Here is a 57,671-nt window from a genome sequence, read left to right on the forward strand (position 1 = left end):
AAACTCTCCATAAAAGAAATTTGATTAGCTCAAATTGTTTTGCTGGCATCAATTTTGATGTCCAAAATTTTGTTTCGTTCACTAACATATGTTAGCTAATAAAAACTATATTGATTACGTTTTGCTTGTTCAGTTTTCAAGGTTCATTTTGTTGCCGTTTGTTTTTAGCAACTTTTACATCTTATCATCAATTATTTGTGATGTCAACATTTTTTTAAAATGTTTTTTTGGAGCGGGTGATGAGAATCGAACTCACGACATCAGCTTGGAAGGCTGAGGTTTTACCATTAAACTACACCCGCAAATATTTAAATTTTATTATGGCGCGCCCGGCAGGAGTCGAACCCACAACCTTCTGATCCGTAGTCAGACGCTCTATCCAATTGAGCTACGGGCGCAAGTATTAAATAATCGAACTGACTTGACTTGGTGCGGCCGAGAGGACTTGAACCTCCACGGGGTTGCCCCCACTAGGCCCTCAACCTAGCGCGTCTGCCGTTCCGCCACGACCGCATTCATAAAATAGGAACTTTCTTATTATACTATGATAACTTGAAATATCAACCTTTTTTCTTAAAAAAAGATGAGCCATGAAGGACTCGAACCTTCGACCCTCTGATTAAAAGTCAGATGCTCTACCAACTGAGCTAATGGCTCAAATTAAGAAATGAATGGCTGGGGTACCTGGATTCGAACCAGGGCATGACGGAATCAAAATCCGTTGCCTTACCGCTTGGCTATACCCCAATAAGTGGCGGTCCCGACCGGGATCGAACCGGCGATCTCCTGCGTGACAGGCAGGCATGTTAACCGCTACACCACGGGACCAATGTTACAATTATTTATATTTATGAAAAATGACCCCTACGGGATTCGAACCCGTGTTACCGCCGTGAAAGGGCGGTGTCTTAACCGCTTGACCAAGGGGCCATGGCTCCGAAGGCAGGACTCGAACCTGCGACAACCTGATTAACAGTCAGGTGCTACTACCAACTGAGCTACTTCGGAATAATCATATTGTTTTGTCGTCTTTATCTTGTCGACTTTTACTATTATAAGGATAAGCTCAGTAAACGTCAATCTTTTTTTAAAAGTTTTTTTCTTCAACTAACTTTAATTGCCCTAAACACTTGCCACAGCAGTATCTCTTCACATTTAATCTTATTTTTCTAACATATATTTGGTGGCATTTTATACAAGTGTATTTATATTGAGAACGCTGTTTTCCGTTCCGAGATGTAGGTTTCTGCAAAGCTGAACAAAATCGAGGAGCGTTCACTTTTTTTAATAAATCCCGAAAATCCTTATCTCGGTGTTGATAGCCCTTCCCTTCTATGTGTAAATGATAATGACATAATTCGTGAAGAATTATCCCCTCTACCTCACTGACACCATACATTTCATATGCTTTTGGATTTATTTCAATATGATGGGATTGTAAAAGATAGCGACCACCTGTTGTACGCAGTCTTGAGTTAAAGTATGCACGATGCATGAATGGTTTATGAAAACTTTCTAATGAAATGCGGGTTACAAGCTGTTGCAGTTCCTCATTGTTCAACTTCATCACCTCTAACAACAAGAATACCACACTGCGCAGTATAGACAGTGTGGCAATAAATTATTACTACTTTTCAATTGTTTGTTTTTCTGGAGGTAGCATTGTTAATGAAATACGCCCTTTGTTTACCTCTATCTGTTCCACCCAAACTGTGACAATATCACCTAGTGCTACAACTTCTAATGGATGCTTGATACGTTTCTTTTGTAGCTTAGAAATATGCACAAGCCCATCTTGCTTAACACCGATATCAACAAATGCACCGAAATCGACTACATTACGTACAGTGCCTTGTAATTCCATACCTACCTGTAAATCTTCCATTTTCAAAACATCTGTTTTTAATAGTGGCTGCGGAAAGGCATCGCGCGGATCTCGACTTGGCTTCTTCAAGATATCCACAATATCCTGAATTGTAACAACACCCATACCTAATGTATTACTTAGTTCTTGAACATCAAGGGATGCAATTGCTTCCTCTGCCTTTTGCGTTCCTAGTTCTTTTTTATTTATATTTGCTGCTTCTAAAATTTGTTCAGCTATATTGTAGCTTTCTGGGTGAATACCTGTAGCATCAAATGGGTTTTTCGCTTCAGGCACACGTAAAAATCCGATTGCTTGCTCATATGTCTTTGCACCAAGTCGCGGGATTTTCTTCAGCTGCGAACGTGTTGTAAATTGTCCATTTTCTTCTCGAACTTTCACAATATTTTCTGCAACGGTTTTCGATAGCCCAGAAACATATTGCATTAATGAAGCTGACGCAGTATTAACATCAACACCGACATGATTGACTGCAGTTTCTACTATAAATGTTAACGACTCTGATAATTTCTTTTGAGAAACGTCATGTTGATATTGACCAACACCTACTGCCTTTGGCTCAATCTTCACTAATTCTGACAACGGATCTTGTAAACGACGTGCGATAGAAACGGCGCTTCGCTGCTCTACTTGTAAATCTGGAAATTCAGTACGCGCAATCTCAGACGCTGAATAAACTGATGCACCAGCTTCGTTTACAATCACATATGCCGCATCTGTTTTCACTTCACTCAATACATCCGCAATAAACTGCTCCGTTTCACGTGAGGCAGTACCGTTACCAATCGCGATAATCTTAATAGGATACTTCGCTAAAATTTCTTTCACTACAGCCTTTGATTTTGCCACATCTGGTTTTGGTGGATGTGGATAAATAGCTGTAACTTCTAGCATTTTTCCTGTCTCATCAACAACAGCTAATTTACAGCCAGTTCGATAAGCAGGGTCCACTCCTAATACATATTTGCCCTTTAGCGGTGGTTGTAGCAAGAGGTTACGGAGATTTTCTGAGAAAATGTGAATAGCTTGCGCCTCTGCTTTTTCTGTTAATTCATTGCGTAATTCTCTTTCTATAGATGGCTGAATTAATCGTTTGTAGGAATCTTCTATCGCTAGCTTCACCTCCGCAATAGCTGGCGATGAACCTGTAGCAGGTATCCATTCTTTCCACATAATCATCAGTACTCGATCTATCGTCACTTGTATCGCTACCTTTAAGACATCCTCTTTCTCCCCACGATTCACTGCTAAAATACGGTGAGGAACAATGCGATTAACAGGTTCTTCATATTCGTAATACATTTCAAAAACCTTTTTTTCATCTACTTCTGCATTTTTTAATGTGGTTGTAAGTACGCCCTCTTTCCAAGAAAAAGCGCGAATTTTTTGTCTTATACCCGCATCATCCGCAAAGCGCTCTGCCAAAATATCACGCGCCCCAGCTAATGCGTCATCTACTGTTGCAACATTATCCATGTCTACAAAGTTTTGAGCTAACTGGACTAATGCTTCATTACGATACTCTAATAGAAGGTCGGCTAGAGGTTCTAACCCTTTTTCCTTTGCGATTGTCGCCTTCGTACGTCGTTTTTGCTTGTATGGACGATACAAATCTTCCACACGCTGTAGAACTGTTGCTATCTGAATTGCATTTTCAAGCTCGGGAGTTAGCTTATCCTGTTCTTGAATTAAACGAAGAACCTCTTCTTTACGTTGTTCAAGTTGCTGTATGTAATGGTAACGATCTTCTACAGCTTTAATTTGTACCTCATCCAGAGAACCAGTAGCTTCTTTTCGATAACGCGCGATAAACGGAACGGTGTTACCTTCATCTAATAATTTTATCACTGCCTCTGCTTGATTTGGTCTGATAGCTACATCCTTTGCAATAAGCTGTAACATTTGTTTTTGTTCCACATTATCACTACCTTTTTTCTTTTCATTTTAACACTACACTTCAATAAAAAACCAAAGATAGTCTACATGATGGAAAAAACAGACAAAAAAAGGCGCTTATCGCTATTGGATGGAGAACTCCGCTAGTAATAAAACGCCTTAGTGTCATCCTCACAGTGGCACACTACCACTTGCAAGAATGACTTCTTGTAATTTCTTAATTGCTTTTCTTTGTATTCTTGATACATGCATTTGAGAAATGCCCAATTGTTCGCCAGCTTCTTTTTGGCTAAGCTGCTCTAAATAAGTAAGCTGAATAACTTGCTTCTCTCGTTCATTTAAAACTTCCATAGCATCAGCAACGATCATCCTTCTATTGGTCATTTCATATCCCATATCTTCTTTACCCATAATATCAGATAGTGTGACAGTACTTCCGTCATTATCTGATTCTATTGAATGATCCATCGAAAGTGCTTGATAACTGCGACTCATCTCCATCGCTTCTAAAACTTCTTCCTCAGGTACCTCTAATCGCTCAGCAATTTCTTGAATGGAAGGTGAACGTTGGAACTCTATCGTTAACGATTCTACAGTCGATTTAATACGTGGCCCTATCTCTTTAATTCGTCTTGGCACATGAACGTCCCATGTTTTATCTCGTAAAAATCGCTTAATCTCTCCAACAATAGTTGGTACAGCAAATGCCTCAAAACTGCGGCCAAAACTTGCATCAAAACGTCTTATTGCACCTAGTAACCCCAACATCCCTACTTGTACGATATCATCATAATAAGATTTACCATACGAATATTTGCGAGCAATGGACTCTACTAAATTTCGATAATGAATAACCAAATTGGTTTGTGCTTCTTCATCCTCTGTTGTTTGGTACTGTGCTATCCACTTTAACACATCTTCTTTTGAAGAAGATTTATGTAGTGATTCTTTCGACATTTTTTTCCACCTGCTCCCTAGCGACATACTTTGTCATGAAAACAGTTACGCCACCATCGTTATTAATCATCACCTCATCCATCAAAGTTTCCATTAAATAAAGCCCTAGACCGCCCTCTCTTAGCCCCGCTATACTATCTTCAGGATGATAAGGCCCAATTTTTGTTTTAACCTCTTCAAAATTAAAACTATTTCCATAGTCTGCAATCATCATTTCCAACTTGTTATCATAAAGGGCGCAACCTATTACAATTTCGCCTTCCTCAGCATCTTTATAAGCATGGTGCACAACATTCGTTACCGCTTCACTAACTGCAATTTTCAAATCCTCGATCTCATCGAAGTTAAATCCAATACGATTAGCTAATCCAGAAACAGTTAAACGAATGACACTGACAAACTGAGGTTTTGCAGGAACCCTTATTTCAATATAATCAAATTCCTTCATTGCTTAATTCCACCTTTTTATCAGTTTCAATATCCATCAGTTCACTTAAGCCAGTAATTTCAAATAATCTTTGTAGTCGCATAGACAATCCAACAATTTTTACTTTACCTTCTTCACGCAAAGCTCTTTTATAAAAAGCTACAAAAATACCAAGACCTGTACTATCCATATAATTTACTTTTGATAAATCTAATTCAATTTCAATACCTTTTGTAACCTTTACTGCCTCTAGTTCCTCACGAAGACCTGAGGCTGTATACGTATCAATTTCACCTTCAACAAACCCGTATAATTTTGTACCATCTTTTTTAAAATGCACTACCATATCCATACCGTACACCTCCACCATATTTATTCGACTTTTTTTCTTTTCCCACATTTTTCGGATGTTAAACATAATTAACTATATTTAATATCATAACTTTAATTTTTTTTAGAGTTAACATGAAAACATCGACATTTTTCTACAAAACTTATAAATCAATATTACTTGCATTTTATTTCATTCTATTAATACTATTAAATAGTAAATTAACTATATGATAACGCAAAAAATTAAAAAAACATCAGGATACGTAAAATCCCTGATGCTCTATACACATATGTATATCAAAATTTAACAAGCCCTAAACTAATCATCAACGCTCCATCCACTTTTTCCATCACTGCATGATCGAGCTGTGTAATACGATCAGTCAACCTAGACTTATCGATTGTACGTACTTGCTCAAGCAAAATGACCGAGTCACGTTCAAATCCATACTTCTCAGCATTTATTTCAACATGTGTCGGTAACTTTGCCTTTTGAATCTGTGCAGTAATTGCTGCGATGATGACAGTCGGACTAAATCGATTTCCAATATCATTTTGAATAATCAATACCGGCCTAGTGCCACCTTGTTCGGACCCAACTACCGGCGATAAATCTGCAAAAAAAACGTCACCACGTTTTACATTCAAAGTGTCATCCCCCGCTAACGAGACGCTCCACTGTATGTTGCGCTTCATATTCCGCGTGCAAGCATTCACTTGCAATCATCAGATTAATATGAGACATCTCAACATATCCTTTCATCATAGCTTCCCGTATTTGATTTGGTTGCTCCTGCATTAAATTTTTGCGCGACAAAAAACGCACAAAAGATTCACCTTCAATTACTTCCTTTGTTTGTAGAAACAGTCTATCTTGAACAGCAATTGTAGCTTCTCTTAACTTTTTCTCGTACACAGCAAGCACCTCCAACGGAACCATACACTTTTTCATTACTACTCATTCTACCATTGAAAGATATTGTTGAAAAGACATGAAATGACAAAATATCTGACAATTTGAAGAACAAGTTGTAAAATTTCGTTGGTTGTCGATGGTAAATACTGCTTCCTGATGTCTCTTTGACATTAGTGCCTGTTGCTTACATTCCTTATATGCCTACGTTTTAACCGAACTGGATTATGTTTTCCCACACAATTATTAATTTCGACAAATATTTCCTAACTGCGAAGTATTGAGAAAATTATTTTTATTAATGACTGCTATTAATAAAATCAATTGCGTCTCAGGCGTAATTGCCTTCAGACATTTTTAGAGCTCACTTGAAAAGCTCCTGTTAAAATCTGAGACACGCACTAGTAACTAATAATATGAATCAGCCTGCCTCCGTGTGACCCATACAGAAGTCATTACATATTTAACATTTCTCCCCCACTTGTAGAAGTGAAAAACTTTTGCTACAACAAGTTAAATGTACACTCTAGGAACTCTGGCTGTAATAATGCATGGTACTTCATAATTAATAGTTTCAAGTCTTGTTGCCCATTCATCCATTGAAATGACTTCCTGACCTTGACGACCAATAAGCGTTACTTTCTTACCTATAGCATATGCTTTTGGTAGAGCAACCATACATTGGTCCATACAAATTCGTCCGACTATCGGCATTCTTTGTCCGTCTATAAGTACATCTTGTCCAGCTAACTTACGAATAACCCCGTCCGCATAGCCTACCGGAATAGTTCCAATCCACATATCTGTCTGTGCAATAAATGTTGCTCCGTAACCTACTGAATCACCAACTTTTAACTGTTTGACATGCACAAGTTCACTCTCAAGTGAAAAGGCAGGTTTCAATTGAAATGGTAAAATTTCTCCAACGTAAGTAGATGGCGCTAGCCCATACATTGAGATGCCATAACGTACAGCGTCATAGTGTAAATGATTATCTTTCACTAAAGCCGTTGCTGTATTGGATGCATGTACTAGTCTAGGTTTTTCAGGCAATGTAAAAATAAGCTTTTCAAATAATTGTACTTGACTATCGAAATAGGCTGTATCCTTCTCATCGGCAGTTGCAAAATGAGTAAAAATGCCATCCAATTCTACATTGTATGTTGAATTGATTGTATGATATACCTCTAACAATTCTTTCTCTGTGCGAACCCCAATTCGCCCCATCCCGCTATCAACCTTTATATGTAGTTGTAAAGGGTTTGCTTCACCAGCTATGAACGTTGAAGCTTGCTGTATCCATTCACTAGAAAATACTGTAAGTGTAATGCGCTGTTGCGCTGCATAAGGTGCAAACGCTACTGGTGATGCTCCTAATATTAGTATGTCTGGTTCTTCGAAATGTACCCGAATATGTAATGCTTCGTCTGGTGTAGCCACTGCAAGCATCGTTGCGCCAGCTTCCAAAGCAGCTTGTGCAACTGCTATATCTCCATGTCCATATGCATTGGCTTTTACGACTGCGATAATTTGTACATTTGGTTGAAGTAGTTTTTTTAAATTTTTTAGATTTTGCTGAATTGCTTGTAAATCTACAATTGCTTTCGTTGGTCTAAAATGCTGCTGTGTCTCCATTAGAATACCCTCTTTTTTATTTATTAAACCGTTATGTATTGAAAAAAATACCAAATAACAATTCAATTATGCCTTAGCCTTAATTACATCCAGAATTTTCTCAAGCTTTTAAAAAAACTCCTCTTAAAAGTCTATACTATCTCCAGATCCTTTAACTTGATTCTGCAAGGTTTTGAAGCTCCCCATTGAATATAATGCATTCACCCACTACATCTCTAAGTAAAGAACTTCAGCAAAGGTTGAATTTCAAGCGTAATGCTCGTCCGCAATTCGAATCAACTTAGCTCTACTCAAATAAAAATTTACAGCGCTCGTTACTTAAATTCGACGACACATCACCATCTCCCTTTTTTTTCCTATAAAAAACTGCTCATTTTTACAAATTACATAACACTATTCTATAGATAGTATTATCTACAGAATAGTGTTATCATTAAATTTACATTTTTTCCTAACAAACTACAGCTCTCTTTTATAGAAAACTGTAGCTTGAAAAAATTATTTCATACTACTTATCGTCATGGAAGCGGCAACTTCCACCATTTCTTCACGGGTTAATTTACTAGAAGCTACAAAGAATGCAACTCCATCTTTTTCCCAGCTAATAGACGTATCGGTAATAGCTCCAATCGTAAATCCTAAGTCTACAGGATCGCCAGGCGAAGTAACTGGTAACATAGACGTCTCTTTCATAACTGGTTGTTGCATAACCGTAAACGCTTTATCACCTTCAAACGTTAAAATAACACGATCCATGCCACCCTCGCGAATAGCTTTCTCATCTGTCATTTTAGTGTTCTCGAAATTCACAACTGGATAATGCGTTTGGAATTCTTCATACTCAACCTCTGCACCGACTGCTTCTTTTTCACCATTCTCACCTTTTGCATCTTTTTCATCTTTAGCATCTTTTCCGTCTTTATTTGTAGGTGTAGCTTGTTCGCCTTTTGAATCATCTGATTCTGTAAATTGCTCAACAGCATACTCTTTTGCAGCATGTTGTACACCTAATTTAATATTATTAAATGTGATACGGATCTGCTCTTCCTTGACATCATTCATAATGACTACTGATGTAGGGAGCATAGTTTTCTTATCAACTGTAATGACTTGGTGAGGCATACTATTTTTATAGCTATTTCTAGTAGCCGCTTCAAATATATATGCTTTGTCCTCTTCTTTCATGACTAAATTTTTATCTTCAGCTAAATCTTCTGCTAGTGCTCCGATTAAATATGCCTGACTATTTTTCTTTGGCCAATCACTTTGGAACTTATACATTTTGTTTAATGTTGGTGTAACAACAAAAACGCCATCTGCATTACGCACAATCATTTGCGAAACATCTTTCCCACTTTCAACTACTTCCACTCGATAGAAATCAGGTTTAGTATGCCATACTGTTACATCATACGTTCTAGGTTCTCCACCTGATTTAATCTCCATCTTAGCGTTTAACTCATAACCATTCGTCTCTGACCATTTACCATTAACTTTCTTTAACACTTTTTCCTGTGAGGCTGTACCACACGCCGACAGAAGTAATATCGCACAAATTAAGACGAGCCAAGTAACTAAACGGTTGCCCACGCTTTCACCCTTTCTTCTTTCAAATCCACTACGACAATATATGAACCGTATGTGTCAGTTATGTCATTTGATGAAAAGGCAATATATTTTATTACAACAGTAATATTACTTGTGCGGCTGCATATTGCTTAGAATGCGTGATACTGACAAAGCCATTTACAAGCTCTCCTTTAAAATATAAAACAGGGTTACCAGCTTCCCCTCTTAATATTTCAATATCTTGCAGTGCACAATCTTTACCGATACCTGTGCCTAGCGCTTTCGAAAAGGCCTCTTTTGCGGCAAATCGTCCTGCCAAAAATTCTACTTTGCGAGATTCTGTATGCAAAGCAAATAGTGCTCTTTCTTTCTCTGATAAAATCCGGTCTTTAAATTTTTCCGTACGTGTCATAGCCTTGACAATACGCTCGGTTTCTACAATGTCGAGACCTATTCCTTTAATCATATGAACTTCTCCTTTTCTTATTTCCAAAAAGCCATGTATAATAATTGTAAATTGAGGTGGAGCTATGTTTAGTAGAACAGAAAATTTTAAGCAATATACAAGTTATTACCCTGTTGTTTCAACATTAATAGCAGTGAATCTAATTCTTTATGTATTAACACTTGTTCCCGTTATAGGGGAACTGCTGTGGAACTATGGGATTCAAGTCAATTTCCTCGTACAAAGCGGTGAATGGTGGCGAGTTTTCTCAGCAATGTTTTTGCATGCAAACTTTATGCATGTGCTCTTTAATATGTTCTCCCTGTTTTTATTTGGGCCAGAACTTGAGAAAATTGCAGGTAAAGCACGTTTCATTACGATTTATTTATTATCTGGTATCGTAGGGAACATGGCAACCTTTATGCTTAATGACGGAGGCTATGCAAGCCTTGGCGCAAGTGGGGCAATTTTCGGGATTTTCGGAGCATTCGGTGCTCTTGTATACTATACACGTCGTACAATGCCAATGCTTCGTAAGCTTATATTGCCGATTATCGTCATCAGTGTCATCATGACTTTCTTACAGTCTAATGTAAATGTCTATGCCCATTTAGGTGGTTTAGTGACAGGATTCATTCTCGGTCTTATTTACTTACATCCCAAAAGAATTTTAAGCTGGCGCAAGCAAAAAATGGCTGGCAAATAGCTTATAAAAAGAGGAGCTGACCCAACAGTGACGTCTACATCACTTAGGGCTAGTCCTCTTTTTTTAGCTCAAAAAATTCGCCTCACTGTCATACTATCGTTGAAATTATAGTACAACATTAGCCTCTTTAGCCATTTTTATTTTTTTCCATTCTGCCGCGGTTATCCCATATACTACTTGATCCACATGATGATCGTATAACCATTCAGCGTCTCTTAATCGTCCTTCTTCATTGAAACCTAACACTTTTGGAATTGTACGACTACGAATATTTCCTACAGCGACACGTACCTCAATGCGATTTAACTTTAAATAGTCAAAAGCAAAATCGATGAACGCCCTCATAGAATTTGTCACAAGCCCCTTGCCAACAAAATCACTTCCAAGCCAATAGCCAATGCTCGTCCATTTATGTTGCCAATTCACTTGGTGATAACCAATTACTCCCGCTAGCTTACCATCATAATAAATTCCAGCCTGTATCCCATTATTATCGGCATATTGTTGCATCGCATTTCGGACAAATTGTTCCGTATCCTTGACCGTCTTCACATTGTCTACAAAGGGTAACCACTCACGTAAAGTCTCTCTCGAACGATCCGTTAGCGCAAATAATTCATCTACATCACTTAAATCCAACATTTTTAAATATGTGTGTTCATTTATGCTGTATCTAAACATCAATCCCACCCCTTTTCGTCGATTTATTCTATTATAAACGCATTTTTCCTGTTATTGTATATAAAAAAAGCAATCTCCACATTTTCATGTAAAGATTGGCTTTTTATCTATTAATGTTCATACCAAGATAATATGGTTTCAGCATCTCGTTGCTCTAGGCTTGGTACATTACCTGTCATACCAGACATTCCTGACATTACCGTTGCTTTTATAGACATCACTTGCTTACGCTTTTGGAAATACGTTTGACTACTTTCCATAGATTGTATACGTTTTTTCTCCATAAACAATGTGATACGGCTGAAGATACGATATTGCATTGCGAGTTGCTTTCCGTCAATCATATAACCTGCTGTTCTATGTTGCCAAATGCCAAGTAATACTGTTAATGGAATGAGTAATAATGACAATAACCCGTAAGGATATAAGAAATAACTACAAGCGCCTAAAATTGGTACAAGCCATAAAAAATCTATGCGATAAAAGAATGGACGTGCGCGTTTCGGAGCCCTCGTAAATTCAGGTTGCCAATTCATTTCAGGGAAAAGCTGAACTAATGTTTGTAAACAATCTTGCTTTTTAATTAATGGGAATAACGCAATTTTCTTATCTCGACCTTTTTCACCGTTGCCACCAGCGCTTTCTACAACAACAGTGGCAAAGCCAAATACTTGTCGCAAAGGATTTTCAACAATTCGGATTGCCTGAATACGATTTAAAGGCAGTGTAATTCTTTTCTTCTCCAGTAACCCCTTAGTAATCATTAGCTTTTCATCTTCAATACGAACTGTATAATCGTAATAATTTACAAGTGTTATAACAACCGATACGAACCATGCAATGATAAGTACGAACATGACCATTAAGGCAACTAAAAATGCTCCAACTTTCACAAAATCCGCCACTTCATGGAAAACTTCGTCATAGGGAATAATATCCGAAAACTGTGAGACTACTGCCGCAAGTCCAGACAATACTACTCCTATCCCACCAGAAGTCGTTGCTAATACAAGTAAATCCCGCATCGACATATGGTAAATAGCAGGAACAACCATTCCTTCACCTATTTGCTCAGGTGATTGTTCTACGTCAATATGTTGAGCTATTTGCGTTTTTGCACGACGCATTTCCTGTTCAATTACGTCTGCTGCAATTTTCCGAATAGCTGTCAATTCCACCTCTGGCTTACCGCCCTTATTGCCCGCAGTCTCAACTTGCACCTTTACTAAACCGAATAGCCGATGAAAAATACCTTCATGGTAATTTAAGCTTTGAATGCGTTCAAATGGAATATAACGCTTCTTTTTTACGAATAACCCATACTTCACCCGTAATTCGCCATCTTCAAACCAATAAACAAAGGTACGCCATTTAACGATACCACCAACAAGTGCAAGCACTGCTGCTACACCCCACACACCAAACAATAAAACTGTTTCAAAAAAATGTTCGCTGCGGAAGTTAAACGAAAAGTTAAAACCGTTACTAATAATAATAATCGCAACAGGTAGTATCATACTTTTTAACGCTTTGACACTAGAAATAATGGCAGATACAGGGTGCAAACGATACACTTCATTAGACATCATCTTCCGCCACCCTTGCTAATTCCGAAATACGGGCACGAAGTCCATCTGCCTCATCCATGACAAGTGCAGGAATTGTATGTACTGTGGCAGCTGTGGAAATTGAAATATTTCCCAAGCTATATTTTTTTAAAATAGGCCCTTGTGTTGTATCGACATGTTGTACACGTACCATTGGTATAAGTGTGCGTTTTACAACAAATAAACCATGTTGTACTTCAATTTCATGCTCACGCACTTCATATCTCCAACGCTCCCATCGGATTTTAGGAAATAAATACGCCAATAAAAAGGCACTTAATAAAACAACAGCAATTGCAATGATATAAATAAATGATGGCCAATCAAAATAATAAGTACCGTAACATACCAATGCTGCGACGACTAACAATAGTATTGTTTGTAACACACCATATAATCGCCATACAGTTAACCCTTTTCGGGAAATTTGATGAATTGGTTCAGCTCTCATGTTGTTCCTCCTCTTTTAATTATCTATGTATACGTACACTAACACTAATTTGTTTCAATATAAATATAAAAAACCTTACAGTCGGTTTGACTGTAAGGTTGGGAGTTTCAAAATTAATTAGTCTTCATGACGACGTGGTGCACGTGAACGACCTTGTCCACCTTCACGTCGAGCGCCACCTTCACGGCGACCACCTTCACGACGGCTTCCACTGCTACGACGATCTCCGCCACCACTACCTTCACGACGGTTACCGCTAAAGCTACGACCGCCACCGCTTCTGTTACGACCGTTACGATCGCCACCGCGACCACCGCCGCCACCACCAGAACGCTCACGGCGCATTGGTAATGGACGTTCTTCTGTAATTGTAACAGGCGAATCATCCGGCTCTTTTGTTAATGAGCGTAATGCAGCAGCTACTACATCGATTGCATCATGGTTTTCAAGAACTTCTGTAGCTAATATACGATAATCACCTAAGTTATTAGTTGAAATAAGACCTTCAAGCGTCTCAATAGCTAAACGTTGTTGACCTACTAAAGCTTCGTCATTTGTTGGTGGACGAAGTGGTGTCATACGTTTTTTCGTTGTTTCTTCAACGATACGTAAATAACCCATTTCACGAGGTGTTACAAACGTTACTGCAAGACCTGATTTTCCGGCACGGCCAGTACGACCGATACGGTGAACGTAAGACTCAGGATCTTGAGGAATATCAAAGTTATATACGTGTGTAACGCCTGAAATATCAAGACCACGAGCGGCAACATCTGTTGCAACTAGGATATCAATTTTATTTTCTTTAAATTGGCGTAAAACTGAAATACGTTTTGCTTGGCTTAAATCACCGTGAATTCCTTCTGCAAGATATCCGCGGATTGATAAAGCTTGAGCTAACTCATCTACGCGACGTTTTGTACGTCCAAAGATAATTGCTAATTCTGGTTGGTGAACATTCAATAGACGAGATAAAACATCGAATTTTTCACGTTCAGCAGCTTTCACAAAAAATTGTTCAATGTTATCCACTGTTAATTCTTTTGCTTTAATTTTTACAATTTCAGGGTCACGCATAAATGTTTCAGCAATTTTACGGATTGCTGGTGGCATTGTTGCTGAGAATAATAATGTTTGACGCTCAGCAGGTACGTTTTCTAAAATTGAATTAATATCATCGATGAAGCCCATGTTTAACATTTCATCTGCTTCGTCCAGTACAAGCGTTTGAACATCTTCTAGTTTTAAAGTACGACGATTAATATGATCTAAAATACGACCTGGTGTACCGACAATAATTTGTGGTTTATTTTTCAGTGCACGAATTTGACGGCCGATTTCTTGACCACCGTAAACTGATAATAATTTCACACGCTTGTCGTAACCGATTTTATATAGTTCTTCTGAAACTTGAATCGCTAATTCACGAGTTGGAGCAATTACTAATGCCTGGATATTAGGGTTTTTAGGATCGATTTTCTCGATAAGTGGAATACCAAAAGCGGCAGTTTTACCAGTACCAGTTTGCGCTTGACCTAATACATCGCGACCTTCAATGGCAAAACGAATAGTTCCCTCTTGGATTGGTGTTGCTTCTTCGAACCCCATACGTTTTACTGAACGTAATGTAGATTCGCTAATATTTAATTCTGAAAAATTTGTCAAACTTCTCAATCTCCTTTTTTCCTTATAAGTTGACAAATGGTTACATTTTCAGATGAAGTTGTCGGCAAATTCGAGCCTGTGTTGTGGAACGTTTCCGTTACTTAAAAATTTTCTCTACAAAGGTTTCATGTAGAGCTCTCTTATATGAAAAGGAAAGCCCGGTCTTTACCGAGCGGTTCGATTCTGCGTAATTATTCACTTAGAATAAAACCGTTATGTTCAAAAAAAAGTACTCTTCAACCAAATTATGAAGAGTCTTCGCACAAAATGTATCCATTGCTTACACTAGTCTATCACGGTAATCAACCGTATGCAACGATAACGCATGAGTCGTAATAATCTGACTACTTTATCGCTCCTTTAAAAACGCTAAAACCTTCACAAACCAGTCAAAACAATCTTCACAATAACAAATATGGTGTTTGCCATTATCAGAAAAATACAACTTTTTATTGATTGAGGCTAGTTGATCAAATAAAAATTGGGCGGTATGATACGGCACTATACCATCTAATTTCCCTTGAATAATATAAACTGGCACTTTGATATCTTTGTAATACGGCGCAACCTTTTGAACGAGTTTCATGAATTCAATCGTTGCTGATAATGGCACATTATTAAACTTATGGCGATATCTTAAATACAGCTCATTATTAGAAAGGTTTCGATGATATGCCTCAGTCGCTAGCATTTTAAAATCCTTTACAAGTTGCTTAGGACTTACATATTTAGCTGCCGCACTAAGCAGTACGAGCTTCTTTACTTTATATCGCTTTGCTAAATATAGCGCGATAATCCCGCCCATTGAAAAGCCAACGACAATAATTTCATCAACTTTTTTGGCAAGCGCTCGAAAAGCCACCTCTGCATCCATTAACCAATGCAGTGCTGTAAAACCTTTCATGTTTAAATCTTCCCCATGTCCCGATAAAGTAGGTGTCTCGATTAACCAATCTGTATTAGTACGTAAATAAGTTGTAAATGGCTCTACCTCGTAAGCGCCACCTGAAAATCCATGTAAACATAATACACCTATTGCCATTACTCTCACCTCTAAAAAGTGGACGTTATACGCGCAACATAGCCCGCCATATAGGCATACTATATTGCCTTTTTCAATAAAAGGTAAAAATCCGCATATGATGTCTATTGTAGCCAAAGCGGATTTTTACCCTATAGGTAACTATTTATTATACTTACACTTGTAAATTATGAAGTAAATGCTTGTAAAATCGTTTCTAGCTTCATGCCTCGTGAACCTTTTAATAAAACGATGGATTGCTCCGTTGTCTGTTGAAGCTTTGCAATAATAGGTGCAAAATCATCCTGCTCATATAGTAAATGATCAGCATCAAATCGGTCTTTTAACACTTTATATAAATATGCCATACGTGGACCATATAAGCACACGTAGTCAATTTCACCTTCGTGAATAGCTAGTGATAAGTCTTCATGAAAGCTTTGTTCATTAGCTCCAAGTTCAAGCATATCACCTAAGACAAGCCACTTTTCTGGTCGAATCGTTGTTGTTGCAATAAACTGAATGGCCGCCTTTACAGATGTAGGTGCAGCATTGTATGCATCATTAATAAATAATGCACCTTGATTTCCTTGTACTTGTTGCATGCGCATATCAGTTAAAGTTACACCTTTTAATGATTCGCGAATTTGTTCATCATTTAACCCTAGCTTTTGTGCGATAAGCATTGCAATCAATGTATTTTTCACTTGATGCTTACCAAGAACTGAGATAAAGAATTCACCTTCAATCGCACCATGCGTTGTAAAGCTACTTCCATTGGCAGTTGCTTCAATATTCTCAGCATATAGCAAATCGCCAGGTTCTAAACCAAATGCCTTAGCATTTAAATTTTGCTCTTTTGCAACGAGTTCTTTTAACAATGGTTCGTCACCGTCATAAAAAAGTACACCGTTATCCTGCATACCTTGAATAATTTCAAACTTCGCCTTGGCAATGCCTGCACGAGAGCCTAAATCTTGCATATGCGCCTCACCAATATTTGTAATAACTGTCATATGAGGTCGAGCTAATTTTGTTAAAAATTCTATCTCACCAAAGCCACTCATGCCCATTTCAAGTACTGCAACTTCTGTATCCGCATCGAGCCGTAAAATCGTAATCGGTAATCCTAGTTGGTTATTAAAATTGCCAATCGTTTTTTGCACTTTAAAAAACGGAGCAAGCGTACCTGCTAAAATATCCTTTGTTGAAGTTTTACCATTCGACCCTGTAATACCAATAAAAGTCGCCTTATGCTCATCGCGATAAGACCGTGCCATTTGCTGTAAGGCTTGCTCTGGATCTTCGACAAACAATAATGGAACACCCTCTGGTGGATTCGGTTCATCTTTTTGCCAAAGCGAAGCACCTGCACCTTTTTCAAAAGCTTGTAGTACGAACTTATGACCATTTACCATTTCTCCACGAAATGGTACAAATAAATCTCCTTGATTGATTGTTCTTGTATCGATAGAAATACCAGTTACAACCGTCTCTCCGAAAGCCGGCTCCTCATCATTCAACCATGCTGCTAATTGCTTTAATGTCTTTTTCACAATAATCCCACTCAGTCTTTTTTATAGTGAAGCTGTTGTTTTTCTTCATAACGCTCAAGTGCAAGCGCAATCAGACGATTAATAAGCTCTGGATAACTTACATTTGTATGTTGCCAAAGAAGTGGATACATACTAACAGGTGTAAAACCTGGCATTGTATTTACCTCATTAATATAAATATCATGATCTGCTGTGACAAAGAAGTCTGCTCGTACTAAACCGCTTCCATCTAAAATTTTAAACGCGCTTTTTGCATGTTCTTTTAAGCTTGTCACAACTTCTGTAGGAAGCTCTGCAGGAATAATGAGCGCTGTTGAGCCATCCTTATATTTTGAATCATAATCATAAAATTCAGTCATAGGTTTAATTTCACCTGGCACTGAAACTTCTGGAAAATCATTGCCCAATACAGCCAATTCAATTTCACGAGCTACAATTCCTTGCTCTACTACAATTTTGCGGTCGAATTGTAAAGCCACTTCGATCGCTTTAATTAGCTCTTGACGATTTGAAGCCTTACTAATACCAACACTTGAACCTAAATTGGCAGGCTTCACAAACATTGGCCAAGTTAATTTTTCTTCACAGCGTGTTAAAATAGCTTCTTGTTCGTTAACCCATTCACTGCGAATGAAGTACGTATATGGCACTTGTGGTAAACCTGCAATTTCAAATAATTGCTTCATAATTACTTTATCCATACCTGCTGATGACGCCAATACACCATTTCCGACATACGGAAGATTCAAGACTTCAAGTAGGCCCTGTACAGTTCCGTCTTCCCCATTTGTTCCATGCAGTAAAGGGAAAATAACATCAAATTGTACCGCTGTCCCGTTATTATCGATTAAAAATGCTGTAATATTATTTTCTAAAATAATGGCTTCATCACCAAATTGTAATTCTTCAATCGAATTTGCAGGTTTTTCTAAACGCTCACCGCGTCGCCATTCCCCATCTTGTGTAATGTAAATCGGATATATCTCATACTCCTCGAAATTCAAAGCTCCAGTGACCGCACACGCTGTCGACAATGACACTTCATGCTCCGCTGATTTTCCGCCGTATAATAAACCGATTCTTTTTTTCATTTTTGTGCCCTCCACATACTTCTTGAGTATTATTAGTTTATCACGAAACGTCTTGACAAATGACATAAAAATCTCACCGTTAAATTTACGGTGAGATTTGAGTGCCTTATTCATTCAAAAGTTGGTCACCGTAGTAAATGACATACAATCATCCGCTTCGGTTCCCTTCATATTTGGCTGGTGGAATGCCTGCTAAATAGAGCTAAATAATTTGAATCAATTCATCGTGTTCGTTTTTCAAAATTGTATTTAAATCATCCCAGACCTCATCTGGGAAGGAATAATCTGATAAGTTACGAATTTCTATACCATATGCTGCTTTCGGCTTCTCAATGCGATACAGTGATAACAAAGCACCGTCCTTAGCAAAAGAACGATAAGCTCTTAAAAATTCCGGTGTAAGACAAGGAATACTCGATTTTACTTTACGTCTCCAAAAGCCCGTGCTTCGTTCTTTCTCACGAATTAAAGAATTAATGACATTTGCAACGAGTAAATCCGAATCACTTAAATGGCGAAAATAAATTTTTGTCATTTTCTCTACATCCGAAGAACAATAAACAAACCGATTTTGCAATTTATTAAAAAATGCCGATGTAATCGGTTCCTTTTTATGGCTAATGTAAAGCAGTTCTCCTTGCTCCATCGCTGTTAGCTGATCTAGCCTCTTTTCATCCATAAAATCTATCCAACATAATTCTTTTGACTCTGTAGCCTTTTTTACAAAATGAGGAACCTCCTCATCAGGTACATAATCAAACTGTGTATGCATATTAAATGATCCATCTTCATAGGAATGCTTAAGTAAAAGTAAGTGATGCAGTGGATCTAAAGCAGCCACAAATTGCGAGAGCTTAAGCCCGCTAAAAATAACAAATTTATCGACATCGTTCATATGAACGTATATATGATACATAAAATCTTCAGCTGACTTTAATTTCTTAGCCACATCCATCACCCCATTCTTCCCTTCATTATAAAACTAATCATCATTTTTTGAAACATTTTATGCTATTTGTCGTCACAACAATATACTCAGGCGTAAAATTGTTTTTTGCGTTATAATGTTAATGTTCAACTTGCGTATACACGCATCTCTTTAAACTATTTTATTTTAGGTGGCTTTTATGGAAAATAAACGAAATTTCGTGAACCGTTTTGACTGGACGCTCGCTTTTATACTTTTCACTTTTCTTGTCATTAGTTTGTTAGCTATTGCATCTGCGCAAACTTCTGGACAATACGGTATTAACTACGTGCCAAAACAGTTACAGTGGTATGTAATTGGTGCAGTTATTATCGGTGTCATTATGTTTTTCGAACCCGATCAATATAAAAAAATGGCTTGGTATATGTATGGAGCTGGGATCGCCCTTTTATTATTACTTATTTTCATGCCGGAAGGAAAAGGTCAGATTGGTGAGCCTGTAAATGGAGCAAAAAGCTGGTTCCATACACCACTCGGCAATATTCAGCCCTCCGAATTTATGAAAACTTTTTATATTTTAGCACTTGCCCGACTTATTAGTAAGCATCATGAAGTTTATTCTTTAAGATCCGTAAAATCCGACTTCATTTTACTAGGCAAAATCGCTATAACGTTGATTATACCACTTGGTATTATTATGAAACAGCCAGACCTTGGTTCTGCACTTGTTTTCTTTGCGATTACTGCAGCACTCATTATTGTAGCAGGAATTTCTTGGAAGATTATATTACCTACTTTTTTAGGTGGGGCAGCTATCGGAGCAAGTCTCCTTTGGATGGCGCTTTATATGCAAGACTTTTTAGAAAAAACATTTGGATTTAAAGCTTACCAGTTTGCCAGAATTTATTCTTGGCTAGATCCTTATTCTTATTCATCCAGTGATGGCTACCATTTAATTACTTCCTTAAACGCCATCGGTTCAGGTGAAATTTTTGGTAAAGGTTTCCGCGGTCGCGAAGTGTACGTAGCAGAAAATCATACGGACTTCATATTCACCGTCATTGGTGAGGAATGGGGATTTATAGGCGCAAGTATCGTTATCTGCATTTTCTTTTTGTTAATCTATCATTTAACAAAAACAACACTATTGTTAAAAGATCCTTTTTCAACTTATGTATGTGCAGGAATTATTGCTATGATTACGTTCCACGTATTCGAAAATATCGGTATGACCATTCAATTACTACCAATTACGGGTATTCCGCTTCCGTTCATTAGTTATGGAGGAAGTTCATTAATGGGGAATGCACTTGCCATTGGACTGGTCTTTAGCATGCGTTTCCATTATCGTACTTACATGTTTACAACATATGATGAAGATGATTAAAAACTTGAATAAAAAAGAATGGGTAGTCTTATTTTCAAAAGACTATCCATTCTTTTTTGTAAAACGAGTTAAGCTTGAACTTGCGGAGTTTGCGTTGGTGGTGTGAGCACTTTTAAAAGTTCAAGTCGAGACTTCGTTACAGTAGCAGTCACACCCAACTTCGATAAATTCGAAACAATCTTTTTCAAATCTACTTCCTTTGTCATACATTCCACCTCAATCTTTCCTCGATTTTATATAACGTTTTATTTCCAAAAAAGTTTCAATTTTCTATGTTATAGATGTCAGACGAGTTTATCTTTATCTATCATACCATTTAACTTGCCTTTAATATTTTTCAATTTTGTTACAATGTAAATTATGTTTAATGACCATTTTTTACGGCAAAAAATAAACTGATTTGATATAACTATATTCTTAGCACATCTTATTGGTTCTATTCGTATTTCCTCATTTTTTTTTGACATTCAATACGGATATTTGGGACCTGTTAAAACCTCTACGAAAGGAAGGAATGAAAGAGGAAATAATTATTGTGTAACCGCTAAGCGAAATAAAAATAAATCTTAAAAAACTTTTTACAGTGCCCAACAAAATGCTTTACCTACGTTTCCTTGTAATAGCAAGAACAAGAGAGGTAGAATATACATACTGAAATATTGTAAGAAAGCAGGAAATTAAATGATAAAACCAATTTTACTCTTAATGTCAGTACAATTTCTCGTCTACTTAGGCTTCGGAATTATTATTCCAGTCTTACCAGAAGTCATCGTGCAACACGACTGGCAAAACATTCATGTAGGCGGTTTACTGACAGTGTATTCACTTGCAAGTTTTTTTACTGCACCACTGTGGGGAAAGCTATCCGATAAAGTCGGACGAAAGCAACTTATTTTAACGGGATTGGTTGGATTCAGTCTCAGCTTCGTTATCTTTTCAATGTTTATTGATAATTTAACGATGCTATACGTATCACGTTTAGTTGGCGGCTTATTCTCAGGTGCACTATATACAGCGGTAACAGGCTTTATCGGTGACATGTCGAGCGAGGAAGATCGTAATAAATACATGGGTTTAATGGGCATGTCCATCGGTCTAGGTTTTATCTTCGGTCCTGCAATTGGTGGCATGCTAGGTCATTATAGCTTGCAACTACCATTTATCGCATCAGCAGTTTTAATTGCGCTATTATTTATTTATGCAAATTTTGTCTTAAAAGAACCAGAAAAACGAAAAGATGTAACAAAACGAGCAATTGTCCCAAAAGGTGTTGGCAAAATGCTTCAATACCGAGTTCGTTATTTATTTATGTTCTCATTTTTAGTCACTTTTATGCTCGCAGGAGTAGAAGCTACATTCCAGCTTTTCCAAATTGATCGCATTCACATAACACCATTGCAAATTGGTTATTTATTTATGTTTAGTGGTTTTGTAGATGCAGCAATACAAGGCGGTGTTGTTCGTCGTATTAAAAATGGTACGGAAACTTCTTGGCTTATCGGAGCTCAAATCGTCACTGCACTTGGTATGCTTTTATTTACTTTAACAGGCAATCTATTAATGGCAGGATTTGCACTTTGTGTATTCACAGCCGGCAATGCCCTTGCCAGAACATGCGTTGTGTCACTATCCTCCAAAGAATCTGGTGGCCAATACGGGACAGCAGCAGGCCTTTCTTATTCTATGGACAATTTAGGACGTATTCTCGGCCCTCTATTCTTTACATGGTTATTCACAATGGAATCAAATCTTGGCTACTACATTGCTGCAACAATCGCCATTATCTCAATTAGTTTAATGTTTATTTATAAAGCATCAAATAAAACTTTACGCCTTGAATAATTTACTTACAAAATGTCGTACCTTATAGTAACAGACGTTTTTGATTATGTTAGTTAAAGACATCAATGTTTGAAAGTGTAAACTCGGAGGGCACTGCATGAACAAAACGATAAATTTATCACTACCTAAAGAGCTCTACCCATTACGTTCAGAAATTGAAGATTCGCTTCTTCCAGCGATTATTATTTCGCCATCTAAACGAGCAACTTCATTAACAGAAAGTAAATTTGCTGGTGAACCTTATTTACCATATTATCAAACAGTTCCAAAAGACATTACTGGTGAATCTATGCGTTTATTAGCTCAAATAAATTTTGCAGAAATACCGCTCACACAAGATTTCCCTACACAAGGTATTTTACAATTTTTTATATCATCTAATATTTTTGCAAATGCAGCGCACTATAAAGAAGATATTTTTCAACAGTTTTATAAGGTACGATTTTACCCAACAGTAGAATCCAAAATAACTATGTCATCACATAATAACCTATCACAATCCTCAAATGATTGGTTTCCTATTAATGAGGAATTAGCATTACAATTCCACTACACGCAAGAACCTGTTTCTGCGTTAGATTATCGTGCTGTGCATCATTTACCTAGCCTAATAGCAACGCAAAATTATGATGTTAATTTATATGAAATTTATTTACAACATTTTTTAGGTGCGGGGGCAAAGATAGGTGGTTATGCATATTTTTTAGATGAGGACATTCGACATGCGTCTCAGCTTTTACAACGATATGATGTACTTTTACTACAAATAGATTCTAATGATGAGTTCGGTATTATGTGGGCGGATAGTGGTGTAGGGAAGTTTTTTATCAATCGTGAAAAACTTCTACAACAAGATTTTTCCGATATACTATTTCAATGGGAATGTTATTCATAAATTAGTAAGATGCCCCCTCTCTTTTGAAGGGCTTATCCACAGTAGTCGAAACCGGCAAGCCTCCCCTGTGGTATGGCTTGCCGGTTTTCCATTATTACAGCACGAATCTCAAGCATCGTTTATTTTTACACTTTCATTTATAGAAGCGCTAAGGATTACCTCTTTATATTTTGGGGTAATCTTTTCTATGGTGACAACAAATAGCGGACTCTTCTTTCTTTCCACCTGAAAAGTAGGCTATACTAAGTATTATATGAAAAATAGTAGAGGGGTGCAGGAATGAGCATTTTTACAGATGTAGAATATCTAGTACCTTTAGTATTAATCTTTAACATCTTATTAGCGATGACCATCATTTTTTTAGAGCGTAAAGATGCCACTTCTACATGGGCATGGATTCTCGTTCTATTTTTCTTGCCATTAGTTGGATTTATTTTATATTTACTAGTCGGCAGGCAACTGCGGAAGAAACATTTGTTTCGTTGGGAAGGGCGCAAGGATATTGGGATTGATAATCTGATTAGCTATCAAATTGATACGATTCGAGATGACACATTTGAGTTTCGTATTGAAAATGCTGAAAATTATAAAGAGATGATTTACATGCATTTGAAAACGAATAATGCCGTATTAACACAAGACAACCATATTTCTATTTTTGATGATGGTGCAGACAAATTTGAACAGCTTATAAAAGATATCGAAGCAGCAAAAGACCATATCCATATTCAATATTACATCTTTCGTTTAGACAATTTAGGTACGCGTCTCGTCGACGCAATGATTAAAAAGGCAAAACAAGGGGTTAAGGTAAGGCTCTTGTATGATGAAATGGGCTCACGTAATGTTAAAAGAAGACATTTCAAAGAACTTCTTGAAGCGGGCGGTGAGGTTGAAGTGTTCTTCCCCTCAATATTCCCACTCCTTAATCCACGTCTAAATTTCAGAAATCACCGTAAAATTGTAGTAATTGATGGTCGTATTGGTTATATTGGGGGCTTTAATGTAGGAGATGAATACCTTGGACTTCAAAAGAAATTTGGCTATTGGAGAGATACACATTTACGTATCGAAGGTAGTGCCGTCCATCCGTTGCAAACACGCTTTCTGCTAGATTGGAATCAAGCTTGTGCACAGCAAAAAATGGGCTATTCAGATCGCTACTTTCCTGCTATTCCGAAAAAAGGTAATGTAGGCTTACAAATTGTTTCGAGCGGGCCAGACTCTGAGTGGGAACAAATTAAAATTGGTTATTTAAAGCTTATTAATATGGCCAAGAGATATATTTATATTCAAACCCCTTATTTCATTCCAGATGTCAGCTTTTTAGATGCCATTAAAATTGCTACGCTTTCAGGTATTGATGTTCGTATAATGATTCCAAACAAACCGGATCACATGTTTGTTTATTGGGCTACATACTCTTATGTTGGGCAATTACTGCGGGCTGGGGCGAAAGTTTATATTTATGAAAAAGGATTTATTCATGCTAAAGCTATTATTATCGATGACGAGGCTTCTACAGTCGGAACTGCCAATATCGATGTACGAAGTTTCAGTTTGAATTTCGAAGTAAATGCTTTTATTTACGATTCAACAATTTCACATCAGTTAGCGGAGCTATATGAAAAGGATATTTTAGATTGCACAGAATTAACTTGGGAGATGTATCAAAATCGTTCGAGCATGATCAAGTTTAAGGAATCTATTTCACGTTTACTAACACCTGTACTGTAGTAAACTACTGGCTTAAAAGTTCAAAGGATAATGTGACAAAAGAAAAAGTGTTAGATTGACTGTAATCAATCTAACACTTTTTTGCTATGTCGTTTATTTCCGCAACGGCGGTTTGCTTTAAAAAGCAATTCTCCCCCGTTTTAATAAGGATAGTACGACAACTTATCGGTTTAACATTAACTAAGAGCTATAGACTAAGAAAGTAGACTAAAGGAGTTAATAGTTCATCTTGATGCCTTTGGTTATATTTTGGTTATAAAAAAGGAGTTCTCCATACAACACGGTCAGTTGATTGGAGCGAAGGGTGGGCGACTCCTGCGGGAACAGCACAAAATGAAAGCCGCAACAGACCGCGCGTTAGCGAGGGTTGCGGCTTACGGTGTGCCCGCGGAAAGCGACATCCTGTAGCGGAAATCAACAGTAGTAGTCTCTTATTTTTTATTTCACGCCTAAATATTCTTCTAAAGTAAGATTTTGTTCTTTAATTTTTTTAGCAATTTCGACCCCTACGTAACGGTAATGCCATGATTCATACATATAACCTGTAATGTCTTCTTTGTTTTGAGGGAATCGTAAAATGAAACCAAATTGCGCAGCATTATTAAATAGCCATTGTCCAGCTGGAGTTTCTCCAAATTCCTCAGTCAGCCATAAATCATCTTTGCCAACTTCACCAATATCAAATGCTAAGCCTGTTTGATGCTCAGAAAAACCTGGTCGCGCACTATAGCGGTCCGCAGCAGCCTGACCATCACGCTTAACATAGTTGTTATACAATGTTGTTTGATATTCGTATGAACGATACCCACTAAACGCTACTAAGTTAAAACCCTGTTGCTTCGCTTCTGCTATCATCTTATTTAATGCTTGACGCGCCTCTGGACTTTCTCCAGGTGCAAATGTTGATGGTAGTGGATATCTTTTATTAGCTAATAGAATACCATCAATATAAGTAGGCTCTGTTGGTATAGCTTGATTTGGATAATAGCCGTTTTCATCCGGCTGTTCTTGAGGCTCAGATGTATTATCAGGTGTTTTTGGTTGTTCTTTTGTTGGCTCATCTTCTTTGCCTTTTTGTGCTACTGGTTGTTCCTCATCAGATGCTACATTTACTTGGCTATATTTATAGTTTTTAACTACAAAAATTGAAACGATCAATGCCACTGAAATAACAGCACCAATAATAAGTGGTAAACGACTTTTTTTCACTTTTTTTGCCCCTTTTTTACAGATACAGGGTTGCTAAACTACCAGACAGGTCGTTTCATGGAGAGTTTGAGCAACCTTAAGACCTTTAATTAATTACGCCTCGGCGTAGTGGCGTCCAGATTTTTTTCGAGCATGCACGGAAAGCTTATCAAAAAAATCTTTGACATCCGCCGGGGCTTTTAACTTGGTTCAGCAAGGTTTTGAACCTATAGATTTCAGTCATATTGCATACGGCATTCATCCACCACTTATTGAAGTGGAGTACTTCTGCTAAAGCAAGTTATAATATTTTCATTTGATAGTTTTATTTTATCACTGTTCACATTTTTAAGTGAAGCTTTTCACTATTATTCTGTAAAAATGATAATAAGGACAGCAATTGAAGCTATAGAGAAAAAGATAGACATATACTTCATCCATTTTGCCTCTTTAATATATCCCTGCTCTTTAAAGCTTTTCGCTCTAAAACCATTAGACATGGCAAACATGATTGTCATCGCTAGTACAGCAAAATTGAAATTTCCTAAAATGATGCATACAATTGCCGCGATACTAAAAATTGCCACAAGAATTGATGATATCCATTTTGTGTTCATTCTGTTTTCCTCCTAAAAAAAATCGAGGCTACACAAGCGCCTCGACATAAATTCATTTATGATTTTGCTTTTTCGGGATGCTCCGAATAATATTTTCGACCAATATATGTTTGAAGAATTAGTAATGCACCGCTGACAGACCAGTAAAGAGGTAGAGCTGCCATAGAGGACATAGAAATAAAGACAATCATAATTGGCGAAATGTAAATAAACATTTTCATTTGCTTTTTTTGTTGCTCAGGTACAGTCCATAAAGATACACGTGCTTGTACTAAATAAACGATCCCTGCAATAATTGTCATAACAATGTCTGGCGAACCTAAGCTAAACCATAAAAACTCATGTGATTTCACATCGGCAGAATATAAAATTGAAAAGTAAAGACCCATAATGATTGGCATTTGAATTAACATTGGTAAACAACCCATATTTAGCGGATTGACACCATGCTTTTGATACAATGCCATCATTTCTTGCTGATATTGCGTTTGCTCTTCTTTCGTCTTTGCTTCCTTCATTTTCTTCTGAACGGCTTCCATTTCAGGCTTGAAGGCATCCATTTTCGATTTCATCAATTGTTGCTGACGATAGTTTTTCAACATAATCGGCATTAAGACTAAACGAATAAGGACCGTAATGGCAATAATCGCTAAACCATAGCTACCTGAAAAAATATCATTTCCGAAAAACTCCAGTAAAAATTCCATAGGTTTAACAAAAACACTATAGAAAAAGCCTTCTTTGTTCTCAACTGCTTGACAGCCGCTTAATACAAAAACAACAAGTCCAAGCATTGATAATAGCTTCAAATTTTTCATTTTTCCACCTACTATTATTTTTCAACTAATGTGAAGTATACCTTATAAAGACTACCTTTATCAAATAGCAAGCGCTACTTATCAATTCTTCCTAGGTGTTATTGTAAGCTTGGAACTATGGCGATCATTTCAGATAAAAAAAGATGCGCGCTTTAGCATCGCTAATACGATCGCATCTTACAGTATGTTTTTATATTTAGCGCCAGTCATTCAATGTCCAGGATTAAAATTATACGTTTTGCATCTCAGCCTCGTTCATTTCAAAACGGTAAAATTCATGGTGTAACTCATCACGGAAATGCTTAGGTGTTACACCAGTATATTTTTTGAAAATACGTGTAAAGTAGCTCTGATTACAAAAATGGAATTGGTCTGAGATTGACGTAATGCTTTTATTTGTATGTCGTAAGTAATATTGTGATTCTTCTACTCGACGAACATTTAAATATTCAACCAATGTTATCCCCACATGTTCTCTAAAAATACGTGATAAGTGACTAGTACTAATATGGAAGTTATTCGCGATACTTTCTACTGTCAGATCATTTTCTAACTCATCATTTATATACATAATCACTTTGTTGACTGTCTGATGACGGAAAGTCGGTTGTTTTCTATCTGCGATAAAATAGACAAAGAAATCAATTAAATCATCAGCAAATTGCAAAAATTCAGCGTCTTTCATTTGGTTTTCAATCATATCATTACAAGCAATATTAAAAGCAAAGGCTTTCTTTGAAGGTACTTGATTGTCTAGCAATTTACGAGCAACAATCGACGCTAACACAGAAAAATAACCTCTCACAATTTTAATGACTTGCTTACCAAAACGTATAGAAAGAATATCAATTAATTCATGCAAAGATTTTTTTGCCTTTGCAGATTCTAAATGATAAATTTCAAATATTAACTTTGACTCAATATTAAAAAATTCTTCTACACCGACATATTGGTTAATATTATCGATTTCTTGGAAGTATCTTTTTGATATCGTCTCGGACATAGAATGTTGATGTAGTTGCATAATCTTCCCCATCTTTCCTCAGAGTGCACGAATTACATTACAATATTTGACATCGAATTACAATTTCAAAATAAGAAAAAAGTATTTACTTATTTATCATATGAATTGAGTCCTATTACACAATTATATATTGAATATAGCTTAAAAATAACCCAACTTAAACACCAGTATTAAAAAAAAATATACTTTACAGTGAATTTTACCATATTCTGCGATTTCCTTTCAACCACATTTTACACATCATTCTAGTTCTTATTTATCATATAAAGATAGTTGAAACCTTGTAAACTTATTAATAGACATTTAAATTTTACCATATACATATTAAAAGTAATTAGTAATTAATTACTCTATATTGAATATTATGTAAGTGTTTATCCTACTTTTTATTTTAACAATCGACATATCTCTATTTTATTCCTAAATCTTCTCTATATAATTTATACGAATATGTAGTAAAATAGATGATAATACTATTTTTAAAAGTTAAAACGAGGTGCTAATAGTGGATCCAAAACAAATAGAAGAAATCATGGAGATTATTAAGGAGTTTTTCCCTGAGAATACTTCAATTGCAATTTCCGATACAAATGAATACTTGTACTACCAACCGAGCAAAAAGGTTGATTTAAAAATTAAGCCAGGTGATCCGATTAAAGAAGGTTCAGCTGCACATAAGGCTTTAAGCTATAATCAAAAAATCAGCACGTATATCGAACCTGATGTATTTGGTGTTGCTTACTATGGTATGAGTATTCCTTTAATGGAAGAAGGCGAAACAAAAGGTGCTATCACAGCCATCTTCCCGCAAAAGCCATCTGCATTTTTAACAAACTATATCACGATTAAAATCGATGATTGTTGGTATCCAATTAAGCATGATCAAGTCATTTATCTTGAAACACAGCTTCGTAAAACATTTGTTAAAACAATGGGACGAGAAGGCTATCACCGTTTAAATTTAAGTGATCTTGAGCTATTTTTAGCACCTGACTCATTTATTAGATGTCACCGTTCTTATATTGTTAACATTGATTACATTGATGAAATTCAACCAGATTCACACTCAACTTTCTTATTAATAATGAAAGATGGTACGCGTATCCCTGTTAGTCAACGTTACGCAAGTTATTTCCGTCGTTCTTTAGGCTTCTAATTTTCTCTAGTACAGCAAGTACCTACTTCAGGATAGCTTGCTGTACTTTTTTATTTAAAGCTTGAAACCTCAGCTCTACAATAAAACGTTTTCTCTGTCGAAAAATCAGCCTTCCGCTCGTTTTTTCTTCGTTTACTTAATTTAATGCTAATTATAAAGTTTTTGTGACAAATTGGTGATAGTATTAATCAAATGGTTGGAGTCATACTACAACTAAATAAACAGAAAATTCATACAGGTTTTTTCTAGTTTTGTAATCGGTTTCCATCAAAATGATTTAGGGGAGGATTTTTTTATGGATGCAAATATTCAAAAACGCCTAGGTTTAAAAGAACTTGAAAGTAAAATTGTCACTGCTGAAGCAGCAGCAGCGCTTATTTCAAATGGTGATGTAGTTGGTATGAGTGGTTTTACTCGTGCCGGGGATGCAAAAGTAGTTCCAATGGCATTAGTTGAACGTGCAAAAAATGAAGAATTTAAAATTGATGTATACACAGGTGCATCATTAGGACCAGAAGTAGATAAATACTTAGCTGAAGCTGGTGCAATTCGTAAACGTGGACCATTCCAAGGAGACTCTGGTATCCGTAACTTAATTAACTCTGGCGATGTCCTATATGTAGACGCTCACCTTTCTCATAATGCTGAGTTAGTGCGTCAAGGAATTATCGGACCAATTAAATATTTAATTCTAGAAGCAGTTGCTATTACAGAAGATGGTTATATTATCCCAACAAACTCTGTAGGTAACTCACCAATCTTTGCTCAATACGCAGAAAATATTATTATTGAGTTAAACATTTCTCATCCAGAAGCATTAATAGGTATCCATGATATTTATGTTCCTGGAGAACAAGGTAATCGTGAAGCAATTCCAATGACAGATGCTATGCAACGCATTGGTGAAATCGGTATCAAAGTTGATCCAGCTAAAATTAAAGCGATTGTTATTTCTGAAGAGCCAGATGCTCCTTCATTAATCGTACCACCAGATGAAGAAACTCAAACAATGGCTAACATTCTATTAGACTTCTTCCGTGATGAAATTAAAGCGGGTCGTTTAACAAAACAATTAATGCCACTACAATCTGGCGTAGGTTCTGTAGCAAACGCTGTACTTGATGGCTTTGCAGATTCTGAATTTGAAGATTTAGTCGTTGCATCAGAAGTGCTTCAAGACGCTGTATTTAACTTAATCGATGCAGGTAAAGTTAAATTCGCAGCTGCTACTTCAATTACACTTACTGAAGAATTACAGAAAAAAGTATATGGCAATTTAGAAAAATATGCTGATAAAATTTGCTTACGTTCACAAGAAATTTCTAACCACCCTGAGCTTATCCGTCGATTGGGATTAATTTCAATCAACACTGCTCTTGAGTTAGATATCTACGGTAACGTGAACTCAACGCACGTATCAGGCACTCGTATGATGAATGGTATCGGTGGTTCGGGAGACTTCGCACGTAATGCACGTCTTGGTATTTTCGTAACAAAATCTTATGCAAAAGGCGGAGCGATTTCTTCAATCGTACCAATGGTTTCTCACGTAGACCACACTGAGCATGATGTGGATGTAATTATCACTGAGCAAGGTATTGCTGACTTACGTGGTTTAGCACCAAAAGAACGTGTACCTTTAATCATTGAAAACTGTGCACACCCAGATTACAAAGAACAATTATGGGATTACTACAACCGTGCTATTGAAGCAACAGGTAACCAACAAACTCCTCATATTTTAGAAGAGGCTCTTTCTTGGCACGTAAACCTTGCGAAAAACAAAACAATGAAAAAAGAAATTGCTAAAGCTTAATTTTATCAATTTTTGAATGTCTAATAAGTTCAACTTATTAGGCATTCTTTTTTTGTCGAAAATGGTATAATAAACCCACTATGTCGTAATTTGTAGTGGAGGAGTTATGAAAAAGTTTATCTATTTAATTATATTCTTTTCATTTTTTGACCTATTTACTCAGCTTCCTGTAATGAGTACATATGCAGAATCTTTAGGTGCATCTGCCTTTTTAACTGGCCTTGCCGTTGGTATGTATTCTCTTTCTAATACGTTCGGGAATATTATTTCTGGCTTTTTAACCGATCGTAAGGGACCCTTTATCATATTAATTATCGGTCTTTTAACAACAGGGCTCTCGCTAACATTATATAATTTAGTAGAAGCACCACTTGCCCTATTAATAGTCCGCTTTATTCATGGACTAGTAGCTGGTTTTATTGTTCCTGCTGCTTTTACATTTTTAGCTAATGCTACAGAGCAAGAGAAACGAGGCAAAGGCAGTGCCATTTCCGGAGCATTTGTAGGAATTGCAGCCATTATTGGTCCAGCTTTTAGTGGTATCCTAGCAAGTCGTACTAGTGTACCTTTTGTCTTTAATATTACTGCAAGTTTTATGCTATTGTTAGGTATCCTTTCTTTCTTTTTACTAAACTCTAATAAAGTAAAAAAAGAAAAGTCTTCTTCTAAAACCTATATCCCAATTAGTGTATTTTTTAATAATGTAGGTACGTTAAAGGCTTTCACAGGCGCATTCTTTTTAATGTTTTCACAAGGTGTCATTGCCTATTTACTACCTTTAAAGGTTCAATCTTTAGGTTTTGATTCACGCTTGAGCGGTACTTTAATGAGTGCTTTCGGTATTGTTGCTGTACTTGTATTTATATTGCCGAGTAATCGCATTTTTGATAAAGTAGCTCCAGTTAAAACATTATCGCTTGGTATTGCTTTAATGGGCTTAAGTCAAATCCTGATTAGTCAGGCTGATTCGAGTACGTTACTTTATATAGCAATGGCTTGTTACGGCATTGGCTTCGGTTTTTTATTCCCGTCGGTGAATTCACTATTAATTGACTCTACGACTGTTGAAATCCGTGGGAAAGCATACGGTTATTTTTATGCCTTCTTCTCATTAGGAGTAGTGTTAGGCTCCTCATTACTCGGATGGTTATCACTTGGTGTAGTCAGTGGATTCATCTTCACAGGAATTGTGTTAATTACATTTGCAGGTGTTACCCTTATTCCTAATAAAAAGGGCCAACCTCTTAATTCGCTTTAAATAAACCTTCTGGACTGCATATTTCGTAAAAGCCCACTTCGCTTTCCACGGGCGCATTGTAAGCCGCAGCCCTCGCTACAGCGTGGCTTATTGCGTCTTACGTTCTGTCGTGTTCCCGCAGAATTCTACGTGGGATTTTATATTCAGAATTGTTTAAGTGCCTGGCACTTTAAAAAACCTTCTCAAAGATAAATGAGAAGGTTTTTTATTATTTTTCTTTTTCTTGTATTTCTTCATTGTAGAAATGAACACCTGTATGTCCTCCGCCTTCGGAAACCATCTCGTTTGAAGCTAGCTTTGTAGGCGCTGTCCCTGCTTCTGTTGCTACTTCAGCAGTTACACGTTCCGCAATTTTATCATCCATATTAACATTCGATGTACTCAGATAAGATTCAAGTTTGGATTTCGCACTGTTGAACATTTCATATGCTTTATCACGATTTTCTTTTTTACTTAAATAAGATGCTGCAAATCCTGCTAATCCAGCAAGCACAACACCTGTTCCTTTACGCTTTGCCATAATAAATTCCCTCCTAAAAATAATATAGAAACTAGTTATACTATAGCTATTCCCCATTCGGAGAGGACTAAACATTATTTTTTTGCTTGATATAGCATATCTAAATGTGGCAAGCTATCGTAAATATACGGCTCTGAGATTTGTTGAAAGCCAAAGGAACCATAAAAATTTTTTAAGTATTCTTGCGCCTGAATAAATACTTCAGAACCTGGCCATCGCTGTACGATTGTTTCTAATGCTAATCGAATCAAATCTTTACCTAGTCCTGTCCCTCGCATCTCCTGACTAGTAATAACCCGCCCAATTGAGGCCATTTCAAATTTTTCTCCTGGGGGCAATATACGCGAATATGCGCATAATTTTCCATTCTCAACATATGATATATGTATAGAGTTTTGATCATGGTTATCTAAATCCTCATAGCATGTTTGTTGCTCAACAATAAAAACATTTACTCGTAGCTGAATAATTTTATACAGTTCTTCCGTCGTTAATTCATCGTACGTCTGTATTTTCCAAGACATTCGCAATCACTCTCCTACTCGTTATTATCACATAATTCTAATATTTTTTCGTAATTCTTTATTATTTTGCACTTATATATGATTAGTACTGACAATATGAGGGAAATAATACAATAATACAAACGATAGGAGGATGTCATTTATGAAAGATTTAGATTTAGTATATGATTGGGTAGATATGGCTTCGTTAGTTGGAGGAGCAGGCTTCTTAACAGTACTTATTTACAGTGTCCTTTTTTTATAATATGTGCAATGAAAAATTTCTATATTCAACCTAAAAAGCAATCCGCATTATAGCTCGAGGCTATGTAGCAGATTGCTTTATTTTTTATTGTTTTACATCGTCATAAGCATCCGATTTTTCAAATGCTGCAACTACATATGAACAAACAGCCACCATTTTATAATTATTTCCACGGGCATAATCTGCAGCACGATCTAATAATTTTTTTGCTACCCCTTGACCACGAAGCTTATCTGAAACGTAGGTGTGATCCATGACCATTACTTGACCTTCCTGTTTCCATGTAATTTCCGCTAACTGTTCCCCATCCTGCTTATAAACAAAAGCCAGTTTGTTTTCCGTTACATTTTGTAATTGGAATTCCATTTCTCACCACTCCTTTTTTTTCATAGTACCATAGCTATTTGCATTTTTACAAAAATAGTAGATATCGTTTCGTATTTACGCACTGACGGAACATCATATTGTTTATATTAAAAAAGACTGTAAACATAGCCAAATATTTTTGACTTTGTTTACAGTCTAAAGCGCTACTACCTAATGGCAGAGCGCTCTTTCATTTAGTTAAACCATGTCGATATTGTATCCTTTAACTTTGCAAAGAAATTTTTCACGCTCGTCCAGAAGCCTTCATCTTCCATTAATGCTCCAAACTTCTCTTGCAATGTATTACTAATATCATTTAGTTGATCGGACCATTTACTAAAATCAATATCTAGGTTACTAATTTTGTCCATCAGGTCAACTAATAGCTGACGATCTTTTTCGCTTAAATTTACATCTAGCTTATCTAGCTGCTCTTGAACAATTTTTTCAACATCTTCACGCGTTTCTGGCTTTACTTCAGCAATTTGCTTTTTAATTTCTGTAAGTAATTCCGCAACCTTTGCATCATCTACACCAGCAGAATCAGCTAGTTTAGTTGCTACTGATAGTTCTTCATTGGCAACATCTGTACGGTCTATATCTAACGTTTCGCCTGTTGTTACCTCATAGGCTTTATAAATCCCTACAAGCGCAGAGTGACCTGTTACAGGCTTTGGTGCTGCTACTTGAACCGTTGCATCCTCAATACCCGCTGTCAGCATTGCATTTGCATACATTTCTGAAGTTACTTGTGTAATGTTTGATGGTGTGACAATTTCAATAACTAAGCCTTTTCCAGCATCCTTACGCGTAATTTTTGCAGAAGAATACATACGTGAGCTCGAATTACTATCTTTAATGTATTTAGCTAAGTCATTCCCTGATACTGTTATTTCCTCAACTTCAGGATCTTCATTTACTTTTAACGATTTTTTTACAGATTCTTTTTCGGCCTCAGATAGGTTTGCACCATATACGACAATTGGAACACCTAATTTTTCATCAATTGCTTTCGGTGGCGTATTGTCTGCTGCAAATCCCGTTGTTGGTGCCAGCACACCGAATACTAGCATCGTTGCTACTAGTATTTTCCCCCATGTTTTTTTCAAATTGTGTGACCCCTTTCGCTAGAAAAATCATTTAGCCTGTATAATGTATGTCATTATACAATTATTAGTACGAAAAAATGACGAGAAGGTTTCAGGCATGGTTCTCGTCATTTCTATATATATATTTTAAAGAAATTAAATTTCTTCTGTCCAGCCATTTTGCTGTTTCACTTTACCAGCCTTCATAAGTGTACCAAGTGCACGTTTAAATGATGCTTTACTCATATTAAACATTTCTTTAATTTCGTCTGGTGAAGACTTATCGCTAAATGGCATTTTACCACCGACATCTTGCAAGTAGCTTAAAATTTGCTGTGCATCTCCTGTGATGCGCTCGTGTTTTCGAGGTAAAAGAGACCCATTCATTGAGCCATCATCTTTTATATCAATAATACGGACCTCTACATCTTGTCCAAGACGTGGTTCCTCATAGCGTTCTGTTTCATGCACGAAAATACGGTATGGTTGATCTACCCCTAGTAAAAATGTGCCTACTGGTAATAATCGATATGGACGAGCTGTAATATTTTTATTGTGCATATCTTCAAATGCACCTTCGAATAGCTCCGAAATCTTTTCTTCCGTTACTAAACGACCAAATAAATCTCCATTTCGATCTGTTCGTAATGTCATAAATACATGGTCACCTGGTTCTGGCCATACTTCTTTAACAGCAGGTAAATCCTCTGCTTCGACAAGCACTTCACGTGAAGTACCAATATCTACAAAAGCACCTTCATGTTCTACAACACGAAGAACTCGAGCCCAACCGTATTCGCCTTGTGCAAATGCCGGAATAGCAGTAGTAGCTGCTAAATCACCACGTCGATCCGCAAATAAAAACACTTCAAGACGATCCCCTACAGCTAGTGGTTCTGTGACCTCAGAAGCATTTAATGGCAGTTCAACTACCCCATTTGTTAAGATCCATTTCGATGCTTGTTGCTCTAACACTGTTAAAGTAACAACTTCACCTGATTTTAATTCGTTCATAATGTCTTCCTTTCCTTCATACCTTCAATTTCGCAAAATATATAATTCCGTACTTAATGCATATACTTCAAAGCAACGAGCACAAGTTTACACAATATTGGTCATATAAGCATCGTCTGTAACATGGAGATTAAATTCTCCATAGCGTCGACGTAACCCCAAAAGATGAATGTTTTATCTTATAAATTGTGCTGTTTTCTTGATGCTTCTAGTTTTTTTGCGATGTCTGGATTTTCTTCCATTACTTGCACAAGTTCCGCAATACGATCAATTGAATTCCAACTCAAATGATGCTCGATTCCTTCTACATCATTGTAAATACGCTCTTCATCTACACCAATGATTCGCAAAAATTGTTCTAGCAGTTCATGTCGCTGCACAAGACGTTTCCCAAGTTGTTCTCCTCTTGGCGTCAATGTAAGTCCACGATATTTTTCATAAACTAAATAACCATCTTTATCTAATTTTTGAACCATCTTAGTAACAGAAGAAGGAAGAACAGATAATGCTTCAGCAATGTCAGACACTCGAGCATAACCTTTATTAGCGATCAATAAATATATTTGTTCGATATGGTCCTCCATACTAGGTGTTGGCATATCTTATTCCCTCTCTTTCCTATTCTTACTCTCTAGTTTACTACAAGCTTGCCTTAAAAGTTAACTGAAAATACATAACCAAGATAAACACTTCTTTGAAACATAAAAAAAGCCTACTTCACTATAGAAGTGGGCTCTTTTTAATGTCGAGGATACTTATTTACCACATGTAATGCATGAATAATTTCTCTGTTTATCAACTCGATATTTTCAGGAGTATTCAACGCTTTAAATGCTTCATCCCGCGTTTCCATAGATGTAACATACTTACTAGCCAAAGCATTTAGTGCAAGTGCCACTGTATCAAATTCGCAGTTTTGACATTTACAAAATGTTTGATATTCTGGTCCCCGAAGTAGAAAACTTACTAAACCACGCACAATTTCCTCTGTAACATTTACTAAAATAGGTTCTGACATATAAAACTTTCGCCTCATTTATAATGTATTGTTACATTTTTCCTCTATTAATAATAACGTGAATTTTAACGCTTTTCAAGAATCGCTAGTAGCATCTATACAACAATAATAAATAAACATTGGAATGATTATTTACCTACAGAGAAAAACAACACACATCCTTATACCTATTATTTTCTCGTTTTAATAAGCCTTAAAGAATTGAAAACAACGAGTAATGTTGCGCCCATATCTGCAAAAATGGCAATCCATAATGTTAACCATCCTGGAATAACGAGTAATAGGGCAATTAATTTTAGAGCTAGTGCAAATATAATGTTTTCTTTAATAATTCGTAATGTTTTTCTGCTTAAAGCTATCGTATACGGTAATTTTGTTAAATCATCACCCATTAGTGCAATATCAGCTGTCTCCAACGCGGCATCTGTACCTGCACCACCCATTGCAATCCCTACATTAGCCGAAGCCAATGCTGGCGCATCATTCACACCATCTCCGACCATTGCGACAGCTCCATATTTCGTGCGTAATTCTTTAATAGCAGATAGTTTTTCCGCTGGAAGTAACCCTGCTCTCACATCGCTCATACCTAGTGTAGAGGCAATCGCTTCAGCAGTTGATTTGGCATCTCCTGTAAGCATCACAGTATGCTTCACCTTTAAAGCACTTAATTTTTCTAGCACATTTTTACTTTCAGCGCGCAATTGATCAGCAATAGCTATCAATCCTATAAACTGACCATCACTAACAGCTGCTACTACAGTCTTACCCTGTTTTTGAAGTTTATTAACCTGTTCCTTTATCGTGTCATTAACAGTCGCTAACGATAAAATCCAATTCATACTACCCACATAAACCTTCTGACCATCTACCATTGCATACGCACCCTTACCAGTTACGGATTGAAAATTTGTCGGAACAAGCTCTGTCAGCTCTTTATCATGTAACGCCTTCAATATCGCTTTTGCTAATGGATGCTGAGATTGCTTTTCAACTGCTGCTACAAGCTGTAAAACATCATTCTCTAGCAATCCCTTATGTGTAACAATATCTGTTACAACAGGCGTTCCTTTTGTTAATGTCCCTGTTTTATCAAATGCAACTGCATCTATATGGCCTAATTGCTCTAAATGAATACCACCTTTTATAAGAACACCTTGTCTTGCAGCATTCCCGATAGCAGTTACGATTGCCACTGGTGTTGAAACAACAAGCGCACATGGGCATCCGACAACAAGTACTGCCAATCCTTGATAAATCCAGTGTTGCCAATCTCCTACAAATAAAGGTGGAACAATCGCTACAAGAAGCGCCACAAGCATGATTGCTGGTGTATAGTATTTAGCAAAACGATCTACAAATTGTTGTGATGGAGCCTTTTCTGCCTGTGCCTCCTCCACTAAATGAATAATCTTCGCAATCGTTGTATCCTCTACACGTTTCGTTACACGTACCTCTAATGCGCCTTCTTCATTCAACGTTCCTGCAAATACCTCGTCACCAACTGATTTGTTGACAGGAATTGATTCACCTGTAATGGCTGCCTGATTAACCGCGGATAACCCCGCAATTACAATGCCATCCATTGCAATTTTTTGACCAGGCTTCACCATTAAAATATCGCCAATTTCAATTTGTTCTGTTGCCAATTCCATCTCGTGGAAGTGCTCACCATGCGCTCGTTTAATAGTGGCAGTTGGCGGAGCAATATCCATTAGCTGACGAATTGATTGACGTGCCTTATCCATTGAATAGGCTTCAAGTGCCTCACTCACTGCGAATAAAAAGACAACAACAGCCGCTTCTTCCCACTCACCAATTATTGCAGCACCAATTATTGCAATGGTCATAAGCGTTTTCATATCAAACTCTAGTCGCGCAAGATTGCGGAAGCCTGTTTTAAAGATCTTTACGCCCCCAACAATAATCGCAATGATAAACATAGCAATCGTCAACAAGTCTTCTTCTCCACGAACAGAAGATAATAGATAGCCAACTACAACGAATAGCAGTGAGACACTAGCTAATATGTTCTCCGTTTTCTTATAAAAAGGAATTGTTGCTTCACTTGCTTTTGCCGCAGATTGTGACACTTTAATGCCATCAAATGCCCCTGCTTCTTCTATTTGATCAACACTAACTGCCCCTACAATCATTATTTTAGAAGCTCCAAAGTTCACTTGTGCATCTTGAACGTCAGGAAGAGCTTTTACATTTTTTTCGAATTTAGCTGCACAGCTAGCACAGGATAAGTTTTGTAGACGATACTCTTGCTTACTTGGTGTCACTGCCATTGGCAATCCCTTCTTTCGCATGTTCATAGGCAATCGTTACAATTTGGTATACATGCTCGTCGGCTAAAGCGTAATACATTTGCTTCCCCTTACGATGCGATTTCGCTAAACTATGTTCTTTTAAATATCGTAAATGATGCGATGCTGTCGCTACAGATGAACCTATTATTGTCGCAACATCACAAACACATAATTCATCCTCTACCGTTAAGGCATACGCTATTTTGAGTCTTGTTTCATCAGATAATGCCTTTAAAAATTTGGCTACACCTGATAAGTCTGGCATTTGCTGCTGTACCTTTGTGACCGCTTGTTCATTAACATGCGTCACTTCACATACTTCTTTCGTCATTTCCTCACCTCATTCAAATATTCGTTTGATTGTTTTTAATATAGCATAATATTCCATCATATTCAAACAGACATTTGAATGTATAGGATTACTATCACGAAAGTATAATAAATTGTTTGCGTGCCTGGCACCTCACTTTGATTTCTAGCATAGTAGAGGCTCCTAAATCGTAAAAAATTGATTAGCAATTAGCAATTAGCAAAATAAATTGTTTGAGAATTGTTTGGGTGCCTGGCACTTCATATATGGCACCTTCCGCTCAACAAAAAATCAGCGCATAAAAACATGCGCTGATCGTTTCTATTATTTATTGAGATTTTAATAATACCGTTTTACCTTTAATATCTTCCTTTTTGACAAACGTTTCGTGATAATTACCATTTGCCCAGTCCATTACTTGATCTTGATACCATTCCGATTTCACGTGACCGCTTTGACCAGGCCCTACAATATGGTAAGCAGAGCTTAAATCACCTACATCAGCGACAAAACGCCATGATGCACCGTGATTAACGTTGCCCGCTAAATCATTATCTGCTGCCTGCACCGTCACCTTCGAGCCACCAACCGGAACCTTCTTAGCATTAAAGTATGCAGCAAGTATTGGTGAAGCACTGCCTAATGTATGATCAAACGTTAGTTGGTGGAAGTCACCCCATTGCCATTTCGATACATTTTTCCCGAACTGATTTTCAATTTGTGTAACCGTGCGCTCTAACGCCTCAAAAACTGTGGCATCTACACCACCTTGCTCTTCCATCCAAATACTTCTCTCACCTGCATATGCTTTACGTAGAAGCTGATCAGTAATATTAAATTTACCGTACATCATTTTATACATATCTTCTGGCATCTGCTCTTTAAACAATACTTCTTGTAATTGCACCATTAACGTATGGAACACTAATGGAGCTCCTAAATCTTTGGCATCCACCATGTTCCAATCCTCTAACAATGTAATGACTTCAGTATACTTCCCATCCTTATCCATCTTTTTAATAGACGTTAATAAATCCGGTAAAAATTCACGTGCATATAGATTATGCTGATCCATTTGCAGATTCATCATATCCTCAACTGTTATTGAATCATTTGCTTCTAGCACTTCCTTAATCCGTTCAAAGCGGTAAGGCTGTGCCCAAAAATCTGTAATATGATATGGATATTCGTCGCCAATCACTTCATTGTTTGCTGTTGCAATAAAGCCTTCTTCTGGATTGACAACAGTTGGTAACTCATCCCAAGGAATAAAGCCTTCCCAGCCATAATCACTTGAGTCACCAGGTACTGGTAATTGTCCATCCCCTTGCTTTCGCAGTGGAATTTGTCCGTTAGCTTTATAAGCTATCGTGCCATCCTTAGATGCAAAAACAAAGTTTTGTGCGGGTGCTTTAAAATCTTCTAAAGCCTTCTCAAACTCACTCCAAGATTTCGACTTATTAAAACCAAGCACTGCTCGTAATTCAGCAGTTGGTTGAAGTGCTGTCCACTGCATTGAAAATTGGGCTGAAGGCTCAGTTTCCTTAAACACTAAATCTGTCATAATTGGACCATGGCGTGTAACAATTACTTCAAAGTCTACCGTTTCTCCATCCTTTACCTTTATCGACTCATCACGTACCTCTGCTTGTTCCCACTCACCGTCATAGCGGAATTGTGTTGGATTATCTGGATTTGGAATTTCAATATATAAATCCTGTACATCAGGGCCTACATTCGTTACCCCCCATGCAATTTCTTCGTTATGACCTAAAATAATGCCTGGAATTCCCGCAAAAATTACACCACTAACATTTTGTTCTGGTGATTGTAAATGCATTTGATACCAAATAGATGGTGTACTTAACCCTAAATGAGGGTCATCAGCTAAAATTGGCTTTCCTGACTTTGTTTTATCGCCAGATACTACCCAGTTATTACTGCCATTAAATTCATTGGGTAATAACTCAGCATTAAACTGCCCTACCACAGACACTGGATTCTCTTTATTTGCCTCGATAATCGATGATGCATTTTCAGGATACGTAATAAATAATTCCTTTGCCTTTTCTTCATCAAAGTTTTGTAAAGCCCAATGGCGGAAGGCAAGCGTATTCCAATTTCCACCTAAATCATAAGCCATATATTTTCCGATTGTTAAAGAGTCTACAACAGTCCATTCTTCCGGCTCGTAACCTAGTAACGCAAATTCATAGCTTAACGTATTCGTACTCTTCGCCTCTTCCATAAAGGCGTTTACTCCCTCTGCGAACCATTCAAGAACTTGCTTGCTAGCTGGATCATATGCTGCTAATGATTTTTCAGCAGCATTACGAAGACTAAATGTACGAAAATGTTTATCTGTCTCAATCGTCGCCTCGCCAATGATTTCCGACAGGCGACCACTAGCCTGCCTACGTGCTAAATCCATTTGAAACAGACGATCCTGCGCTTGTACATAACCTTGTGCGCGATACAAATCCGCATCTGTCTCGGCAAATATATGAGGAACCCCTTTGTCATCCCTTGTCACGGTCACATCTTGATCGAGCATACTAACAGCGAGCTCTCCATCAATAATCGGTTTTGATTTATTCATAAACCATGTAAAGACAATAACAGATGTTATTGCGACGACCGCCAACACACCAGCGATTACCCATAACCACTTTTTCCACTTAAACTTTCTCACCTTACAACCCCCTCTATAAGCAATATATTCTTTATTTGGCTTCTCAAATCCTTTTCTACAATCAGAATAACCTCAAATTTTATCGTTTTTTGCTGTATTACGCACTTTTTTTCTACATCGAATTACAAGCAATTCTCTTTATACAAAAAAACCGTATTTCCAAATGGATAATACGGTTCTAGTGTCAGGCACTCAAACAATTCTCAAACAATTTCAAATAAAAAAGGCTATACATTCAGTTGAAGTTCGATTGGGCAATGATCACTGCCCATAATATGTGGATGTATTGTCGCTACATCAATTTGTTCCTTTAAACGCTCAGACACAATAAAATAATCAATGCGCCATCCAATATTTCGTTCACGAACTTTATTCATATAAGACCACCACGTATAATGATCGGTCACATCTGGATGCTTGTAGCGGAAAGAATCTACAAAGCCACCTGCTAATAAATCTGTCATTTTAGCTCGTTCTTCATATGTAAAACCCGAATTACCTATATTTGATTTTGCATTTTTTAAATCAATATCAGCATGAGCAACATTCAAATCCCCACAATAAATGATTGGTTTTTTAGCATCAAGTTCTTTTAAATACAACGCTAATCGATCCTCCCAGTCTAGTCGAAAAGGTAATCTCGCTAGATCACGTTGCGCATTTGGTGTATAAACATTTACCAAATAAAAGTTTTCATATTCTAATGTAATAATTCTTCCTTCATCCTGCGACTCGTCCTCACCAACACCGTAGTGCACAGATAGAGGGGTATGCTTTGTAAAAATTGCGGTACCTGAATAGCCTTTCTTCTGAGCGTAATTCCAATATTGCTCATAACCTTGTAATGCAAGCTCAACCTGCCCCGCTTGGCATTTTGATTCCTGAATACAGAAGAAATCTGCATCTATACTATTAAAAAAATCTAAAAAACCTTTCCCCAAACAAGCTCGTATACCATTGACATTCCATGATATAAATTTCATCCATTCCCACTCCTCAAAAAAACGCCCTTCGCCAAAGCGAAGAGCGGCATTGTTTTTATAGGTCGTCACCGACTATTTTCACTTCTGTTTCCAAATCAATATCATACTTTTCTTTCACTACTCGTTGTACCATTTTAATAGTTGCGATATAGTCAGTAGCCGTAGCATTTCCTTTATTGACAATAAAACCGGCATGTTTTGTAGAAACTTCTGCTCCACCTACCCCTTTTCCTTGTAGGCCGCTATCCTGAATAAGCTTGCCTGCAAAGTGTCCTGGCGGGCGTTTAAAAACGCTACCAGCTGAAGGATACTCTAGTGGTTGCTTCGATTCACGTTGAAACGTTAAATCAGCAATTTTTGCATCAATTTCTTCCTGTACTCCTGGAGCTAATTGAAACTCAGAAGACAGTACATAATAACCTTTTTTGGCTATACTACTTTGACGGTAACCTAATTCTAGCTCTTCTTTTGATAATATTAAAATTTCTCCTTCTTTTGTTAAAACTTTCGAAGAAATAATAATATCTTTTATTTCGCCACCATAAGCACCTGCATTCATCGCCATCGCGCCACCAATAGAGCCTGGGATACCACACGCAAATTCAAAACCAGTAAGAGATGCTGCAGCGGCAAGCTTTGATACATCTTTAATGAGTGCACCACTTTGTGCATAGACATGTTCGCCATTAATATGAATTTCATCTAAATGTGAGAATGTCACAACAATCCCTCGCATGCCTCCATCTCGGACAACCATGTTAGATCCATTTCCTAACATTAATAATGGAATATTATTTAAATGTGCATAGCGAATAACGGCAATTGCTTCTTCCTCTGTTTCAGGAAGAACAAAAACATCCGCTTTACCACCTAATTTTGTCATTGTATATTGCTGTAATAATTCATCTAACTTAATATTGGCCGGATTTATGTTTTGTGCCAAATCCGCAGCCCATTGTTCTTTTGTCATGAGAGCTAATTCCTTTCTAACGTCCTTCTTACTCTACACTAGTATGGATTTAGAACCTCGATTTGACAAGTAAAATGAAGGGTATTTTTCGCGCTTTAACGGGCAGTTTGTTGTCCTTTTCAGTTATCCTCTGTATTTTTCAGAACATCCGTGACTTTATAACTGCCCGATTTATTCAACTAATCATCTAAGAAAAATGGCTTTCACTTGATGAAGTTTAAAGTATATCGCGCATTCACACTGACATTTACAGCTGAATTATCACAAATAATAGTTTCGAATACTATAGCCAGTTAGTAGCCCATGATTCAATATTACGAATAGCACCTTCTAATGCTTGACCTTTATCGGTTAAAGAATATTCTACTCGCACAGGCACCTCTGAAAATACTTTGCGCTCAACAAGCCCCTCTTTTTCAAGTTCCTTTAAACGTTCAGATAATAAACGGCCACTTACAGGCAATGCTGATTCTATTTCATTGAAACGCTGCGATCCGTCTAATAATTGATATAAAATTAGCCCAGTCCAGCGTTTTCCGATTAAATCCATTGCCTTAGCTAAACGAGGACATAAAGTTGTCTCATTCATATTTTTCACCTCTTATGTATTCTATTGTAACGATTAATTTAGTAAAAGTAAATTTAAAGTAACTTATTTACTTGACGTAATGTGTTTACTATTCTATATTTAATTACAAAAAGTAACTTATATATTTGGAGGATTTATTAGCTATGACATTTAAAATTGATGCAAATTTAGAGCTTGAGCATTTACATTTACTTGTACAGTCACTAGAAACAATGACTAATTTTTATAAAAAACTTGGACTTCAAGTCCTCAACCAAACGACAACACAAGTGACATTTTCAATCCTAGGCAATACGAAGCCCATTTTAGTATTATCAACAGAAGAAGGTGTAGCGATTCGTCCACCTCGTACGACTGGTTTATTCCACTTCGCTATTTTAGTTCCTTCTCGAGAGGATTTAGCATATGTGATTGGCAATTTGTTAAACACAGGTGTAGCTATAACAGGGGCTGGTGATCATATTTATTCGGAAGCCTTTTACTTAAACGATCCTGAAGGTAACGGAATAGAAATCTATCATGATCGCCCTCGTACGGAATGGATTAGCGATGGTCATGGTGGGCTAATAACTGGCACAGAGGCAGTGGATATAGAAGGTGTGATGGCATTATATGACCGTCAGCGGCCATGGGTAGGTTTCCCTAAAGGAACAGTATTAGGTCACATCCATTTAAATGTGAGCGTTATAAACGAAGCAACAACTTACTTCTATATAGATGCACTTGGTTTTGATATTATGACTAATTTCCACGATAGCGCACTCTTCATTTCTGCTGGTGGTTATCATCATCATATCGCGGTAAATATATGGCAAGGCGTAGGTGCTCCCGTTCCACCAAAACAAACTACGGGTTTACTCAGCTACACATTCGCACTTTCTTCACATGAAGAACTACAAAACCTGCTGAATAATGTAAAGGAAAAACAAATTCCGTATACATTCGAAAACGATCAGTTAGTAGTTGTAGATTTCAATGATGATGCAATGATTTTTTACGTTCGTTAGTTTATATAAAGGACACCGGTTTTTAATTTCTAGAATAATTGCTCATGTTACAAAGCTTTTGTACATCATAAAAAGGAGAGCTACGATGACTAATCGTACTCTCCTTTTTTATATACTGCATTATTTAATTAAATATTTACCGAAGCCGCCTTCTGTATCACCAAGATACTCGATGTTGCTACCTGCTGGGATGACTTTTTGTGCATCCTTAGCAGAATGATAAATAATCTTTGTATTAGCCGGGAACGGTACAAATGACCAGTTGTTATCTGCAGCAGGATTAATTGTTTTGTTTGCCATAATGTAGTCAACTACGGCTTGACGATTTTCATAAGCATAGTTTGTTACATTTGTGCCTTCCGCATTTTTAAAGGTTGCTCCATAAGAACCACCAACACGGTAATTGTTTGTAATGATAATGAATTCTTGCTCTAGATCAATTGACTTACCATTGTATTGTACATTTTTAATACGGTTCGCTTTTTCATCGACAAGAATACCACGACGATCATATTTTGCTGGAGATGTTACATCAATTTGATATGTTAAGCCATCTAAAACATCAAAGTTGTAAGAGCGTGCTTCAGCATCAATAATATTTTGTTCCTCGGTTTTCGTCGGATCGATTGTTGCGAAAATACCAGCAGCCATCTCTAACCACTCGATAGCTTGTGCACCTGTAACTTTGATCGTTGCAACAGTATTATCGTAATGATAAATGTCCGCCATGTTTTTAATAGCAAGTGGACCTACAGGAATGTTTGTGAAGTCCGCAGGGTTGTTACGAGAGCCCGCTTTGAAAGGAGCACCAGCAGAAAGAATTGGTGTGTTTTCATCAGCAGTCCCTTTTAGTTCTTTTTCAATAAACCATTTTTGAGCTTGTGTTACGATTTGAATAGATGGATCATCTTGAACCATTGAGAAGTAGCTGTGAATAGGTGCAGTCGTTTCACCAACAGCTTGGCGAATATACGTTAATGTACCTTCATGTGCTTCTTTAATAGCGTTTAACACGGTTTGCGATGGTTGTAATCCTTGTTGTTTAATAGAACGGATTGAACCTTGTCCATTTACAACAACCCATTCAGAACCTTGTTGTTCTAATTTCAAATCAATTACACCAAGGTGGCTACCATAGCTACCTGCCATAACTGTTGGAACTCCATTAATAGTCCCTTTTTCTTGATCAACATTTTTAAGGTCTTTATAGTCACCTGGGAATGTTAAATGCGAGTGACCTGTAATTAAAGCATCAATGCCTTCTATTTCAGAAATTTGGTATCCTACATTTTCAGCGCCTATTACATTCGTATCTTCACCGATACCTGAATGAGAAAGCACGACGATTACATCTGCACCTGCTTTTTGCATTTCAGGTACAACTTCTTTAATTGCCTCTACAGGCTCCTGCATTTCTACTTTACCTTCTAAATGAATAGCATCCCATTCAACAATTTTAGTTGGTACAATACCTGTTACACCCACTTTTAGTGTATGTTTTTTACCTGTATTGTCCACAACCTCTTTATCGATAATAACAAATGGTGTATACATATGTTCTTTTGTTTTTGCATCGTAAGTGTTCGCATTCACTACTGGATATTGCGCATCATTCAGTACTTCTGTTAAAAATTCTAAACCATAGTTGAATTCATGATTTCCTAAAGTGCCACCATCATATTTTAGTGCATTTAGAGCAGCAATAGCAGGATGAGTTTCACCTGGTTTTAACACATTTTCTAACGCTTTATAAGAACCTAGTGGTGTTCCTTGAATTAAATCTCCATTATCAAATAATAATGTATTAGGGTTTTCTGTACGCGCTTGCTCAATAAGTGAAGCAGTGTTTGCTAGTCCAACATCAGCAGATTCTGCATCTAAATAGTAGTTATAGTTTGCTAAGTTAGTATGAATATCCGTAGTACCTAAAATTTGAAGATCTACTGTTGTCGCAGATGTAGGTACTTTGTATTCAGCTACAAAACGCTCAACAATACTTTGCATTTGATCGGATGTCACATAGTTACGCGGACGAATTGTATTATCTTCATATCCTTGTAAAATATTCGCTGCTACAGCATTTGCTAAATCTTGCTTATGTGTCTCAGCTACTTGATCAGCATCTTTGAATTTGTCTAATTCACTAAGTGAAGCATTGTTTGTTACTAATCCACGGGCCGAAATAACAAATGCCTGTTGGCGAGTTAATTTATCATTTGGACCAAATAAAGTTGCTGTTTTACCTTTAATTAACTTTAGTTCTACCGCTTTTTCCACATAAGGTGCTAAATCCTTAGGGACATCCGTAAAACCAAGTGAAGACCCGTCACCAAGCTCGACATTCAAGCTTTCTACTAGTTCCTTCACGTAATCTCCACGTGTTACATCATTAGATGCAGCATTCGCTGAAAAGCCAAATGGTAATACTGCAAATAGAACAAGTAACACGGCTAACATTTTAGTTATTATTTTCTTATTCAAGCAATTACCCCCCTATAAATATAATATTTTCCTTCGTTTTCTATTATATTATACTAATCATCAATTTAACTGAATATTTAGTCCTAATTGTATGTACTTTTTAACCAATAGCAGAACACTTTTTAAGTAAATCATACATTATTATCATTTCTTAATTTTCTTTATTTATAGTATGTTATTTTATGTAAATGTTTAATAAATGCACAACACCAATATGTCAGACCTTTATACGTCTACCATACCTTTATAAAAACAAAAAAAAAATCCTCTCAATAATGAGAGGACTTTTAGTAAAAAAAAGTTACTTATGCTTTTACAGCTTGTAAAGATTTTGCTACTTCTTTAACAGCTTCTAGGCCGTTTGCAATAATTTCTTCTGCTTTATCTGGTGTAGCATTATGACCTTCAATGATAACTTCATTAATAATTTCCATACCGAATACGCCACCAACTACGTTTTTAATGTAGTTTACTGACATTTCCATAGGTTGTGCTTCTGGTGCTGAATAATAACCACCACGAGCATTTAGGATGATAGCTTTTTTATCAGTCATTAAGCTAACTAATTGACCGTTTTCATCATATTTGAAAGTGAAACCAGCTTGGTATACATAGTCAATGAAAGTTTGTAATGTAGCTGGGATTGTTAAGTTCCATAATGGGAAAGCAAATACAACAACATCTGCTGCAGTTACTGCATCCATAGCTTTTTGTTTTGCAGCTAAAAGACGTGATTCGATATCAGATAATTCTCCACCGTTTTGCACTTTACCAAATGCGTTGAAAAGATCTTGACCGAAGTAAGGCATATCTTCAGCATACACATCGAATGTTGTTACGTTTACATCTTGTACGCTTTCCATGAAAGTGTCATACATTTTTGTTGAAATTCCGTCTGGACGGTTGTTAGCTTTTACTACTAATACGTTCATTATATAAATCTCCCTTAAATATCTTAGTTTAATATCTCGAATTCAAGATATATACTTATAATAAGAAAATCAGGATAAAAAGTCAATGTTCCTAACCTAAGACTTTTGACTGAATAATTTTAGTATGAGCCCCAAACCGTTACAACGTAATGGCGTCCAGATTTTTTTGAGCCTACTTAAAAAGCTCCTCTGAAAATCCGAGACAGCAGCTGGGGCCTAAGTGCCACCGAATTAAATTAAATTAAAATTCACAGCTCTCATCTGTACACACGCCTGCATCACTAGAGCCTTCCATTTTTAAAGCAGGTTGCAAACCTTCTTCCTCTGCAACTTTGCGTAAAGTATTTTCAAACACCTCTTGTGGTTGTGCTCCAGAAATACCGTATTTACGATTTAGCACAAAAAACGGAACCCCTTTCACGCCAAGTTGAAGCCCTTCTTGTATATCTACTTCCACATCAGCCTCAAAATCGTTGCTAGCTAGAACCTTTATAACATCATCGCGGTTCAGGCCTACTTGTTCTGCTATGTTTACTAACACATCATCATGACTAATGCGCTTTGCTTCTATAAAATGACTGTGTAACAGTGCCTCAACAAGTGCTGTAGCATCCCCTTGTTGTTCAGCCCATTTCACAAGTCGATGTGCTTTTAATGTATTTTCTGTCTTCATTTTATCGAAGTTATAGTTTAAACCGACTTCTTTTGCACGCGCAGTCACACCTTGCGTCATTTCTTTCGCTTTTTCTATTGTCATACTATATTTTTTTGCCAAAGATTCATAGACTGACTCATTCGTATCTTCTGGTGTTGTTGGATCAAGCTGATAGCTTTTATAAACAAGTTCCACCTGTCCCTCAAAGCCCGTATCCTGAATAGCCTTTTCTAATTGCTTTTTGCCAATATAGCAAAATGGACAAACATAATCTGACCAAATTTCAATTTTCATAATTGAACACGCTCCTTTTGCTACATTGTAACGACACCCGTTCCCTTGAAGCAATTTTTATGCTTCATTGCATAAATTTTCAAACCAATCTCCATACTAAGCATAAAAACACTGTGAGGGTTAACTATGACACAATCTCTTTGGCTAGCGACGACCGACTCTGATTCCTTGCCATCATTGACGGCTTCAACTAAATGTGATGTTTGTATTATTGGAGGGGGTTTAACTGGACTATATACTGCCTATGTTTTAGCAAAAGCAGGTGTTGATGTAGTACTGCTTGAGGCAAATGCTAAGCTTAGTCATGGTACGACTGGTCATTCAACAGGAAAATTAACGGCACAGCATGGCTTAGTTTATGCGAATCTTATCGAAAAGCTTTCTGTAGATGATGCTCGGCTTTACTATCAATTGAATCAGCTTGCTATAGAGAAAGCATTACAGTTACTACCTAAAGAGTCCATTCAGCAAGTGGATTCATTACTTTATTGTCAAACAAAAGAAGGCTACTCGCAATTATTAAAAGAGTGGAACGCCTATAAAGTATTAAATATAAAGTCTAAAATTACCTCTGACACAGAGCTTCCATTCCCTGTTACAAAAGCGCTCAGTATATCACAACAGGCGCAAATAAATCCTGTAATGGTTAGCAATTTTCTTATTAAAGAGGCATTATCAATGGGGGCAAAACTATATGCGAATACCCGTGTTCAGCAACTGCAAATTGCGCAAAATAACTTACATACCGAAAAAAATATATCGGTTCAATATAACAAGCTCATTTTGTGCACACATTATCCAATTGAAGCCTTCAAAGGACTACAACTATTAAAGCTTTCAAATAATCGCTCTTATATGGTCGCAAGTAAAATAACTGAGACGTTCCAAGGACAATATTTATCCGTCGATTTCCCTTCCCGTTCTATTCGCACGACGACAATAAATGATGAACATTATTTGCTTCTCGGTGGGGCTAATCATATAGCAGGTGAAACGGCAAAAACCGAGCCCTATTATGACGCCATTCAAAATGAAATGAAAACGCATTTTGGACAGGAGCCACTTTATAGATGGTCGGCACAGGATATTGAAACACCAGACATGGTACCTTATGTCGGTAGAATAACAAAATCCTTACCTAATGTTTTTATCGCAACAGGGTATCGTAAATGGGGGATTTCTAATTCGTTTGTAGCTGGAGATTTACTGTCATCACTTATTACCGAGACTCCAAATGTCAACGGTGCTAGTGCACTCTATTCGCCAGCACGCACGAAATTTGGTGCACAATTTATGCAAATGCTAAAGGTTGGAGGCTTCGTGGCAAAGGAATTTGTCTCAGGCCATATTAAAAATGGCAACGCGCCAACTTGTACACATTTAGGCTGTAAAACTAAATGGAATGAAGCAGACGAAACGTGGGATTGCCCATGCCACGGCTCCCGTTTTAATTCCCAAGGAGAAGTGCTAGAGGGGCCAGCGGTACAGCCTTTAAAGCTTGACTAAAAAGGATAGCCCATTACGTCAGCATTCCCTTTACATTCTGTCTTTGGAATAGCAAAGAGCTTTAGTGGAATGTTGCGAAGGCGGTGACTCCTGCGGGATTGCACGCATAGTTAGACGTAACAGTCGGTGCGATAGTGACCGTTGCAGCCTACAGTGTGCATATAGAAAGGTCAGCCGTAGCGGACAACATCGCCAATACAAAAAAGTGTTAGATTGATGACAGTCAATCTAACACTTTTCCTTTTAGTCCTAGCCTCATTTACGTTTGGGCTATACCTTAAATTATTTTAAAGCTTCCGTTAATACAGGTACGATTTGTTTTTTACGGGAAACAACACCTGGTAATACAACACGGCTGTTTGTAAGCTCAGCACCAAATGCTTTTGCTGCAGCTTCAGCAACTTGTCCAATTGCAACAGCTGTTGAATCATTGTTTAAAATATCTGTTACGACAAAGAAGAATAAGTCTAAGCCATTTTCGGCAACATTTTTGTTTAAAAGAATTTCTAATTCCTCTTGTCGACCAAGTACGTCATTAATATCGACAGCATTTACTTGAGCAACGACTGATTTATATTCACCGAACTGGAACTCTTTAGCATCTAATGATAAAAGATCTTCTAATGATTTATCTGAAAGATCAGCGCCTGCTTTCAACATTGCTAGCCCATAGTCAGCAGCGTCAACTCCTGCGATTGTTGCTAGCTCTTGTGCAGCTTTGACATCCTGTTCTGTACAAGTTGGCGATTTATATAATAATGTATCAGAAATAATAGCAGATAACATTAAACCAGCAATATTTGATGGTACTTCAACATCATTTTCTTTAAAAATTTTATTTAAAATAGTTGCCGTGCAACCAACTGGCTCTGCACGATAATACAATGGGTCTGCTGTTTGGAAGTTTGCAATACGGTGGTGGTCGATTACCTCTGTAATTTGTACTTCTTCAATTCCATCAGCTGATTGTTGGAATTCATTATGGTCTACAAGAATAACTTTTTCCGCTTCCCCTACTACGGAAGTAATTAAACGAGGTGCCTCAAAGCCAAATTTCTCTAGGGCATATTTTGTTTCGTTATTTACTTCACCAAGACGTACTGCTTCAGTATCTACTCCAATTTGTTGTTTTAAATATGCATATACTATTGCAGATGTAATCGTATCTGTATCTGGATTTTTATGTCCGAAAACTAAAACTTTACTCATTAATACTTTTCCTCCTAAATGGCTTCTACATTTTCATTTATTTTAACATAATTTATGACAGAACATGATATAAAGAAAAACTTTCATCATCCTGCATTTTCGTTAACTATCTTCTTGTTCATTCACGCTGCGCTATACTATAATAAAAGCATTCCCCTTCATTTTATAGTTTATCTATTTTTTACCATGCACTATTTTACTTTTTCTATGTTAAGCATAAATTTCCTTATTTTAGATAGATATATAGTTGTGATTTTTATACAAGAAACGATAATTTTATGCTATTATCATGTAGTCAATTTTTTTTTTAGGAATTACAGGAATGGGGATTATGATGACAAAGAAGATGGAAAAAAAGTATATTCCTTTAGCAAGCTATTTTGACGTAGCTTCGCAAAATGAGATTACATTATCCTTTAGCGCATTAGAAAACATTATGGGACAAGCTTTACCCAATGCTGCATATTTGAATAAGAGCTGGTGGAAAAAAACAAAGCCCCCTCTTACGCACTTTTTATCTTGGACAAATGCAGGTTATTATGTCATTGATGTCAAATTGGGCACGAGTGTCACTTTCTCTCGCACACAAGAGAAAATACCTTCGGACAATATTTCTGAAAATAACGAAAATACTTCTGCGTACATAATCCGAGCGATTGAAGCAACAGATGCTAGAGCATTTATTCTTTTACAAGAAGAAATCCTTCAGCAAACTGACTTTTTGTATAATGCAGAAAATGAGTTAGAGCTAACCGTACAGCAGCTAAGAAAAGACCTAACTTATTGGAAGCAATTAAAAAACCGCACGATTTTACTTTGCATTTTAAATGGCACATTTGCGGGTTATGCCGTTATCCATGGTTATAAGCATTCTAAAGCTAAACACGTTGCATCAATTCACATGGCCGTAAAGAAAGAACACCAACGAAAAGGTATCGGTTCAGCACTTATGAATGCAGTGGAAGACTGGGCTAGCAAAAGAGATATATCTCGCTTAGAATTATCCGTTATGGAGCATAATGATGCTGCGTTACAGTTATTTAAAAAACATGAGTTTCAGCAAGAAGGAACCCGCGCCAATGCTATTAAACTAAAAGATACTTTTAAGGCTGAATATAGCTTCAGCAAAATTTTATAAATTATTTCCCAAGGATGTCTAATGCCTTATTTGGACATCTTTTTTTACTTCTAATTCGAAATCACCTATCGTAAAAAACGTATAGATTAGTGGCTGTACCCCAATCTATACGCTGTATTTTATTAAAATACTTGTTTCTCTCTTGCAATGTCTAAAAACAATAAATTATTTTCAACTTGTTCATACGATTGTTGATATTGCTCATACCGCTCTTTATCTTGGCTAATCATTTCCTCAATCAATGCATGCATAAAGGAAAACAGTACTGGCACAATGTCCAAAGAAGATTGATTTTTCAAGCCTAATGCAAACAACGCACTTGCATAATCCCTTATTGGAGACAACGCCGAACCTGTAATAGCAATGATTTTCACCTTTTTCATTTTAGCAATTTCAACAATTGTTTTGACATCATTGGATTGTTTATCACATGAAAAGACGATTAACGTTGTACGTTCGCTCATACTGTTTATTTGTTGAACAAGATCATCTGAATCTGTTCGCAACTGCTTGATATTTGTTCGTAAAGTTTTTAACGTATACGATAACCAATTTGCAACGGAAGCATCTTGGCGTGCACCTAAAATATAAATAGTATCTGCTTCATGCATCCATTTCGAGCTTTTCTGAAGCATACTATCGTTAATGAGATGTATTGTATCTTGAATGTTTTGCATGTCGCGTTGCATTACCTTGCCAACGCTAGAAGTCTTCTGCTTGCTCGTCATATATGTAGATTGGAGAGGCGTTCCCTCATTTTGAGAGTTTAAATAACTTCTTAATTCCTCCTGTAGCTCGACATAACCTGACAAATCCATTGCATAACAAAAACGAATAACGGTTGATTCACTTACATTCGCTTGTCTACCCACTTCAGCCGCCCCATTGGCAATGACAACCGCTGGATTACTCATAACAAATTGCGCGACTTTACGTTGTCCTTTTGACAGCCTGACATACCTTTTCTTTATATCTTCTTTTATACTCATTCCTAACAACCTTTCTTTCAAAGAAATTATCACGAATGGAGATTATTCCCTACTGATTCTAAATTCGATTAAAAATACAGTATCACGATTACAATTTGAATACAATGACTTTTCAGAAAAATCTTTAACACATTAATACACTAATGCAATAGTTCGTAATAAATTGACATATAATCTTTGTATCTTCAATATTAAAAATATCCTTATTAATATTATAATTTCTACTGTATACAATATTCAATTCGAAATTTTAACACATTTCAGATAAATGTGTATAAAAATAAATTATTATTTTATTTTTTAAAGGACGAGCATTTAAAAAAGTCTTGGATTCAAATAGAATCCAAGACTTTCTTTTTTATTCTAATTCAATTTGTTTTGTTTCTGTCCCTAAAAATATAACACCAATGACCCCGATAATTATTGCACCACAGAAAATCGCAAAAATATAGCCAATATCATAGCCTGCTGTTAACAAGGATCCTACTAATAACGGCCCAAAAATACCGCCAATTCTTCCAACTGCCGCTGCCATGCCTGCACCTGTACCACGAATAACTGCTGGATACTGTTCTGGTGTGTAAGCGTATAGTGCACCCCATGCACCTAAGTTAAAGAAAGATAAAAACATACCCGATATTAATAGCACTGCCATCGTCTCAGCATTACCAAAAATGAAAGCACTTACAGCCGTTCCAATTAAATAGGAAATAAGTACAAATTTCCGTCCGAACTTTTCGATAAACCATGCAGCTGTGAAGTATCCTGGCAGCTGTGCTAACGTCATAATCAGTACATACTTAAAGCTAGTAATCATATCAAAACCTTTTCCTACCATTACGCTCGGCAACCATAAGAACATGCCGTAATACGAGAATACAACGGTGAACCAAAGCACCCATAACATTAATGTCGAACGTGCATATTTTTTCGACCATACTTCCCGTATATTGAGAAAGACACTGCGCTTTTTTGATTCAGCCTTTGCAGTAAATTGCGGTGAATCTGGCAAATGCCAACGAAGGTAAATAGCGTACACTGCAGGAACAGCTGTTAATAATAAAGCTACACGCCACCCCCATGTAGGTATGACAAAATAAGATATAAGTGCTGCAATTAGCCAACCTGCTGCCCAAAAGCTTTCCAGTAATACGACTACTCTTCCACGTTCTTTCGCCTCCACACTCTCAGAAACAAGTGTAGATGCTACTGGTAGTTCTCCTCCGAGCCCCATCCCTACTAAAAAACGTAATGCCATAAATGCTACTAATGTTGTCGTAAATGCGGAAATGCCGCTTGCGACGGAAAATAGAATTAGTGTCC

The 57,671-nt window shown here is 37.0% G+C and carries 53 protein-coding genes and 8 tRNA genes (1 of these 61 running past the window's edge); 11 read left to right on the plus strand and 50 right to left on the minus strand.

The window, feature by feature from the left end; translation table 11 throughout:
- Window positions 1-228: 228 nt before the first annotated feature.
- The 18 genes from ACQKNX_RS19015 to acpS form a co-directional block, all read right to left on the minus strand.
- A tRNA-Gly gene (locus tag ACQKNX_RS19015) sits at window positions 229-302 on the minus strand.
- A gap of 19 nt (window positions 303-321) precedes the next feature.
- A tRNA-Arg gene (locus ACQKNX_RS19020) sits at window positions 322-398 on the minus strand.
- A gap of 29 nt (window positions 399-427) precedes the next feature.
- Window positions 428-513 (minus strand) — tRNA-Leu (locus tag ACQKNX_RS19025).
- Window positions 514-584: 71 nt separating this feature from the next.
- A tRNA-Lys gene (locus ACQKNX_RS19030) sits at window positions 585-657 on the minus strand.
- Between the two features lie 15 nt (window positions 658-672).
- Window positions 673-747 (minus strand) — tRNA-Gln (locus ACQKNX_RS19035).
- 5 nt (window positions 748-752) lie between these two features.
- Window positions 753-828, minus strand: a tRNA-Asp gene (locus tag ACQKNX_RS19040).
- Between the two features lie 30 nt (window positions 829-858).
- Window positions 859-930, minus strand: a tRNA-Glu gene (locus ACQKNX_RS19045).
- Between the two features lies 1 nt (window position 931).
- Window positions 932-1,008, minus strand: a tRNA-Asn gene (locus ACQKNX_RS19050).
- Between the two features lie 79 nt (window positions 1,009-1,087).
- Window positions 1,088-1,561 (minus strand): SprT family protein, encoded by a 474-nt coding sequence (locus tag ACQKNX_RS19055; RefSeq protein WP_427430204.1) that lies wholly within the window; start codon window positions 1,559-1,561, stop codon window positions 1,088-1,090.
- A 66-nt stretch (window positions 1,562-1,627) separates the two neighbouring features.
- A complete protein-coding gene (locus ACQKNX_RS19060; RefSeq protein ID WP_427430205.1) occupies window positions 1,628-3,802 on the minus strand; it encodes a Tex family protein in 2,175 nt (724 codons plus the stop codon).
- Between the two features lie 150 nt (window positions 3,803-3,952).
- Window positions 3,953-4,738, minus strand: a complete 786-nt coding sequence (gene sigB / locus ACQKNX_RS19065; protein ID WP_427430206.1) for an RNA polymerase sigma factor SigB — start codon at window positions 4,736-4,738, stop codon at window positions 3,953-3,955.
- Window positions 4,716-5,186 carry an anti-sigma B factor RsbW gene (gene rsbW / locus ACQKNX_RS19070; protein WP_340822060.1) on the minus strand — a complete coding sequence of 157 codons (471 nt, stop codon included), beginning with the start codon at window positions 5,184-5,186 and terminating at the stop codon, window positions 4,716-4,718. Before rsbW ends, sigB begins: the two co-directional genes overlap by 23 nt.
- Window positions 5,173-5,517 carry an STAS domain-containing protein gene (locus tag ACQKNX_RS19075; RefSeq protein WP_427430207.1) on the minus strand — a complete coding sequence of 115 codons (345 nt, stop codon included), beginning with the start codon at window positions 5,515-5,517 and terminating at the stop codon, window positions 5,173-5,175. Before ACQKNX_RS19075 ends, rsbW begins: the two co-directional genes overlap by 14 nt.
- Before the next feature lie 278 nt (window positions 5,518-5,795).
- On the minus strand, window positions 5,796-6,146 hold the full coding sequence (locus tag ACQKNX_RS19080; RefSeq protein WP_008177055.1) for a type II toxin-antitoxin system PemK/MazF family toxin: 351 nt from the start codon (window positions 6,144-6,146) through the stop codon (window positions 5,796-5,798).
- 4 nt (window positions 6,147-6,150) lie between these two features.
- Window positions 6,151-6,414 carry a hypothetical protein gene (locus ACQKNX_RS19085; protein ID WP_139859927.1) on the minus strand — a complete coding sequence of 88 codons (264 nt, stop codon included), beginning with the start codon at window positions 6,412-6,414 and terminating at the stop codon, window positions 6,151-6,153.
- 510 nt (window positions 6,415-6,924) lie between these two features.
- Complete coding sequence (gene alr, locus ACQKNX_RS19090; RefSeq protein ID WP_427430208.1) at window positions 6,925-8,046, minus strand: alanine racemase; 1,122 nt, start codon at window positions 8,044-8,046, stop codon at window positions 6,925-6,927.
- Between the two features lie 498 nt (window positions 8,047-8,544).
- Complete coding sequence (locus ACQKNX_RS19095; protein WP_427430209.1) at window positions 8,545-9,636, minus strand: LolA family protein; 1,092 nt, start codon at window positions 9,634-9,636, stop codon at window positions 8,545-8,547.
- 91 nt (window positions 9,637-9,727) lie between these two features.
- The gene (acpS, locus tag ACQKNX_RS19100) at window positions 9,728-10,081 is read right to left on the minus strand and encodes a holo-ACP synthase (RefSeq protein ID WP_427430210.1); all 354 of its coding nucleotides are present in this window, start codon (window positions 10,079-10,081) and stop codon (window positions 9,728-9,730) included.
- A gap of 64 nt (window positions 10,082-10,145) precedes the next feature.
- On the opposite strand from acpS, the gene ACQKNX_RS19105 reads away from it, so the two are divergent.
- Window positions 10,146-10,766 (plus strand): rhomboid family intramembrane serine protease, encoded by a 621-nt coding sequence (locus ACQKNX_RS19105; RefSeq protein WP_427430211.1) that lies wholly within the window; start codon window positions 10,146-10,148, stop codon window positions 10,764-10,766.
- 105 nt (window positions 10,767-10,871) lie between these two features.
- Here the strand turns inward: ACQKNX_RS19105 and ACQKNX_RS19110 are convergent, their stop codons facing one another.
- The 8 genes from ACQKNX_RS19110 to ACQKNX_RS19145 all read right to left on the minus strand — a co-directional run bounded on the left by ACQKNX_RS19110 (window position 10,872) and on the right by ACQKNX_RS19145 (window position 19,793).
- Window positions 10,872-11,447, minus strand: coding sequence for a GNAT family N-acetyltransferase (locus ACQKNX_RS19110; protein WP_427430212.1), 576 nt, complete (start codon window positions 11,445-11,447; stop codon window positions 10,872-10,874).
- Between the two features lie 110 nt (window positions 11,448-11,557).
- Window positions 11,558-13,033 (minus strand): PH domain-containing protein, encoded by a 1,476-nt coding sequence (locus ACQKNX_RS19115; RefSeq protein ID WP_427430377.1) that lies wholly within the window; start codon window positions 13,031-13,033, stop codon window positions 11,558-11,560.
- Window positions 13,026-13,505: a PH domain-containing protein gene (locus ACQKNX_RS19120; RefSeq protein ID WP_427430213.1), complete on the minus strand. Its 480-nt coding sequence runs from the start codon at window positions 13,503-13,505 to the stop codon at window positions 13,026-13,028. Before ACQKNX_RS19120 ends, ACQKNX_RS19115 begins: the two co-directional genes overlap by 8 nt.
- Before the next feature lie 117 nt (window positions 13,506-13,622).
- Window positions 13,623-15,170 carry a DEAD/DEAH box helicase gene (locus ACQKNX_RS19125; protein WP_427430215.1) on the minus strand — a complete coding sequence of 516 codons (1,548 nt, stop codon included), beginning with the start codon at window positions 15,168-15,170 and terminating at the stop codon, window positions 13,623-13,625.
- A gap of 349 nt (window positions 15,171-15,519) precedes the next feature.
- Window positions 15,520-16,212, minus strand: coding sequence for an alpha/beta hydrolase (locus ACQKNX_RS19130; RefSeq protein ID WP_427430217.1), 693 nt, complete (start codon window positions 16,210-16,212; stop codon window positions 15,520-15,522).
- Between the two features lie 167 nt (window positions 16,213-16,379).
- A complete protein-coding gene (locus ACQKNX_RS19135) occupies window positions 16,380-17,747 on the minus strand; it encodes a UDP-N-acetylmuramoyl-tripeptide--D-alanyl-D-alanine ligase (RefSeq protein ID WP_427430218.1) in 1,368 nt (455 codons plus the stop codon).
- A gap of 11 nt (window positions 17,748-17,758) precedes the next feature.
- On the minus strand, window positions 17,759-18,838 hold the full coding sequence (locus ACQKNX_RS19140) for a D-alanine--D-alanine ligase (RefSeq protein WP_427430219.1): 1,080 nt from the start codon (window positions 18,836-18,838) through the stop codon (window positions 17,759-17,761).
- A gap of 202 nt (window positions 18,839-19,040) precedes the next feature.
- Window positions 19,041-19,793, minus strand: coding sequence for a hypothetical protein (locus ACQKNX_RS19145; protein ID WP_427430220.1), 753 nt, complete (start codon window positions 19,791-19,793; stop codon window positions 19,041-19,043).
- Between the two features lie 172 nt (window positions 19,794-19,965).
- Between ACQKNX_RS19145 and ACQKNX_RS19150 the strand changes: the two genes are divergently transcribed.
- Window positions 19,966-21,153 carry an FtsW/RodA/SpoVE family cell cycle protein gene (locus tag ACQKNX_RS19150; protein WP_427430222.1) on the plus strand — a complete coding sequence of 396 codons (1,188 nt, stop codon included), beginning with the start codon at window positions 19,966-19,968 and terminating at the stop codon, window positions 21,151-21,153.
- Window positions 21,154-21,221: 68 nt separating this feature from the next.
- Here the strand turns inward: ACQKNX_RS19150 and ACQKNX_RS19155 are convergent, their stop codons facing one another.
- On the minus strand, window positions 21,222-21,359 hold the full coding sequence (locus ACQKNX_RS19155; protein ID WP_004232019.1) for an Lmo0850 family protein: 138 nt from the start codon (window positions 21,357-21,359) through the stop codon (window positions 21,222-21,224).
- Between the two features lie 475 nt (window positions 21,360-21,834).
- On the opposite strand from ACQKNX_RS19155, the gene ACQKNX_RS19160 reads away from it, so the two are divergent.
- The 3 genes from ACQKNX_RS19160 to cls all read left to right on the plus strand — a co-directional run bounded on the left by ACQKNX_RS19160 (window position 21,835) and on the right by cls (window position 25,627).
- Window positions 21,835-22,995 (plus strand): MFS transporter, encoded by a 1,161-nt coding sequence (locus ACQKNX_RS19160; protein WP_427430223.1) that lies wholly within the window; start codon window positions 21,835-21,837, stop codon window positions 22,993-22,995.
- A 97-nt stretch (window positions 22,996-23,092) separates the two neighbouring features.
- Complete coding sequence (locus tag ACQKNX_RS19165; protein WP_427430224.1) at window positions 23,093-23,890, plus strand: YwqG family protein; 798 nt, start codon at window positions 23,093-23,095, stop codon at window positions 23,888-23,890.
- A 279-nt stretch (window positions 23,891-24,169) separates the two neighbouring features.
- Window positions 24,170-25,627 (plus strand): cardiolipin synthase, encoded by a 1,458-nt coding sequence (gene cls / locus ACQKNX_RS19170; RefSeq protein WP_427430225.1) that lies wholly within the window; start codon window positions 24,170-24,172, stop codon window positions 25,625-25,627.
- A gap of 438 nt (window positions 25,628-26,065) precedes the next feature.
- On the opposite strand, the gene ACQKNX_RS19175 is transcribed toward cls, so the two are convergent.
- From ACQKNX_RS19175 to ACQKNX_RS19190, 4 genes are all read right to left on the minus strand, one after another.
- A complete protein-coding gene (locus ACQKNX_RS19175; RefSeq protein WP_427430226.1) occupies window positions 26,066-26,836 on the minus strand; it encodes a M15 family metallopeptidase in 771 nt (256 codons plus the stop codon).
- A gap of 347 nt (window positions 26,837-27,183) precedes the next feature.
- The gene (locus ACQKNX_RS19180) at window positions 27,184-27,432 is read right to left on the minus strand and encodes a hypothetical protein (protein WP_427430227.1); all 249 of its coding nucleotides are present in this window, start codon (window positions 27,430-27,432) and stop codon (window positions 27,184-27,186) included.
- A gap of 56 nt (window positions 27,433-27,488) precedes the next feature.
- Entirely contained in the window at window positions 27,489-28,250 is a 762-nt protein-coding gene (gene yidC, locus ACQKNX_RS19185) for a membrane protein insertase YidC (protein WP_340822032.1), read from the minus strand.
- A 229-nt stretch (window positions 28,251-28,479) separates the two neighbouring features.
- Window positions 28,480-29,274 carry a helix-turn-helix transcriptional regulator gene (locus ACQKNX_RS19190; protein WP_427430228.1) on the minus strand — a complete coding sequence of 265 codons (795 nt, stop codon included), beginning with the start codon at window positions 29,272-29,274 and terminating at the stop codon, window positions 28,480-28,482.
- 505 nt (window positions 29,275-29,779) lie between these two features.
- Between ACQKNX_RS19190 and ACQKNX_RS19195 the strand changes: the two genes are divergently transcribed.
- The 3 genes from ACQKNX_RS19195 to ACQKNX_RS19205 all read left to right on the plus strand — a co-directional run bounded on the left by ACQKNX_RS19195 (window position 29,780) and on the right by ACQKNX_RS19205 (window position 33,504).
- Entirely contained in the window at window positions 29,780-30,430 is a 651-nt protein-coding gene (locus tag ACQKNX_RS19195; RefSeq protein ID WP_173479405.1) for a LytTR family DNA-binding domain-containing protein, read from the plus strand.
- A 295-nt stretch (window positions 30,431-30,725) separates the two neighbouring features.
- Window positions 30,726-32,246: a succinate CoA transferase gene (locus tag ACQKNX_RS19200; protein ID WP_427430229.1), complete on the plus strand. Its 1,521-nt coding sequence runs from the start codon at window positions 30,726-30,728 to the stop codon at window positions 32,244-32,246.
- A gap of 106 nt (window positions 32,247-32,352) precedes the next feature.
- Window positions 32,353-33,504 carry an MFS transporter gene (locus ACQKNX_RS19205; protein WP_427430230.1) on the plus strand — a complete coding sequence of 384 codons (1,152 nt, stop codon included), beginning with the start codon at window positions 32,353-32,355 and terminating at the stop codon, window positions 33,502-33,504.
- Window positions 33,505-33,712: 208 nt separating this feature from the next.
- On the opposite strand, the gene ACQKNX_RS19210 is transcribed toward ACQKNX_RS19205, so the two are convergent.
- From ACQKNX_RS19210 to ACQKNX_RS19270, 13 genes are all read right to left on the minus strand, one after another.
- The gene (locus ACQKNX_RS19210) at window positions 33,713-34,024 is read right to left on the minus strand and encodes a hypothetical protein (protein ID WP_427430232.1); all 312 of its coding nucleotides are present in this window, start codon (window positions 34,022-34,024) and stop codon (window positions 33,713-33,715) included.
- A 74-nt stretch (window positions 34,025-34,098) separates the two neighbouring features.
- The gene (locus tag ACQKNX_RS19215; protein ID WP_427430233.1) at window positions 34,099-34,548 is read right to left on the minus strand and encodes a GNAT family N-acetyltransferase; all 450 of its coding nucleotides are present in this window, start codon (window positions 34,546-34,548) and stop codon (window positions 34,099-34,101) included.
- 328 nt (window positions 34,549-34,876) lie between these two features.
- Window positions 34,877-35,158, minus strand: a complete 282-nt coding sequence (locus ACQKNX_RS19220; RefSeq protein ID WP_427430234.1) for a GNAT family N-acetyltransferase — start codon at window positions 35,156-35,158, stop codon at window positions 34,877-34,879.
- A 194-nt stretch (window positions 35,159-35,352) separates the two neighbouring features.
- Window positions 35,353-36,267 (minus strand): DUF1002 domain-containing protein, encoded by a 915-nt coding sequence (locus ACQKNX_RS19225; RefSeq protein ID WP_427430235.1) that lies wholly within the window; start codon window positions 36,265-36,267, stop codon window positions 35,353-35,355.
- Window positions 36,268-36,402: 135 nt separating this feature from the next.
- On the minus strand, window positions 36,403-37,260 hold the full coding sequence (locus tag ACQKNX_RS19230; RefSeq protein ID WP_427430236.1) for a CvfB family protein: 858 nt from the start codon (window positions 37,258-37,260) through the stop codon (window positions 36,403-36,405).
- A gap of 179 nt (window positions 37,261-37,439) precedes the next feature.
- The gene (gene mntR, locus ACQKNX_RS19235) at window positions 37,440-37,859 is read right to left on the minus strand and encodes a transcriptional regulator MntR (protein ID WP_173479397.1); all 420 of its coding nucleotides are present in this window, start codon (window positions 37,857-37,859) and stop codon (window positions 37,440-37,442) included.
- A gap of 140 nt (window positions 37,860-37,999) precedes the next feature.
- Window positions 38,000-38,278 (minus strand): late competence development ComFB family protein, encoded by a 279-nt coding sequence (locus ACQKNX_RS19240; RefSeq protein ID WP_173479396.1) that lies wholly within the window; start codon window positions 38,276-38,278, stop codon window positions 38,000-38,002.
- A gap of 170 nt (window positions 38,279-38,448) precedes the next feature.
- Window positions 38,449-40,572, minus strand: coding sequence for a heavy metal translocating P-type ATPase (locus ACQKNX_RS19245; RefSeq protein ID WP_427430237.1), 2,124 nt, complete (start codon window positions 40,570-40,572; stop codon window positions 38,449-38,451).
- On the minus strand, window positions 40,553-40,924 hold the full coding sequence (locus ACQKNX_RS19250) for an ArsR/SmtB family transcription factor (RefSeq protein WP_340822021.1): 372 nt from the start codon (window positions 40,922-40,924) through the stop codon (window positions 40,553-40,555). Before ACQKNX_RS19250 ends, ACQKNX_RS19245 begins: the two co-directional genes overlap by 20 nt.
- A 307-nt stretch (window positions 40,925-41,231) precedes the next feature.
- Entirely contained in the window at window positions 41,232-43,595 is a 2,364-nt protein-coding gene (locus tag ACQKNX_RS19255) for a penicillin acylase family protein (RefSeq protein WP_427430238.1), read from the minus strand.
- Between the two features lie 227 nt (window positions 43,596-43,822).
- Window positions 43,823-44,578, minus strand: coding sequence for an exodeoxyribonuclease III (locus ACQKNX_RS19260; protein ID WP_427430239.1), 756 nt, complete (start codon window positions 44,576-44,578; stop codon window positions 43,823-43,825).
- Between the two features lie 55 nt (window positions 44,579-44,633).
- Window positions 44,634-45,548, minus strand: coding sequence for a UDP-N-acetylmuramate dehydrogenase (gene murB / locus ACQKNX_RS19265; RefSeq protein WP_427430240.1), 915 nt, complete (start codon window positions 45,546-45,548; stop codon window positions 44,634-44,636).
- A gap of 283 nt (window positions 45,549-45,831) precedes the next feature.
- Window positions 45,832-46,137 carry a winged helix-turn-helix transcriptional regulator gene (locus ACQKNX_RS19270; protein WP_340822016.1) on the minus strand — a complete coding sequence of 102 codons (306 nt, stop codon included), beginning with the start codon at window positions 46,135-46,137 and terminating at the stop codon, window positions 45,832-45,834.
- A 143-nt stretch (window positions 46,138-46,280) separates the two neighbouring features.
- Here ACQKNX_RS19270 and ACQKNX_RS19275 point away from each other — a divergent pair, with 143 nt between their 5' ends.
- Window positions 46,281-47,144, plus strand: a complete 864-nt coding sequence (locus ACQKNX_RS19275) for a VOC family protein (protein ID WP_427430241.1) — start codon at window positions 46,281-46,283, stop codon at window positions 47,142-47,144.
- 120 nt (window positions 47,145-47,264) lie between these two features.
- Here the strand turns inward: ACQKNX_RS19275 and ACQKNX_RS19280 are convergent, their stop codons facing one another.
- From ACQKNX_RS19280 to ACQKNX_RS19290, 3 genes are all read right to left on the minus strand, one after another.
- Complete coding sequence (locus tag ACQKNX_RS19280; protein WP_427430242.1) at window positions 47,265-49,625, minus strand: bifunctional 2',3'-cyclic-nucleotide 2'-phosphodiesterase/3'-nucleotidase; 2,361 nt, start codon at window positions 49,623-49,625, stop codon at window positions 47,265-47,267.
- 305 nt (window positions 49,626-49,930) lie between these two features.
- Complete coding sequence (locus ACQKNX_RS19285; RefSeq protein ID WP_427430243.1) at window positions 49,931-50,557, minus strand: FMN-dependent NADH-azoreductase; 627 nt, start codon at window positions 50,555-50,557, stop codon at window positions 49,931-49,933.
- A 241-nt stretch (window positions 50,558-50,798) separates the two neighbouring features.
- Entirely contained in the window at window positions 50,799-51,506 is a 708-nt protein-coding gene (locus ACQKNX_RS19290; protein ID WP_427430244.1) for a DsbA family oxidoreductase, read from the minus strand.
- Between the two features lie 126 nt (window positions 51,507-51,632).
- On the opposite strand from ACQKNX_RS19290, the gene ACQKNX_RS19295 reads away from it, so the two are divergent.
- Complete coding sequence (locus tag ACQKNX_RS19295; protein ID WP_427430245.1) at window positions 51,633-53,012, plus strand: FAD-dependent oxidoreductase; 1,380 nt, start codon at window positions 51,633-51,635, stop codon at window positions 53,010-53,012.
- A 282-nt stretch (window positions 53,013-53,294) separates the two neighbouring features.
- On the opposite strand, the gene ACQKNX_RS19300 is transcribed toward ACQKNX_RS19295, so the two are convergent.
- Complete coding sequence (locus ACQKNX_RS19300; protein ID WP_427430247.1) at window positions 53,295-54,221, minus strand: manganese-dependent inorganic pyrophosphatase; 927 nt, start codon at window positions 54,219-54,221, stop codon at window positions 53,295-53,297.
- 331 nt (window positions 54,222-54,552) lie between these two features.
- Here ACQKNX_RS19300 and ACQKNX_RS19305 point away from each other — a divergent pair, with 331 nt between their 5' ends.
- The gene (locus ACQKNX_RS19305; protein WP_427430248.1) at window positions 54,553-55,359 is read left to right on the plus strand and encodes an N-acetyltransferase family protein; all 807 of its coding nucleotides are present in this window, start codon (window positions 54,553-54,555) and stop codon (window positions 55,357-55,359) included.
- Between the two features lie 122 nt (window positions 55,360-55,481).
- Here the strand turns inward: ACQKNX_RS19305 and ACQKNX_RS19310 are convergent, their stop codons facing one another.
- Both ACQKNX_RS19310 and ACQKNX_RS19315 read right to left on the minus strand, forming a co-directional pair.
- On the minus strand, window positions 55,482-56,348 hold the full coding sequence (locus ACQKNX_RS19310) for a MurR/RpiR family transcriptional regulator (RefSeq protein ID WP_427430249.1): 867 nt from the start codon (window positions 56,346-56,348) through the stop codon (window positions 55,482-55,484).
- Window positions 56,349-56,706: 358 nt separating this feature from the next.
- Window positions 56,707-57,671, minus strand: partial view of an MFS transporter gene (locus ACQKNX_RS19315; protein WP_427430250.1) — the 3' portion only. The gene runs 250 nt beyond the window's last position; the window shows 965 of its 1,215 coding nt (coding positions 251-1,215); its start codon lies off the right edge, out of view; its stop codon occupies window positions 56,707-56,709.

This window comes from Lysinibacillus sp. NPDC093712, from assembly GCF_050280025.1.
Classification (GTDB): Bacteria; Bacillota; Bacilli; order Bacillales_A; family Planococcaceae; genus Lysinibacillus.

Coding starts and splice junctions, on each gene's coding strand:
- sigB (WP_427430206.1), bottom strand. CDS start 4,738: ATGTCGAAAGAATCACTACATAAATCTTCTTCAAAAGAAGATGTGTTA.
- rsbW (WP_340822060.1), bottom strand. CDS start 5,186: ATGAAGGAATTTGATTATATTGAAATAAGGGTTCCTGCAAAACCTCAG.
- ACQKNX_RS19075 (WP_427430207.1), bottom strand. CDS start 5,517: ATGGATATGGTAGTGCATTTTAAAAAAGATGGTACAAAATTATACGGG.
- alr (WP_427430208.1), bottom strand. CDS start 8,046: ATGGAGACACAGCAGCATTTTAGACCAACGAAAGCAATTGTAGATTTA.
- acpS (WP_427430210.1), bottom strand. CDS start 10,081: ATGATTAAAGGAATAGGTCTCGACATTGTAGAAACCGAGCGTATTGTC.
- ACQKNX_RS19105 (WP_427430211.1), top strand. CDS start 10,146: ATGTTTAGTAGAACAGAAAATTTTAAGCAATATACAAGTTATTACCCT.
- ACQKNX_RS19110 (WP_427430212.1), bottom strand. CDS start 11,447: ATGTTTAGATACAGCATAAATGAACACACATATTTAAAAATGTTGGAT.
- ACQKNX_RS19115 (WP_427430377.1), bottom strand. CDS start 13,033: ATGTCTAATGAAGTGTATCGTTTGCACCCTGTATCTGCCATTATTTCT.
- ACQKNX_RS19120 (WP_427430213.1), bottom strand. CDS start 13,505: ATGAGAGCTGAACCAATTCATCAAATTTCCCGAAAAGGGTTAACTGTA.
- ACQKNX_RS19130 (WP_427430217.1), bottom strand. CDS start 16,212: ATGGCAATAGGTGTATTATGTTTACATGGATTTTCAGGTGGCGCTTAC.
- ACQKNX_RS19140 (WP_427430219.1), bottom strand. CDS start 18,838: ATGAAAAAAAGAATCGGTTTATTATACGGCGGAAAATCAGCGGAGCAT.
- ACQKNX_RS19145 (WP_427430220.1), bottom strand. CDS start 19,793: ATGGATGTGGCTAAGAAATTAAAGTCAGCTGAAGATTTTATGTATCAT.
- ACQKNX_RS19150 (WP_427430222.1), top strand. CDS start 19,966: ATGGAAAATAAACGAAATTTCGTGAACCGTTTTGACTGGACGCTCGCT.
- ACQKNX_RS19155 (WP_004232019.1), bottom strand. CDS start 21,359: ATGACAAAGGAAGTAGATTTGAAAAAGATTGTTTCGAATTTATCGAAG.
- ACQKNX_RS19160 (WP_427430223.1), top strand. CDS start 21,835: ATGATAAAACCAATTTTACTCTTAATGTCAGTACAATTTCTCGTCTAC.
- ACQKNX_RS19165 (WP_427430224.1), top strand. CDS start 23,093: ATGAACAAAACGATAAATTTATCACTACCTAAAGAGCTCTACCCATTA.
- cls (WP_427430225.1), top strand. CDS start 24,170: ATGAGCATTTTTACAGATGTAGAATATCTAGTACCTTTAGTATTAATC.
- ACQKNX_RS19180 (WP_427430227.1), bottom strand. CDS start 27,432: ATGAACACAAAATGGATATCATCAATTCTTGTGGCAATTTTTAGTATC.
- yidC (WP_340822032.1), bottom strand. CDS start 28,250: ATGAAAAATTTGAAGCTATTATCAATGCTTGGACTTGTTGTTTTTGTA.
- ACQKNX_RS19190 (WP_427430228.1), bottom strand. CDS start 29,274: ATGCAACTACATCAACATTCTATGTCCGAGACGATATCAAAAAGATAC.
- ACQKNX_RS19200 (WP_427430229.1), top strand. CDS start 30,726: ATGGATGCAAATATTCAAAAACGCCTAGGTTTAAAAGAACTTGAAAGT.
- ACQKNX_RS19205 (WP_427430230.1), top strand. CDS start 32,353: ATGAAAAAGTTTATCTATTTAATTATATTCTTTTCATTTTTTGACCTA.
- ACQKNX_RS19210 (WP_427430232.1), bottom strand. CDS start 34,024: ATGGCAAAGCGTAAAGGAACAGGTGTTGTGCTTGCTGGATTAGCAGGA.
- ACQKNX_RS19215 (WP_427430233.1), bottom strand. CDS start 34,548: ATGTCTTGGAAAATACAGACGTACGATGAATTAACGACGGAAGAACTG.
- ACQKNX_RS19220 (WP_427430234.1), bottom strand. CDS start 35,158: ATGGAATTCCAATTACAAAATGTAACGGAAAACAAACTGGCTTTTGTT.
- ACQKNX_RS19230 (WP_427430236.1), bottom strand. CDS start 37,260: ATGAACGAATTAAAATCAGGTGAAGTTGTTACTTTAACAGTGTTAGAG.
- mntR (WP_173479397.1), bottom strand. CDS start 37,859: ATGCCAACACCTAGTATGGAGGACCATATCGAACAAATATATTTATTG.
- ACQKNX_RS19240 (WP_173479396.1), bottom strand. CDS start 38,278: ATGTCAGAACCTATTTTAGTAAATGTTACAGAGGAAATTGTGCGTGGT.
- ACQKNX_RS19245 (WP_427430237.1), bottom strand. CDS start 40,572: ATGGCAGTGACACCAAGTAAGCAAGAGTATCGTCTACAAAACTTATCC.
- ACQKNX_RS19250 (WP_340822021.1), bottom strand. CDS start 40,924: ATGACGAAAGAAGTATGTGAAGTGACGCATGTTAATGAACAAGCGGTC.
- ACQKNX_RS19260 (WP_427430239.1), bottom strand. CDS start 44,578: ATGAAATTTATATCATGGAATGTCAATGGTATACGAGCTTGTTTGGGG.
- murB (WP_427430240.1), bottom strand. CDS start 45,548: ATGACAAAAGAACAATGGGCTGCGGATTTGGCACAAAACATAAATCCG.
- ACQKNX_RS19270 (WP_340822016.1), bottom strand. CDS start 46,137: ATGAATGAGACAACTTTATGTCCTCGTTTAGCTAAGGCAATGGATTTA.
- ACQKNX_RS19275 (WP_427430241.1), top strand. CDS start 46,281: ATGACATTTAAAATTGATGCAAATTTAGAGCTTGAGCATTTACATTTA.
- ACQKNX_RS19285 (WP_427430243.1), bottom strand. CDS start 50,557: ATGAACGTATTAGTAGTAAAAGCTAACAACCGTCCAGACGGAATTTCA.
- ACQKNX_RS19290 (WP_427430244.1), bottom strand. CDS start 51,506: ATGAAAATTGAAATTTGGTCAGATTATGTTTGTCCATTTTGCTATATT.
- ACQKNX_RS19295 (WP_427430245.1), top strand. CDS start 51,633: ATGACACAATCTCTTTGGCTAGCGACGACCGACTCTGATTCCTTGCCA.
- ACQKNX_RS19300 (WP_427430247.1), bottom strand. CDS start 54,221: ATGAGTAAAGTTTTAGTTTTCGGACATAAAAATCCAGATACAGATACG.
- ACQKNX_RS19305 (WP_427430248.1), top strand. CDS start 54,553: ATGATGACAAAGAAGATGGAAAAAAAGTATATTCCTTTAGCAAGCTAT.
- ACQKNX_RS19310 (WP_427430249.1), bottom strand. CDS start 56,348: ATGAGTATAAAAGAAGATATAAAGAAAAGGTATGTCAGGCTGTCAAAA.